This window comes from Aeromonas sp. s6 (assembly GCF_040907815.1).
Classification (GTDB): domain Bacteria; phylum Pseudomonadota; class Gammaproteobacteria; order Enterobacterales; family Aeromonadaceae; genus Aeromonas; species Aeromonas caviae.
Genome location: NZ_JBFOCN010000072.1, coordinates 53,987 through 110,770 on the forward strand (window position 1 = coordinate 53,987; position 56,784 = coordinate 110,770).

47 protein-coding genes and 1 pseudogene (1 of these 48 running past the window's edge) are annotated in these 56,784 nt (G+C 64.0%); 17 read left to right on the plus strand and 31 right to left on the minus strand.

Annotation, left to right across the window (positions count from 1 at the left end):
* The 4 genes from AB5Y50_RS11520 to AB5Y50_RS11535 form a co-directional block, all read right to left on the minus strand.
* Nucleotides 1-627: the 5' portion of a M15 family metallopeptidase gene (locus tag AB5Y50_RS11520; protein ID WP_368162882.1), read on the minus strand. The gene continues 60 nt to the left of window position 1, outside the view; only the first 627 of its 687 coding nucleotides appear in the window; its start codon is at nt 625-627; the stop codon falls past the left edge of the window.
* Nucleotides 628-656: 29 nt separating this feature from the next.
* Nucleotides 657-1,784: a succinyl-diaminopimelate desuccinylase gene (gene dapE / locus AB5Y50_RS11525; protein ID WP_368162884.1), complete on the minus strand. Its 1,128-nt coding sequence runs from the start codon at nt 1,782-1,784 to the stop codon at nt 657-659.
* 22 nt (nt 1,785-1,806) lie between these two features.
* Nucleotides 1,807-2,157, minus strand: coding sequence for an ArsC family reductase (locus AB5Y50_RS11530; RefSeq protein WP_039039874.1), 351 nt, complete (start codon nt 2,155-2,157; stop codon nt 1,807-1,809).
* Between the two features lie 374 nt (nt 2,158-2,531).
* Complete coding sequence (locus AB5Y50_RS11535; protein WP_010674057.1) at nt 2,532-2,846, minus strand: hypothetical protein; 315 nt, start codon at nt 2,844-2,846, stop codon at nt 2,532-2,534.
* A 285-nt stretch (nt 2,847-3,131) separates the two neighbouring features.
* Here AB5Y50_RS11535 and dcuC point away from each other — a divergent pair.
* Together dcuC and AB5Y50_RS11545 are read left to right on the plus strand one after the other, a co-directional pair.
* Nucleotides 3,132-4,507, plus strand: a pseudogene (gene dcuC / locus AB5Y50_RS11540) (C4-dicarboxylate transporter DcuC).
* A 140-nt stretch (nt 4,508-4,647) separates the two neighbouring features.
* Nucleotides 4,648-5,787, plus strand: coding sequence for a M20 family metallopeptidase (locus AB5Y50_RS11545; RefSeq protein ID WP_182954489.1), 1,140 nt, complete (start codon nt 4,648-4,650; stop codon nt 5,785-5,787).
* 70 nt (nt 5,788-5,857) lie between these two features.
* Here the strand turns inward: AB5Y50_RS11545 and AB5Y50_RS11550 are convergent, their stop codons facing one another.
* The 3 genes from AB5Y50_RS11550 to asnS all read right to left on the minus strand — a co-directional run bounded on the left by AB5Y50_RS11550 (nt 5,858) and on the right by asnS (nt 9,738).
* Nucleotides 5,858-6,514, minus strand: a complete 657-nt coding sequence (locus AB5Y50_RS11550; protein ID WP_128274515.1) for an adenine nucleotide alpha hydrolase — start codon at nt 6,512-6,514, stop codon at nt 5,858-5,860.
* Nucleotides 6,515-6,641: 127 nt separating this feature from the next.
* Nucleotides 6,642-7,985: an anaerobic C4-dicarboxylate transporter gene (locus AB5Y50_RS11555; protein WP_041215561.1), complete on the minus strand. Its 1,344-nt coding sequence runs from the start codon at nt 7,983-7,985 to the stop codon at nt 6,642-6,644.
* 352 nt (nt 7,986-8,337) lie between these two features.
* Nucleotides 8,338-9,738: an asparagine--tRNA ligase gene (gene asnS, locus AB5Y50_RS11560; RefSeq protein WP_039039869.1), complete on the minus strand. Its 1,401-nt coding sequence runs from the start codon at nt 9,736-9,738 to the stop codon at nt 8,338-8,340.
* 198 nt (nt 9,739-9,936) lie between these two features.
* Here asnS and AB5Y50_RS11565 point away from each other — a divergent pair, with 198 nt between their 5' ends.
* Nucleotides 9,937-10,281, plus strand: a complete 345-nt coding sequence (locus AB5Y50_RS11565; RefSeq protein WP_042016383.1) for a hypothetical protein — start codon at nt 9,937-9,939, stop codon at nt 10,279-10,281.
* Here AB5Y50_RS11565 and AB5Y50_RS11570 read toward each other — a convergent pair.
* Both AB5Y50_RS11570 and bioA read right to left on the minus strand, forming a co-directional pair.
* Complete coding sequence (locus tag AB5Y50_RS11570) at nt 10,269-11,090, minus strand: HAMP domain-containing protein (protein WP_368162887.1); 822 nt, start codon at nt 11,088-11,090, stop codon at nt 10,269-10,271. The two genes, AB5Y50_RS11565 and AB5Y50_RS11570, sit on opposite strands and share 13 nt — an antisense overlap.
* A gap of 135 nt (nt 11,091-11,225) precedes the next feature.
* Nucleotides 11,226-12,500, minus strand: a complete 1,275-nt coding sequence (gene bioA / locus AB5Y50_RS11575) for an adenosylmethionine--8-amino-7-oxononanoate transaminase (protein ID WP_201984675.1) — start codon at nt 12,498-12,500, stop codon at nt 11,226-11,228.
* Nucleotides 12,501-12,693: 193 nt separating this feature from the next.
* Here bioA and bioB point away from each other — a divergent pair, with 193 nt between their 5' ends.
* The 5 genes from bioB to htpX all read left to right on the plus strand — a co-directional run bounded on the left by bioB (nt 12,694) and on the right by htpX (nt 17,543).
* On the plus strand, nt 12,694-13,782 hold the full coding sequence (gene bioB, locus AB5Y50_RS11580; RefSeq protein ID WP_180911542.1) for a biotin synthase BioB: 1,089 nt from the start codon (nt 12,694-12,696) through the stop codon (nt 13,780-13,782).
* Nucleotides 13,779-14,975 carry an 8-amino-7-oxononanoate synthase gene (bioF, locus tag AB5Y50_RS11585; RefSeq protein WP_201925016.1) on the plus strand — a complete coding sequence of 399 codons (1,197 nt, stop codon included), beginning with the start codon at nt 13,779-13,781 and terminating at the stop codon, nt 14,973-14,975. Before bioB ends, bioF begins: the two co-directional genes overlap by 4 nt.
* Nucleotides 14,965-15,768 (plus strand): malonyl-ACP O-methyltransferase BioC, encoded by an 804-nt coding sequence (gene bioC, locus AB5Y50_RS11590; RefSeq protein ID WP_201935434.1) that lies wholly within the window; start codon nt 14,965-14,967, stop codon nt 15,766-15,768. Before bioF ends, bioC begins: the two co-directional genes overlap by 11 nt.
* 108 nt (nt 15,769-15,876) lie before the next feature.
* Nucleotides 15,877-16,557 carry a dethiobiotin synthase gene (bioD, locus tag AB5Y50_RS11595; protein ID WP_201935431.1) on the plus strand — a complete coding sequence of 227 codons (681 nt, stop codon included), beginning with the start codon at nt 15,877-15,879 and terminating at the stop codon, nt 16,555-16,557.
* Nucleotides 16,558-16,670: 113 nt separating this feature from the next.
* The gene (gene htpX / locus AB5Y50_RS11600; protein WP_010674070.1) at nt 16,671-17,543 is read left to right on the plus strand and encodes a protease HtpX; all 873 of its coding nucleotides are present in this window, start codon (nt 16,671-16,673) and stop codon (nt 17,541-17,543) included.
* Nucleotides 17,544-17,623: 80 nt separating this feature from the next.
* On the opposite strand, the gene AB5Y50_RS11605 is transcribed toward htpX, so the two are convergent.
* Nucleotides 17,624-19,426, minus strand: a complete 1,803-nt coding sequence (locus AB5Y50_RS11605; RefSeq protein ID WP_201935429.1) for a hybrid-cluster NAD(P)-dependent oxidoreductase — start codon at nt 19,424-19,426, stop codon at nt 17,624-17,626.
* Between the two features lie 350 nt (nt 19,427-19,776).
* Here AB5Y50_RS11605 and AB5Y50_RS11610 point away from each other — a divergent pair, with 350 nt between their 5' ends.
* Together AB5Y50_RS11610 and nifJ are read left to right on the plus strand one after the other, a co-directional pair.
* Nucleotides 19,777-21,423, plus strand: coding sequence for an NAD(P)-binding protein (locus tag AB5Y50_RS11610; protein WP_201984672.1), 1,647 nt, complete (start codon nt 19,777-19,779; stop codon nt 21,421-21,423).
* The gene (gene nifJ / locus AB5Y50_RS11615) at nt 21,420-24,995 is read left to right on the plus strand and encodes a pyruvate:ferredoxin (flavodoxin) oxidoreductase (protein WP_368162889.1); all 3,576 of its coding nucleotides are present in this window, start codon (nt 21,420-21,422) and stop codon (nt 24,993-24,995) included. Before AB5Y50_RS11610 ends, nifJ begins: the two co-directional genes overlap by 4 nt.
* Nucleotides 24,996-25,157: 162 nt before the next feature.
* Here the strand turns inward: nifJ and AB5Y50_RS11620 are convergent, their stop codons facing one another.
* The 6 genes from AB5Y50_RS11620 to AB5Y50_RS11645 all read right to left on the minus strand — a co-directional run bounded on the left by AB5Y50_RS11620 (nt 25,158) and on the right by AB5Y50_RS11645 (nt 30,446).
* Complete coding sequence (locus tag AB5Y50_RS11620; protein WP_143237319.1) at nt 25,158-25,373, minus strand: YdcH family protein; 216 nt, start codon at nt 25,371-25,373, stop codon at nt 25,158-25,160.
* Nucleotides 25,374-25,649: 276 nt separating this feature from the next.
* Nucleotides 25,650-26,240 (minus strand): hypothetical protein, encoded by a 591-nt coding sequence (locus AB5Y50_RS11625; protein WP_039039859.1) that lies wholly within the window; start codon nt 26,238-26,240, stop codon nt 25,650-25,652.
* An 11-nt stretch (nt 26,241-26,251) separates the two neighbouring features.
* The gene (locus AB5Y50_RS11630; RefSeq protein ID WP_045525276.1) at nt 26,252-27,598 is read right to left on the minus strand and encodes an MATE family efflux transporter; all 1,347 of its coding nucleotides are present in this window, start codon (nt 27,596-27,598) and stop codon (nt 26,252-26,254) included.
* A gap of 122 nt (nt 27,599-27,720) precedes the next feature.
* Nucleotides 27,721-29,544, minus strand: a complete 1,824-nt coding sequence (locus tag AB5Y50_RS11635; protein WP_039039857.1) for a SulP family inorganic anion transporter — start codon at nt 29,542-29,544, stop codon at nt 27,721-27,723.
* A gap of 70 nt (nt 29,545-29,614) precedes the next feature.
* Nucleotides 29,615-30,199, minus strand: coding sequence for a nucleotidyltransferase family protein (locus tag AB5Y50_RS11640; protein WP_324034316.1), 585 nt, complete (start codon nt 30,197-30,199; stop codon nt 29,615-29,617).
* The gene (locus AB5Y50_RS11645) at nt 30,189-30,446 is read right to left on the minus strand and encodes a GNAT family N-acetyltransferase (protein ID WP_041212700.1); all 258 of its coding nucleotides are present in this window, start codon (nt 30,444-30,446) and stop codon (nt 30,189-30,191) included. Before AB5Y50_RS11645 ends, AB5Y50_RS11640 begins: the two co-directional genes overlap by 11 nt.
* 154 nt (nt 30,447-30,600) lie before the next feature.
* Here AB5Y50_RS11645 and cysM point away from each other — a divergent pair, with 154 nt between their 5' ends.
* Complete coding sequence (gene cysM, locus AB5Y50_RS11650) at nt 30,601-31,491, plus strand: cysteine synthase CysM (protein WP_324034315.1); 891 nt, start codon at nt 30,601-30,603, stop codon at nt 31,489-31,491.
* Nucleotides 31,492-31,506: 15 nt separating this feature from the next.
* Here the strand turns inward: cysM and AB5Y50_RS11655 are convergent, their stop codons facing one another.
* From AB5Y50_RS11655 to AB5Y50_RS11670, 4 genes are read right to left on the minus strand one after another with little or no spacing between them, the layout of a single operon-like run.
* Nucleotides 31,507-32,691 carry an iron-containing alcohol dehydrogenase gene (locus AB5Y50_RS11655; protein ID WP_368162892.1) on the minus strand — a complete coding sequence of 395 codons (1,185 nt, stop codon included), beginning with the start codon at nt 32,689-32,691 and terminating at the stop codon, nt 31,507-31,509.
* 16 nt (nt 32,692-32,707) lie between these two features.
* Nucleotides 32,708-33,235, minus strand: coding sequence for a hypothetical protein (locus AB5Y50_RS11660; protein ID WP_113977966.1), 528 nt, complete (start codon nt 33,233-33,235; stop codon nt 32,708-32,710).
* Nucleotides 33,225-33,815 carry a TetR/AcrR family transcriptional regulator gene (locus AB5Y50_RS11665; protein ID WP_010674082.1) on the minus strand — a complete coding sequence of 197 codons (591 nt, stop codon included), beginning with the start codon at nt 33,813-33,815 and terminating at the stop codon, nt 33,225-33,227. The genes AB5Y50_RS11660 and AB5Y50_RS11665 overlap by 11 nt, the downstream gene beginning before the upstream one ends.
* Nucleotides 33,816-33,823: 8 nt before the next feature.
* Nucleotides 33,824-35,254: a coniferyl aldehyde dehydrogenase gene (locus tag AB5Y50_RS11670; RefSeq protein ID WP_325768096.1), complete on the minus strand. Its 1,431-nt coding sequence runs from the start codon at nt 35,252-35,254 to the stop codon at nt 33,824-33,826.
* Nucleotides 35,255-35,466: 212 nt separating this feature from the next.
* Between AB5Y50_RS11670 and AB5Y50_RS11675 the strand changes: the two genes are divergently transcribed.
* Nucleotides 35,467-35,760, plus strand: coding sequence for a hypothetical protein (locus AB5Y50_RS11675; RefSeq protein WP_010674084.1), 294 nt, complete (start codon nt 35,467-35,469; stop codon nt 35,758-35,760).
* A 54-nt stretch (nt 35,761-35,814) separates the two neighbouring features.
* Here AB5Y50_RS11675 and AB5Y50_RS11680 read toward each other — a convergent pair whose 3' ends face one another.
* From AB5Y50_RS11680 to AB5Y50_RS11715, 8 genes are all read right to left on the minus strand, one after another.
* Nucleotides 35,815-36,264 (minus strand): C40 family peptidase, encoded by a 450-nt coding sequence (locus tag AB5Y50_RS11680; protein ID WP_180911550.1) that lies wholly within the window; start codon nt 36,262-36,264, stop codon nt 35,815-35,817.
* Between the two features lie 105 nt (nt 36,265-36,369).
* Nucleotides 36,370-37,284: a hydrogen peroxide-inducible genes activator gene (locus AB5Y50_RS11685; RefSeq protein WP_010674086.1), complete on the minus strand. Its 915-nt coding sequence runs from the start codon at nt 37,282-37,284 to the stop codon at nt 36,370-36,372.
* Between the two features lie 297 nt (nt 37,285-37,581).
* Nucleotides 37,582-38,547, minus strand: a complete 966-nt coding sequence (locus tag AB5Y50_RS11690) for an alpha-L-glutamate ligase-like protein (RefSeq protein WP_039039849.1) — start codon at nt 38,545-38,547, stop codon at nt 37,582-37,584.
* Nucleotides 38,548-38,550: 3 nt separating this feature from the next.
* Nucleotides 38,551-40,089 carry an inactive transglutaminase family protein gene (locus tag AB5Y50_RS11695; protein WP_041215543.1) on the minus strand — a complete coding sequence of 513 codons (1,539 nt, stop codon included), beginning with the start codon at nt 40,087-40,089 and terminating at the stop codon, nt 38,551-38,553.
* Nucleotides 40,090-40,092: 3 nt separating this feature from the next.
* Nucleotides 40,093-40,851, minus strand: a complete 759-nt coding sequence (locus AB5Y50_RS11700) for an ATP-dependent zinc protease (protein WP_010674089.1) — start codon at nt 40,849-40,851, stop codon at nt 40,093-40,095.
* Nucleotides 40,852-40,933: 82 nt separating this feature from the next.
* Nucleotides 40,934-41,911: a tRNA 5-methoxyuridine(34)/uridine 5-oxyacetic acid(34) synthase CmoB gene (gene cmoB, locus AB5Y50_RS11705; RefSeq protein WP_180911551.1), complete on the minus strand. Its 978-nt coding sequence runs from the start codon at nt 41,909-41,911 to the stop codon at nt 40,934-40,936.
* Nucleotides 41,912-41,914: 3 nt separating this feature from the next.
* Entirely contained in the window at nt 41,915-42,652 is a 738-nt protein-coding gene (gene cmoA / locus AB5Y50_RS11710; RefSeq protein WP_180911552.1) for a carboxy-S-adenosyl-L-methionine synthase CmoA, read from the minus strand.
* Between the two features lie 333 nt (nt 42,653-42,985).
* Entirely contained in the window at nt 42,986-43,834 is an 849-nt protein-coding gene (locus tag AB5Y50_RS11715; RefSeq protein ID WP_109112019.1) for a DUF72 domain-containing protein, read from the minus strand.
* Nucleotides 43,835-44,262: 428 nt separating this feature from the next.
* On the opposite strand from AB5Y50_RS11715, the gene aspS reads away from it, so the two are divergent.
* From aspS to AB5Y50_RS11730, 3 genes are all read left to right on the plus strand, one after another.
* Nucleotides 44,263-46,047: an aspartate--tRNA ligase gene (gene aspS / locus AB5Y50_RS11720; protein ID WP_160836850.1), complete on the plus strand. Its 1,785-nt coding sequence runs from the start codon at nt 44,263-44,265 to the stop codon at nt 46,045-46,047.
* 71 nt (nt 46,048-46,118) lie between these two features.
* Nucleotides 46,119-46,859: a YebC/PmpR family DNA-binding transcriptional regulator gene (locus AB5Y50_RS11725; protein WP_010674094.1), complete on the plus strand. Its 741-nt coding sequence runs from the start codon at nt 46,119-46,121 to the stop codon at nt 46,857-46,859.
* A gap of 421 nt (nt 46,860-47,280) precedes the next feature.
* The gene (locus AB5Y50_RS11730; protein WP_160836848.1) at nt 47,281-48,906 is read left to right on the plus strand and encodes a phosphoethanolamine transferase; all 1,626 of its coding nucleotides are present in this window, start codon (nt 47,281-47,283) and stop codon (nt 48,904-48,906) included.
* A 142-nt stretch (nt 48,907-49,048) separates the two neighbouring features.
* Here AB5Y50_RS11730 and AB5Y50_RS11735 read toward each other — a convergent pair whose 3' ends face one another.
* Genes AB5Y50_RS11735 through nagB form a run of 3 tightly spaced genes read right to left on the minus strand, consistent with a single transcriptional unit; the run spans nt 49,049 to nt 52,223 of the window.
* Nucleotides 49,049-50,263, minus strand: coding sequence for an ROK family protein (locus tag AB5Y50_RS11735; RefSeq protein ID WP_010674096.1), 1,215 nt, complete (start codon nt 50,261-50,263; stop codon nt 49,049-49,051).
* Between the two features lie 4 nt (nt 50,264-50,267).
* Nucleotides 50,268-51,413 carry an N-acetylglucosamine-6-phosphate deacetylase gene (gene nagA, locus AB5Y50_RS11740; RefSeq protein WP_041215539.1) on the minus strand — a complete coding sequence of 382 codons (1,146 nt, stop codon included), beginning with the start codon at nt 51,411-51,413 and terminating at the stop codon, nt 50,268-50,270.
* Between the two features lie 9 nt (nt 51,414-51,422).
* Entirely contained in the window at nt 51,423-52,223 is an 801-nt protein-coding gene (nagB, locus tag AB5Y50_RS11745) for a glucosamine-6-phosphate deaminase (RefSeq protein WP_010674098.1), read from the minus strand.
* Between the two features lie 272 nt (nt 52,224-52,495).
* On the opposite strand from nagB, the gene nagE reads away from it, so the two are divergent.
* Both nagE and AB5Y50_RS11755 read left to right on the plus strand, forming a co-directional pair.
* Nucleotides 52,496-53,950, plus strand: coding sequence for an N-acetylglucosamine-specific PTS transporter subunit IIBC (gene nagE / locus AB5Y50_RS11750; protein ID WP_039039841.1), 1,455 nt, complete (start codon nt 52,496-52,498; stop codon nt 53,948-53,950).
* 122 nt (nt 53,951-54,072) lie between these two features.
* Nucleotides 54,073-56,736, plus strand: coding sequence for a beta-N-acetylhexosaminidase (locus AB5Y50_RS11755; protein ID WP_368162896.1), 2,664 nt, complete (start codon nt 54,073-54,075; stop codon nt 56,734-56,736).
* Nucleotides 56,737-56,784 lie beyond the last annotated feature (48 nt).

The following is a 56,784-nucleotide window of genomic DNA, read 5'->3' on the forward strand; positions in this document are numbered from 1 at the left end:
AGCCAGGATGCACTCCTTGCCTTCAATATCCGCCCGTTCCAGACAAAGCGCCAGCGCCACCGGATCCAGGGCCAGCCCGTCGGATTCGGGCGCGAAGCTCAGGTGCCAGGGCTCGTAGGCCACCCCCTGATCCGGTTGCTCCCCTTTTGCATAGGGCAGGAAGAAGCCGAAGTCGTTCATGTGATCGTCCAGCCATTCGCGCAAATCGACAAACCAGCCGCCCGCCTCGTACTCCCAGGGTTCCAGCGCGAGCCGGGTGCCGGCGGGCAGGCAGTCCGGATCGTAGATGTCGAGATCCGTGCCCCAGTGATGGCGGCTGGTGCCGGGCAGGGCGCTCCAGTGCAGGATGGCGTGCAGTCGCTCGGTCTCGCCCAGTTGCAGGGCATCGAGGGGCTGGTTGTGCGCATCCAGCAGAGGGCGCTCCCCGCGCCACTTGCCGTTCCAGATGGCGAGCTGGCGCTCGAAGCCGCGCCAGCTGGAGGCCGCCTGCAGGTTGAAACCGGCATGGGCGGCAGCCACCTGCATGTCGTTGAAGGCCGCCGCGGTGGCGGCGGTCAGACGATGGGGGCCGCGCCCCACCAGGATGAGGTGGCTCTCATCCAGCCCAAGCAGTTGATCCTGATTCATGGTCTGGTCTCTCTTGTCCGGAGCGCCGCTCATGCCAGCAGTCGTGCCAGCACCCCTTGGTACATGTCCGCCAGCAGATCCAGATCGTCCGCCTTCACGCACTCGTTCACCTTGTGGATGGTGGCGTTGACCGGGCCGAGCTCGATGACTTCCGCCCCGGTGGGAGCGATGAAGCGCCCATCGGACGTGCCCCCCGTGGTGAGCAGGGCCGGCTGCTGGCCGTTCACTGCCGCCACGGCGGCGACAGTGGCGTCCAGCAGGGCGCCGGTGTCCGTCAGGAAGGGCTGGCCGGAGAGGGTCCACTTCAGCTCGAAGTCCAGGCCGTGACGGGTCAGCAGCGCCTCGACCCGCTCGCGGATAGCCGCATCGGTGAGCTCGGTGCTGAAGCGGAAGTTGAACTGGACCTGCAACTCCCCCGGGATGACGTTGGAGGCGCCGGTGCCGCCCTGGATGTTGGCGATCTGGAAGCTGGTGGGGGGGAAGTAGGCGTTGCCCTTGTCCCACTCGATGGCGGCGAGCTCCGCCAGCGCCGGGGCCGCCTTGTGGATGGGGTTGTCCGCCAGATGGGGGTAGGCGACGTGGCCCTGCACCCCGCGCACCAGCAGATCGCCGGTGATGGAGCCGCGACGGCCGTTCTTCACCACGTCCCCGACCTGGGCGGTGGAGGAGGGCTCGCCGACGATGCACCAGCGGATCTTCTCGTTGCGTGCCTCCAGGGTGTCGATGACGCGCACCGTGCCGTTGATGAAGGGCCCCTCTTCATCCGAGGTGATGAGAAACGCGATGGAGCCCTTGTGGTTCGGGTGCTCGGCCACGAAGCGCTCGGTCGCCACCACCATGGCGGCCAGAGACCCCTTCATGTCGGCGGCGCCCCGGCCATGGAGCATGCCGTCCTTGATGGTCGGCTCGAATGGCGGGGTGTCCCACTTCTCCAGGGGGCCGGCGGGTACCACGTCGGTGTGGCCGGCGAAGCAGAAGAGGGGACCCTCGCTGCCACGGCGTGCCCAGAGGTTGGTGGTGTCCTCAAAGACCATGGGTTCGATGACGAACCCTAGGCGCGCGAGGCGCTCCGCCATCAGGGTCTGGCACCCTTCATCCAGGGGGGTCACGGAGGGGCGGCTGATCAGATCCTTGGCCAGTGTGATGACGTCCGACATCGGTGTTCCTTAACAGAAAAAGTTAACGGGAGAAGAGGGATTGATAGAGGTCTGCCTTGAAGCCCAGGGTCAGGGTACCGTCCTGGTCCAGCAGCGGGCGCTTGATCATGGCCGGGTGGGCCAGCAGCAGGTCACGGGCCTTGGCGGTGTCGAGCCCCTGTTTTTCTGCTTCCGGCAGGGCGCGGAAGGTGGTGCCACGGGTGTTGAGCAGGGCTTCCCAGCCCAGCTTGGCGAGCCAGAGATCGAGCTGCTCCGGGCTCAGACCGTCGGCGCGGTGATCGTGAAAGCGGTAATCGATACCCGCCTCCTCCAGCCACTTGCGGGCCTTCTTGATGGTGTCGCAGTTCTTGATGCCATAGAGGGTGGTGGCCATGGGGGATCCTTTGTCTGCGGGCCGGCGGCCCTGAAATCGTGCAAGGGCCCGATTCTGGCATTGTGGCCCCCCCATGGCAACGCTCATGGCCGGATGGGCTGGTTTTACCAGTCAGGCCGAGTGGAGAAGGGAGGGGGCCGCGCGCCAGCACACGCTGGTCTGGGACGGGATGCGCTGCGGTATCAAAGGGGGAGACCGGGGGCAGGAGGCCCTTATGCTGCACGCCTGGCCGGATAGGACGACAGGGGGCAGGGCGCCTCACAGGGAAGCACACCTGGCCGGATGGGCCGCTGGGGCCGGGGAAGAAACGGTGGGGGCCAAAAACCAGAACGCGCCTGCTGGTATGGGCGCGTTCCGGATTCAGGGGGCGGCACTCAGTGCAGGGTGGTCCACTCGTGATCGAAGACCCGTGCCCGCTCCCAGGGGGCATCCGGCAGGCTGGAGGAGAGGCCGGCGTACTTGCCCACATCATCCATCACGATGGCGGAGAGAATGGGCAGGTGATTTTCGGTGCAATACATGCGGATGCGTTGCAGCAGGGTGCGCAGTTCATCCTGGCACTGCTCCAGCCCGGCCTGCCTGGCCAGTTTGGAGTAACGAATGGTGGTGCGTTCCTTTGCAGACTCGACGAGGATGTCCCACAGCTTGCAGTCGCAGGTCGGGGTGCCTGCGGTGGCTTGGTTTGTCATAACTCTCTCCGGTGCGAAATGGTCGCTCTGTGTCGACGGGCATCTTGGCCAGTTCACCCCGGCGGGATGTTGATCCAACGCAAACAAAGTGGCGGTTGTCGGTCAGGGATACCCTGGGGAGCATTCTAGATCCAGTTCCTTGATGTTAAATGTCGTTTTTAATTTTATTTTCGGAATAAAAATCTACAACCGTTTGCTTTTTCCATCTTTGTTGATGGTGATCAAGAGGAAAGGGGAGATCCCCCACTAAATTGCGCTTCTCGATAATCTTGTCAGGAGTGCACCTTGGAACTCGTCTTCGTCTTGCTCGTGCTGATCGCCGTGGTCTACGGCATCATCAAGGATTACAACCCGCAGGCGGTGTTGGCGCTGGCGGGCATGGCCCTCTTTGCGGTGGCCTACTGGCTGGGATTGCACCCATTCTGCCCGCTGACAAGAGCACCGGCTTCGCCCTGTTCGACCTGTTCGAGGTGTTCAAGGGGATCTTCTCCTACCGGGCGGCGGGCCTTGGCCTCACCATCATGGCGGTGGCGGGCTTTGCCACCTACATGTCCCATATCGGCGCCTCCCAGGCCCTGGTGCGGGTGGCGGTCAAACCGGTGGCGGGCATCCAGTCCAGCTACCTGATGCTGGCCATCTGCTACCTGGTGGCGGTCTTCGTCTCCCTGTTCGTCACCTCCGCCACCGGCCTTGGCCTGCTGTTGATGGTCACCATGTACCCTGTGATGCGCAACCTCGGCATCAGCCCGGCTTCCGCCTGCGGCGTCATCGCCACCTCCCAGGCGTTCGAAATCGGCCCGACCCAGACCAACGCCATCTTCTCCGCCGATCAGTCCGGAATGGATCCCACCAGCTACTTCGTCGATTACCAGATCTGGCTGGTGGCCCCCATGCTGCTGGTGACCATGGTGCTGCACTTCTTCTGGCAGCGGCACTGTGACCGTCAGGAGGGCTGGGATCCGGCCCTGCATCGCGGCGAGCACGCGGAGCTTGACGAAAAAGGGGCGGACGAGGTGGCCGCGCCAACCTGGTACGGCCTGCTGCCCATCATCCCCTTCGTACTGATGATGACCTTCTCCAAGCTCCTGGTGACCAGCATCAGCGTCAGCGTGGAGGTGGCCATGCTGCTGTCGGTCTTTATCGGCATGCTGTGCGAGCTGCTGCGCACCCGCTCGGTGCGCACCGCCTTCGCGGGGCTCTCCAGCTTCCTCGACGGCATGGGCAAGGTGTTCGGCCCCGTGGTGGCGCTCATCGTCTGTGCCGAGCTCTTCGCCGAATCCCTCAAGGCCATCGGCGCCATCGATACCCTGCTGCACTCTGCCAGCAATGCCGGCATCGGCAGCGGCCTGATGACTCTGGTGATGGTGGGGCTCATCATGGTGGCGGCGGTCATCATGGGCTCGGGCAACGCAGCCTTCCTCAGTTTCTCCTCCCTGGCCCCCGCGGTGGCAGCCAAGTTTGGCGTGCCAGCGGTGACCATGCTGCTGCCGATGCAGCTCGCCTCGAGCATCGGCCGCACCGTCTCCCCCATCGCGGCGGTGCTCATCGCCTGTGCGGGCATCGCCAAGGTCTCTCCCTTCGTGGTGGTCAAGCGCACCAGCGTGCCCATGGCGGGGGCCCTGGTGACGGCGCTGCTCCTCAACTATCTGCTGTTCATGTAAAGGCTCTGGTGTAGTAGAGGCGGCGGCCAGTTGATCCACGCTGGCCGACCGCCGTTGACGAGGCGGCGTCGAGTGCCCGCCCACTCTTATCGTTGCAAAAACAGTCTGTGTTTTACGCAGATTGTTCCATGGAGAAGACAATGAACGACCTCACGCGCCCGTTTTCCCTCGATACCTATCTGGCGGATCTCGCCCCGCTCATCAACCTCGACTGCGGCACCCGCACCCCGGCCGGGGTGGCCCGGGTCGCCGACATCATGACCGAGAAATATGAGGCCATCGGCTGGCAGGTGACCCGCCACCAGTTCGCCGCCGAGTGCGGCCCCTGCCTCGAGGCAACCAATGCCCCGGGGGCGGATCACTACGACGTCATGCTGGTGGGTCACATGGACACCGTCTTCCCCGAGGGGACGGCGGCCAAGCGACCGCTGAAAATCGAAGGCAATCAGGCCTTTGGCCCCGGCGTCTCGGACATGAAGAGCGGCCTGCTCTCTACCTGGTATGCCTTGAAAGAGCTGGACCCGGCCGTGCTGGCCAGGCTCAAGGTGCTGGTTTGCTGCAACTGCGACGAGGAGATTGGTTCCCCCTGGTCCAAAGAATGGCTGGTGAAAAAAGCCAAACAGAGCGGCTGCGTGCTGGTGGCCGAGGCGGCCCGCCCGAGCGGGGATCTCATCAGCGCCCGCAAGGGCAATGCCAAGTACCGCATCACCTTCCACGGCAAGGCCTCCCATGCCGGTTCGGCCCTGGCACAAGGGATCTCCGCCATCACGGAGCTGGCCCACTGGGTGCTCGCCATCAACCAGCAGGTCAACATGGAAACCGGTACCACCATGAACGTGGGGGTGGTGCAGGGGGGGACCGGCGTCAACGTGGTGCCCGACTTTGCCGAGGCGATCGTGGATCTGCGCTTCTGGCGCAACGAAGAGGCGCAGGCGGTGCACGACCGGCTCACCTTCATGGCCAACAACCCCTTCCTCGCCGGTTGCCGGGTCGAGGTGGCGCGCCAGAGCTTCAAGCCCGCGATGCGCCCGAGCGGCGACACCGAGGCCCTGATGGCACTGGTGGAGGCGGCAGGCAGGGAGGAGGGAGTCCCCTTCACCTGGCTGGAGGCCGGTGGCGGCTCCGATGCCAATTTCACCGCGGCGGCCGGGGTGCCGTCCCTCGATGGCTTCGGCCCCATGGGGGGTGGCTTTCACTCGGAGGCGGAGTTCCTGCTGCTGGACAGCATCGAGCCGCGCATCCGCCTGCTTAAGCGGGTGCTGGGCAAGCTGGCCAACTAGGTCAACGTTAAGGACAAGCAAAACGGGAGGCCATCGCCTCCCGTTTTTTATGTGTCGCCCTCGTGAGAGGTCATTCCTCGTCCTCCAGCAGATAGGCGAGGTGCTCCTGGCGCGCCACCTGCCAGTGGCCGAGTGTCAGCGGCGCCGCAAACCCGGGGCCGTCGGTCACCATGGTGTGGTACTCCCCCTGCTCGCCGCAGGCATCGAAGCCCCGGGTTGCTGCCAGTTGCTGCAATTCGGCCTGGGTGGTCGCATCGAGCTTGCGCCCCACCCACTCGGGGGCCAGCACCCGGGTATCGACGCAGGAGAGGTGGGCGACGATGCCGCGGGTCAGCATGTCCGCCAGCAACGCCTCGCGGGATTGTTGCCAGAGCGGGGTGTGAACGGTGAGCCCCAGGGGGCGACAGCGCTCGCGGATCCAGTTCGGCGCGCCCCCCACGCTGTCGATGTCGCCGGTGACGACCCCATCGAGTTGCCACTCCTCTTTCAATGCCGCCAGGGCCCGCTCATAACCGAGATCGAAGGGCGCTTCGATGGTGACCAGCCGATGGGGCAGTGCGAGGGCCGCCGCCTGACGGCGAACCTGTGACAGGGGATGGGCGAGAAAGCGGGGCGCTGGCGGGGCAAAGGTGATCAGGGCCACCACCTGATGGCCCGCTTCCCGGGCGTGGCAGAGGGCCTGCATGGCATCTTTGCCGCCGCTCCAGAGCAGGATGACGCGAGACATGGGGGATTTCCGCTGAATAAAAGAGGGCTCATGCTACCCAGAGTGGGGGGCGATGGCAAAGCGCGGGCCGGGGATGCGGGGATAAAAAAGCGGCTCCCACGGGGGAGCCGCTCGCACCGGATGCCTGTTACAGCAGGATGCTGGTCAGGATGAAGCCCAGGGTACAGGAGGTCACCACCCCGATGAGGCCCGGAATGATGAAGCTGTGGTTGATGATGAACTTGCCGATGCGGGTGGTGCCGGAGCGGTCGAAACCGATGCAGGCGAGATCGCTCGGGTAGGTCGGCAGCACGAAGTAGCCGTAGCTTGCCGGCAGGAAGGCGATGAGCAGTTTGGGTTCGACCCCCAGCGCCAGCCCCATGGGGGCGATGGCGGTGAGCGCCGCGGCCTGGCTGTTCACCAGCTTGGAGATGAGGAAGAGCACCAGGGCGTAGGTCCAGGGCTGGGCCTGTACCACGTGGGCCAGGGTCTCCTTGAGCAGCGGCATGTGGGCCTGGAAGAAGGTTTCACTCATCCAGGCGACCCCGAACACGGAGAAGATGGCGACCATGCCCGCCTTGAAGACGGCGCCGTTGGCGATCTCCCCCGGCTTGACCTTGCAGCGCATCAGGATGATGGCGCCGGCGATCAGCATCATCATCTGGATCACCAGGTTCATGGAGAGGGGGCCCGTCTTCTCCTTGATGGTGAAGACGGGGCGCAGCGCCTCATCGGCCCCCAGCAGCACCACGGCAGCGATGGCGGCGAAGAAGATCCAGGTGGACCAGTAGGCCTCTTTCGGGAACTTGGTGTTGAGCAGGGTTTCACCACCGCCGTAGATGAAGTCCCGCTGCGCAGGGTCCTTGATCTTGGCCTGGAACTCCTCGTCCTTGTCCAGATCCTTGCCGCGGCGCAGGCTCCACAGGGCCGCCATCATGACACCCATGAGAGAGGAGGGGATGGCGACCATCAGGATGTCGAGCAGACCGTAGGCCTGACCCACGCCGTGAGCCGCCGCCAGGATGGAGACCATGGAGACCACGGCCACCGAGACCGGCGAGGCGCAGATGGCCATCTGGGAGGCAACGGACGCCACTGCCATGGGGCGCTCCGGGCGGATGTTCTTCTGCAGCGCGATGTCGGCGATGATGGGGAACATGGTGTAGACCACGTGGCCGGTGCCGCACAGGAAGGTGAGGGTCCAGGTCGTGAGCGGCGCCAGCAGGGTGATGTACTGGGGGTGGCGGCGCAGCAGACGCTCGGCCACCTGCATCATCAGGTTGAGACCGCCGGCGGTCTGCAGGGTGGCGGCGCAGCCAATGACCGCCAGTATGGTCAGCATCACTTGCACCGGCGGCTCGCCCGGCACCAGGCCGAAGACGAAGGTCAGCAGGAACAGACCGATACCGCTGATAAGACCCAGCCCCATGCCCCCGAAGCGGGTACCCAGCAGCAAGCAGCCGAGTACCACCAAAAATTCCATCAAGATCATTCCATTACCTCGTGTGTTTTATCCATGTCCCCATCGGCCAGCTGCCCGGGATCCGCTGTCATTAATTACCCCTGAAGGGTTAATGGATATTTTGTCACCCCTAAAGGGGTAAAAAATTGCGTTGCTTCAACAACCGGCTTTTTTCCGATTTAAGTGCATAAAAACTACGGTTCAGCCCTTGAACAGGGGGCCGCGTCCTGGCACACACCAGATAAATGACGGGAAAGATGGGGGAGCGCACAGGGTTGGGCATGCAAAAGGCGGGAATAACGGGGGCAGGAAGAGCGAGGCGGACATAAAAAAAGCCGACCCCGGGGGTCGGCTTTTGCACGGTGCGAGTGGGCGGGTAGCCTTAGAACTCGGCGGTGCGGGGAGTACGGGGGAAGGGGATCACGTCGCGCACGTTGCCCATGCCGGTCACGTAGACCACCAGGCGTTCGAAGCCCAGACCGAAGCCGGAGTGGGGCACGGTGCCGTAGCGACGCAGATCGCGGTACCACCAGTAGTCTTCCTTGTTCAGACCCATCTCGGCCAGACGGGCATCCAGCACCTCGAGACGCTCTTCACGCTGGGAGCCGCCGATGATCTCGCCGATCCCCGGGGCCAGTACGTCCATGGCGGCAACGGTCTTGCCGTCGTCGTTGAGGCGCATGTAGAAGGCCTTGATGTCCTTCGGGTAGTTCTTCACCACCACCGGGGACTTGAAGTGCTCCTCGGCCAGGTAGCGCTCGTGCTCGGAGGAGAGATCGATGCCCCAGGAGACCGGGAACTCGAAGCTCTTGCCGCAGTTTTGCAGCACGTCGATGGCATCGGTGTAGTCAATCTGGGCGAAGTCGGAGGCGACGAAGCGCTCCAGACGGCCGATGGCGTCCTTGTCCACGTGCTGGGCGAAGAACTCCAGATCGTCGCGGCGCTCGGTCAGCACGGCGTTGAAGACGTACTTCAGCATGGCTTCGGCCAGGGCGGCGTTGTCTTCCAGATCGGCGAAGGCCACTTCCGGCTCCACCATCCAGAACTCAGCCAGGTGGCGGCTGGTGTTGGAGTTTTCGGCGCGGAAGGTCGGGCCGAAGGTGTAGACCTTGGACAGGGCGCAGGCGTAGGTTTCGACGTTCAGCTGGCCGGACACGGTCAGGAAGGTCTCCTTGCCGAAGAAGTCCTTGTCGTAGTCCACCTTGCCTTCGGGGGTGCGCGGCAGGTTTTCCATGTCCAGGGTGGAGACGCGGAACATCTCGCCGGCCCCTTCGGTGTCGGAGGCGGTGATGAGGGGCGCCGCGATCCAGAGGTAGCCCTGTTCGTGGAAGAAGCGGTGAATGGCCTGGGAGAGGCAGTTGCGCACCCGGGTCACGGCACCGACGATGTTGGTGCGGGCACGCAGGTGGCCCTGCTCGCGCAGGTACTCGATGCTGTGGCGCTTGGCAGACATGGGGTAGGTGTCCGGATCTTCGACCCAGCCCACCACCTTGACCTCGGTGGCCTGCAGTTCGAACGCCTGGCCGCTGCCCTGGGACTCGACCACGGTGCCGGTCACTTCGACGGAGCAAGCTGTGGTCAGACGTTGCACTTCATTCTCGTAATTGGCCAGGGTATTGGGGGCGACGGCCTGCACCGGATGGAAGCAGGAGCCATCGGAAACGGCCAAAAATGAGATCCCCGCCTTGGAATCGCGGCGGGTCCGGATCCACCCTTTCACAGTCAGGGTGGTGCCGACCGAATACTTACCGGCCAGCACATCAACTACGGATGCGTGCGTCATCGAAATATTGTCTCCAGCTTGTTCTTGCAGCGCTATTTGCAACACTAGGGGTCTGGCCCGGGCGCAGTTGGCCCACCATGGCAGACTAAGCCGTTCATCTTACCCGCGCAGGTTTGATAAACAAGCAAAAATGTCGGACCCTTGCGGGGATTTCCCCATGCATCGTGCATGGATCATGGCGGCTGGACGGGGGTGAGGGTGAAGGAGCGCAGGCGGGGGCCGGATGGCTGGATACGGGTGTTGCAGGGGCTGGTGATCCTCTGCTGGGGCGGCTTTGTCGCCCTGCTCTCCCTCTATCACTTCGCCCGGCCAGAGGTGGCTTACGGCTTTCTGGTCTATGGGGGCGTCAAGGTGCGCCAGAGCTGGGACCCCCTGCTCACCCCCTGGCTGGAGCGTGGGCTCTGGGGTTGCTGCCTGCTGACCCTGGTGGTGCTGGTGCTGGCCCGTGGCCGCAGCCGCCGGCAGGAAGATGCCCGCCACGTCAATCTCTTCATCCTGCTGCTGATCCTGGTGGCCTGCCTGCTGCTTTACTACCGGGGCTGAGGGCGGTCGCCGTCATCCAGCCCCTGAGAGGCGGGGCGCTTGCCTATCTGGCGCTCCACGCTGTCGAGCATCTGGTTGTAGGCGAGCGCCACCCGGCCAATCTCGTCCCCTTCATCCCCCTCCAGCCTGTGGCCGAAGTCGTTGCGATCGGTGGCCTCTTCCATGGAACGGGTCAGCTGGTTGAGGGGGCGGACTATCCAGGTGCGGATGACCCAGAGGGTGAGCAGGAGTCCCAGCCCGAAGATGAGGGTGAGACTCAGGGCCGAGGTGAGGATGTTCTGCTCCACCCGGGTAAACAGGGTGTCGAGGGAGTAGTCAAAACGCACCGCCCCCAGCACGGTGTTTTCCGGCACCTGGTGGCAGCTGGTGCAGTCGGTACCGCGAAAATCCTTTCTGGCCAGCAGCGGGCGGGTCACCACCAGCCGGCTGTGCATGCCGTCATGCTCTACCTCCAGGCTCCCCTTGCCCGCCAGCGCCAGGGCATCAAACCTGTCATTCGGGGCCTCGTCGTCACGGCCCGGCCCGTACTGCTTGTTGACCGCCGCCCCGCGCACGATGCGGGCATCTTCCACGTGGGCGTGATGGAGAAACTTGGCGCGCAGGGTGTCGCGGGCGTCCATCTTGCCGGTCAGCATCAGCATGTTGAGCCCGTCGAAGTAGGCCTCGGTCTGCTCGCGGCTCTGTTCCTTGATGAGGGTCAGGATGAGGTCACGCTCGCGCACCGCCTGATAGGCCGCAGAAAACACCAACACCATGGAGAAGATGAAGAGCAGGAAGAAGTTGATCTTGGCAGCAATGGAGAGGCGCATGGGACTGGTACATCTGTTGGGTAAAACCCGCGCAGTCTACTCTCCTCGCCGGACGGGTTTTGGTGTCTTGCTCACATTCTGATGAAAAAGCGCCAAAAGGCCCTGCGTTCTCATGCAGGGCCCGTTCATCCGGACTCAATATTCGCCGCTGGTGATGGCCTCGTGGATGGCGCCGGTCAATACCCGCAGCTCTTCAGGGGTGATGACGAAGGGGGGCATCAGGTAGATGAGCTTGCCAAAGGGACGGATCCAGGCGCCCAGCTCCACGAACTTGCGCTGGATGCGCGCCACGTCCACCCGCTCCTTCATCTCCACCACCCCGATGGCGCCGAGCACCCGCACATCCGCCACCGCCGGGTGTAGGGTCAGTTCCACCAGTTCGGTTTTGAGTTGGTGTTCGATGGCTTGCACCCGCGCCTGCCAAGGGGAGGCGAGCAGCAACTCGATGGAGGCATTGGCTACCGCGCAGGCAAGCGGGTTGCCCATGAAGGTGGGGCCGTGCATGAAGACGCCCGCCTTGCCGTCACAGATGGTGTGGGCGACATGCTCGGTGGTCAGGGTCGCAGAGAGGGTGAGGTAGCCGCCGGTAAGCGCCTTGCCCAGGCACATGATGTCGGGGCTGATCCCCGCCCAGTCGCAGGCAAAGAGCTGGCCTGTGCGGCCAAAGCCGGTGGCGATTTCATCTGCTATGAGCAGCACGCCGAACTCGTCGCACAGGGCGCGCACCCACTGCAGGTAGCGGGGGTGATAGAAGCGCATGCCGCCCGCCCCCTGGACGATGGGTTCGAGCACGATGGCGGCAATTTCCTCGTGATGATCCGCCACCAGGGTGGCCAGCTCCACCACGCTCTGCTCGTCCCACTGGGCGTGGAAGCGGCAGCTTGGCGCTTCGACGAAATGGTGTTCGGGCAGGAAGCCCTGGTAGAGCTCGTGCATGCCGCCATCCGGGTCGCACACGCTCATGGCGCCGAAGGTGTCGCCGTGATAGCCGCCTCGAAGGGCAACGAATTTGGCGCGGGGCGTCCCTTTGGCATGCCAGTACTGCTGGGCCATCTTGAGGGCCACCTCCACCGCCACCGAGCCGGAATCCGCCAGAAAGACCCGATCCAGCCCCTTCGGGGTGATTTCCACCAGTTTGCGGCAGAGCTCGACCGCCGGGGCATGGGTCAGGCCGCCAAACATCACGTGGGACATCTTGCCGAGCTGGGCGGTGGCGGCCGCGTCCAGTTCCGGCACCTGATAGCCGTGAACGCAGGCCCACCAGGAGCTCATGCCATCCACCAGCTCGCGCCCGTCCGTCAGGGTGAGGGTCACCCCTTTGGCGCTGGCCACTTCATAGCAGGGCAGGGGATGGGTGAGGGAGGTATAGGGGTGCCAGACGTGGTGCAGGTCGAATTCTTGATTGGTCATTTTGCGTTCTGTTGTCAATTGATTTGATCTGGTCGGTGTTGACAGTCTACGCGTGCTCTCTACACTAGCCAACAATTTCAGCCACTTGGCTTCGCGCACGCCCTGGCGTCGCGCTGTCCAGCTGGCGGGTCTTGCGGCGAACGCTCTCTTGAGCGCGGCGCAGGATCCCACCAATAACAACCGGAAGCCATGTATGAATGCTCTTACCGCGGGTGCCCACGCCCTTCGTCACGACTGGACCCTGTCCGAGATTCAGGATCTCTTTGCCCTGCCATTCAACGATCTGCTGTTCCAGGCCCAGACGGTGCACCGCGCCCATTTCGACCCGAACGAGGTGCAGGTGAGCACCCTGCTCTCCATCAAGACCGGGGCCTGCCCGGAAGATTGCAAATATTGTCCCCAGAGCGCTCGCTACCACACCGGGCTCGAGACCGAGCGGCTGATGGAGGTGGAAAAAGTGCTGGAGCGGGCCCGGGAGGCCAAGGCCAACGGCTCGTCCCGCTTCTGCATGGGGGCAGCCTGGCGCAACCCGAAAGAGAAGGACATGCCCTACATCCTGCGCATGATTGAAGAGGTGCGCGGGCTCGGCATGGAGACCTGCATGACGCTCGGGATGCTGACCGCCGATCAGGCGGTGCGTCTCGGGGCTGCTGGGCTCGATTACTACAACCACAACCTCGACACCTCGCCGGAGTTTTACGGCGACATCATCACCACCCGCACCTATCAGGACAGGCTCGACACCCTGGAGCATGTGCGCGGCGCCGGCATGAAGGTCTGCTCCGGCGGCATCGTCGGCATGGGGGAGCAGGCGAAAGACCGTGCGGGCCTCCTGATGGCGCTCGCCAATCTGCCGCGCCACCCGGAGAGCGTGCCCATCAACATGCTGGTCAAGGTGAAGGGGACGCCCCTGGAGAACCAGGAGAACCTGGACCCGTTCGAATTTGTCCGCACCATCGCCGTGGCGCGCATCATGATGCCGGCCTCCCACGTGCGCCTCTCCGCCGGGCGGGAGAAGATGAACGAGCAGATGCAGGCCATGTGCTTTATGGCGGGGGCCAACTCCATCTTCTACGGCTGCAAGCTGCTGACCACCCCCAATCCGGACGAAAACAGCGACATGCAGCTCTTCAAGCGCCTCGGCATCCGCCCCGCCCAGCGGGCCCAGAAGCCGGATCAGGTTCAAGAGGAGGAGCTGCTGGCCGAGGTGAACCGCCAGAGCGAGCCGAGCGAACTCTTCTACGATGCCACCCGTTCCCGCGCAGATGTCCTCCGTCCATGATGACGCCCGTTGTTACCGGCCCCTTTGCCCTGGGGGAGGCGCTGGCCGAGCGTGAACAGGCCACCCTGCTGCGCCGACGCACCCCGGTGGATGTGGCGAGCGGCGGGCGGATCCGGGTCGGGGGGCGCGATTACCTCAATGTCTCTGGCAACGACTACCTGGGCCTTGCGGGTCACCCCGCCATCAAGGCCGCCTTCACGGCGGGGGTGGCGCAATATGGCGCAGGGGCAGGCGCCTCGCCCCTGGTGACCGGTTACAGTCGCGCTCACCAGCAGCTGGAAGAGACGCTTGCCGACTGGCTCGGCGTGGAGGCGGTGCTGCTGTTCAACTGTGGCTTCTCCGCCAATCAGGCGGTGCTCAAGGCCCTGCTCGGCAAGGATCACCTGCTGTGGCAGGACAAGCTCAACCACGCCTCCCTGCAGGAGATGGGGAGCCAGCTCCCCTGCAAGATGAAGCGCTTTTGCCACAACGACATGGCGGCCCTTGAGCGGCTGCTTGAGCCAAACCGGGGCCTGATCGTCTCGGAAGGGGTCTTCAGCATGGACGGGGATCAGGCCCCCTGGGCTGAGCTGGCCACACTCGCATCCCGAAGCGGCAACTGGCTGATGATTGACGATGCCCACGGCCTCGGCGTGCTGGGTGCCGAGGGGCGCGGCACCCTGGCGGCCCAGGGGGTTGCTCCTGCCAGCGTGCACATCCAGATGGGGACCTTCGGCAAGGCGCTCGGGGTGGCCGGCGCCTTTGTGGGTGGCAGTCGCGAGCTGGTGGAGTACCTGGTCAATTTTGCTCGCCACTATGTCTACAGCACCCATATGCCCCCCGCCCAGGCGTGCGCCGTGCGCCAGAGCATCGAGCTGGTACGCGTAGCCGATGAGGCCCGTGCTCACCTGGCTCGCCTTGTCGCCCGGTTCCGGCAGGGGGCGCAGGCGCTCGGCTGGCGGCTTGGGGCAAGCGATACCCCCATCCAGCCGCTGCTGGTGGGGGAGAGCGTCGCTGCCCTGCAACTGGCCGAGCGGCTGCGGGAGTGCGGTGTCTGGGCCGGCGCCATCCGCCCGCCCACGGTGCCGCTCGGCACGGCGCGCCTTCGCATCACCCTGTGCGCCGCCCATGGCGAAGATGACGTGGATCGCCTGCTCGAGGCCCTGGGACCCCGCCCATCCACCGACGAGAGAGGGGGCGCCCATGGTGCATGAGCGTTTCCAGTCGGTGGACAAGGCACAGCTCGCCCGCCGCTTCGGGGCGGCGGCCCGCCACTATGACGCCCACGCCCGCTTCCAGCAGGAGGTGGGGCAGTCGCTGCTGGCGCGCATGGACGAGGGGGGCGTGAAAGAGGTGCGCTCAGGGGCCGGGCTGGATCTGGGTTGCGGTACCGGTTTCTTCCTGCCTGCCCTGGCGCCGCGCTGCGAGACGCTGACCGGGCTGGATCTCGCTCCCGGCATGCTGGCCCAGGCGGCCCTTCGCGGCAGCGGAGCCCGCCTGGTGTGCGGCGACGCGGAGGGGCTGCCCTTTGCCGACCAGAGCCTGGACTGGGTTTTCTCCAGCCTGGCCCTGCAGTGGTGCGAGCGGCCGGCCCAGGCCTTTGCCGAGCTCAACCGGGTGCTCAAACCCGGTGGACAGGTCTTCTTCTCGACCCTGCTTTCGGGGTCACTGTGGCAACTGCGGGAGGCCTGGCGGGCCGTGGATGGTCGTGACCATGTCAATCGCTTCCTGACGTTGCACCAGTTGCAGCAGGCGGCCCGTGACGGGGGCTTCGAGGCCCCGGCACTCTGCCCGCTGACCTGGTCCCTCGCCTACCCGGCGCTCAGCGGACTGCTGCGCGACCTCAAGGGGATAGGTGCGAGCCAGGTCAACGACGAGCGGTCTGCGGGCCTGGGTCATCGCCAGCGCCTGGTGCGACTGGGGGAGGCCTACGAGCGCCACCGTCAACCGGACGGCCTGCTGTCCGCCAGCTACGAGGTCTGCCTCGGGCGCCTGGTGCGGCGCTGACACAAAAAGACCCGGCGCACCCACCCCTTCAGCGGCAGGACGCGCGCCTGCCTTTCACCATGGATATCGGGGTGCCTCTGCGCCCCTGCACTGCATCGAGGAATCATCATGGGGACATCCTATTTCATCACGGGCACGGACACCGACGTGGGCAAGACCCTGGTGGCTCGCACCCTGTTGCTGGCGCTTGCCGCCAGAGGCATTCGCTGCGCCGGGTACAAACCGGTGTCGGCGGGCTGCACCCGCACCCCGGAGGGGCTTCGCAATCTGGATGCCTTGCTGTTGCAGCAGGCGGCCACGGTTGCGCTGCCCTACGAGCAGGTCAATCCCTATGCCTTCGAGCCGCCCATCGCCCCCCATATCGCCGCCCGTGAGCGGGGGGCGAGCATTCCCTTCGAGGGTCTCTCCGCCGGCTTGCGGGAGATTGAGGGAGCTGGGGCCGATCTCGTCATTGTCGAAGGGGCGGGGGGCTGGTTCCTGCCGCTGGATCATCAGCGTCAGCTCTCGGAGTGGGTCGCCCAGGAGCGGCTGCCGGTGATCCTGGTGGTGGGGGCCAGGCTGGGCTGCCTCAACCATGCCCTGCTCACCGTCAGCGCCATTCGCCAGCAGGGGTTGACCCTGGCGGGCTGGGTCATCAACCGGGTGGATCCACACATGAGCCGCTACGAGGAGAACCTGGACACCTTGAAAGCCATGTTGCCGGCCCCATTTCTGGGGGAGCTCCCCTTCGTGGACGCGGTGAATGAGGTGGATTTGCACCACTGTCTCGATGTGTCGCCCTTGCTCTGAGGCCAGACATTCAGCAAACATTCATCGAGTCTGTCTATTATCTGGGGCAAGTGTGGCATCGGTCGCCCTTGGGGCGCCCCGAACCATGCATCCATATCTCACAAGGAGTCAATATGAAGCGAATTATGCTATTCCTGGTGACCAACCTGGCCGTCATGCTGGTGCTGGGGGTGGTACTCAATATCCTGTTCTCGGTTCTGGGGATCAACAAGTCCAGCATTTCCGGTCTGTTGGTGTTCTGCGCCGTGTTCGGTTTTGGGGGTTCCTTTATCTCCTTGCTGATGTCCAAGTGGATGGCCAAGCGCAGCTATGGCGTCCAGGTCATCGAGCAGCCCCGCAACGAGACCGAGCACTGGCTGGTGAGCACTGTTGCCCGTCAGGCCCGTGAGGCTGGCATCAAGATGCCGGAAGTGGGGATCTACGACTCCCCCGAGATGAACGCCTTTGCCACCGGCGCCCGCCGTGACGACTCCCTCGTCGCCGTCTCCTCCGGTCTGCTCTACAGCATGAGCCGCGACGAGGCGGAAGCCGTGCTGGCCCACGAGGTGAGCCACGTGGCCAACGGCGACATGGTGACCCTGACCCTGATCCAGGGGGTGGTGAACACCTTCGTGATGTTCTTCGCCCGCATCGTGGCCGGCGTCATCAGCAACTTCTTCAGCTCCAACAACGAGGAAGAGAGCAGCAGCACCGGCGGTTTCGCCTACATGATCACCGTGTTCGTGCTGGAGATGGTGTTCGGCGTGCTCGCCTCCATCATCGTCATGTGGTTCAGCCGTCAGCGCGAGTTCCGTGCCGACGCCGGTGCCGCCAAGCTGGCCGGCCGCGACAAGATGATTGCCGCGCTCCAGCGTCTCGCCCGCGGTGCCGAGCCGCAGATGGAGGGTTCCATGATGGCGTTCGGCATCAACGGCAAGCGCTCCATGAGCGAGCTGTTCATGAGCCACCCGCCCATCGAGCAGCGCATCGCCGCCCTGCGTGGCTGATAGCCAGTCATCTAAAGAAAACGGCTGCCCTCGGGCAGCCGTTTTGCATTCCGGGGACGGGGTTTTGCCCCCCGATCACCCTATTTGATCACCAGATCCGTCAGGGGCACGGCGCAGCAGGCGAGGATCTTGCCCTCGGCACGCTCGGCGGCGCTGATGGCGGGGGCATCGGGGTGATCCACCTCGCCCGAGACCAGGGTCTGCTTGCAACTGCCGCAGATGCCGGCACGGCAGCTCCAGGGCAGCTCTACCCCCTGCTTGTTGGCCTGATCCAGCACGGTGCCCTGGTTGTTGCCCGCAAACTCCCGCTCGCCGATACGCAGTTGCACCGCCTGATGGGGACGGGCCACCGAGAGCAGGGCCCCGCCAAAGCTCTCCTGGCGGATGCGCCCGGCCGGTACGCCGAGGGCGGTCAGCCGGTTGGCTGCATCGGCCATAAAGCCGTGAGGGCCGCAGATAAACACCTCCCGTTCGGTGAGCTGCTTGACCTGTGCGAGGTGCTCATCGCCGAGTCGTCCCTTGAGCCCCTGCCAGTGTTTGTCAGGCTGGCTCAGGATCAGGGTGAGGGTCATTCCCTGCTGCGCCATGGTGTGCAACTCGCTGGCGGCAGGAATGTCTGCCTCGCTGCGACACAGGTGCATGAAGTGGACGTCACCGAGCTCCCCCCGTAGTGCCAGAGTGCGGGCAATGGAAAGCATGGGGGTGACACCGGATCCCGCCGAGAGCAGCAGCAGCCTGCGCTCGGACCCTAAGTGAAACTCGCCGGCCGGGGGGGCGGCCAGCAGGTGATCGCCCACGCGCAGCTCATGGTGCAGCCAGGGGGAGAGGCGGCCATCGGCCAGCTTCTTGACGCTGATGCTGTAACGCTCGGGCCGCTCCGGCGTGGAGCTCAGGGTGTAGCGGCGTTGAACCCGTGTGTTTTTGATATCGAGGCTGATGGGCAGGTGCTGGCCAGGCAGGTAGTCGGGCAGGGGCTCGCCGTCGGCGGCCTCGAACCAGAAGGTTTCCAGATCCCGGGCCAGGGGTTCCCGGGCGACGCACACCAGCTCCCGCTTTTTCGGGGCCGCGTTGGGGTAGACCGGCGCCCGGGCCCGCTCCAGCACCTCGATCTCGCTGCCCGCCTCAATCCAGCCCTCGTTCAGGGCCACCAGATTCTGGCCGAAATAGACCTCACCATCTTCGCCACGGCGGTAGCGGGTGAGGGTAGCCAGCGGCTCTTTAAGGGCATTGAAGCGCTCCGTGCCTGCCTCCACCGTGGTCATGATGCAGCGACTGCACGGCTTGTCCACCCGAAACTCCACCTCGCCGATGCGGATCCGCTTCCAGCCATCTTCTTCGAAGGGGCGGGTGCCGCTCGCCACCAGGTTGGTACGAAACTGGCTCATCTGGTGCAAGGCATCGGATCTCAGGTTGAGATCCTCAAGGGAAGCCTGGCTGATGAGCAGCAAGGGGTAGCCGTCCGCAAAGCTCACCCGGGTGCCGGTCTTCTCCCGAAAACGATCGGATGCCTCCCCGAGCCAGAGCAGGCGCACCGGCTCCCTCGCCACCCGGCTCAGCCACTCATCGGCGTCGGGCCCGGTGTGCAGGGCGGTAAAGCGATCCCCCCAGACTCCGGTGTGCTGAGGGGCGCGACTGAACGCCGCCTCCATGAGGGCAAGGGGGGGCAGACCCGGATAGCGCAGTTGCAGCCCCCCCTCGACGGGGGTGGCCACCACCTGCTGCAACTGGGGATGGGTGCGGGCGGTGATAAAGGTGCCATCCGGTTTGACCACCATGTAGCGGCGATCCCCGGCAAGTCCCTCCTGGGTCACCCGGGCGCGCTCCAGCGGCATGCCTGCCGTCGATTTGATGGGGTAGAGATGTATGCTGGCGAGGGTCGGCATGTCCTGGTCCTTGTGCTGTGGGGATTCCTGTGAAGAGGGGAAGATAACGATTCCTGCCCCGGGCGGCAATCTTCTCCTGCTGCCCATGTCGAGGGCGGCGAGGGGGCTCGGGCGACAGGCCCGAATGGCTGCGGGGTGTGACGGGGATCCGGTTGTGAAGGGGGCGACCCATAAAGCGCAACATTTATTGATCCTGATCCACCATGTCGTACAAAAAAAGGCCCATCATCGGGCCAGCTTCCAGTTTCTGACGCTTTCGCTTCTTCCCTCTCCGGCCACCGTCTGCCCAGGCAAAACGGTATCAAGCGCATTCGGATGGGGCCTGTCACACAAAAAGAAGAAAGCAATGTATGAGCAAACAACTGGATATGACCCCGCAGCCGGATCTCTCCCAGAAAACGGGAACAGGCCCGGTCCGCACCTGGCTGCCCGTCTGGCGGCCGGCCCTGCCACCTTGCAACCATGCCTGCCCGGCTGGCGAGAACATCCAGGCCTGGCTCGCACTGGCCGAAGCGGGCCGCTTCGAGGCGGCCTGGCAACGCCTCATCGAAGAAAATCCCCTGCCTGCGGTCCACGGGCGGGTCTGTTATCACCCCTGCGAAACGGCCTGCAACCGCGCCCAGGTGGATGATGGCGTCTCCATCCACGCCATCGAGCGTTTCCTCGGCGACGAGGCGCTGGCCCGCGGCTGGCTGCCAGCGCCACCTGCCCCTGCCAGCGGCAAGAAGGTGCTGGTGATCGGTGCCGGTCCCTCCGGCCTCTCCTGCGCCTGGCACCTCAACCGGCTCGGCCATCAGGTGGAGATCCGCGAAGCGGGGCCGCTGGCCGGCGGCATGCTGCGTTTCGGCATCCCCGCCTACCGCCTGCCTCGCGATGTGCTGGATCGGGAGGTGGCCCGCATCGTGGCGGCCGGGGTGACCCTGACTCTCAACCACAAGGTGGAGAATGTGCTGTGCGAGCGCGACGAGGGGGGCTTTGACGCCGTCTTCATGGCCATCGGCGCCCATCTGGCCAAGCGGGTCGACATTCCGGCCCGGGAGGCAGGCAAGATCCTCGATGCGGTGAGTTTCCTCGAGCAGGCCAGTCTTGCCGAAGAACAGGGGTTGCCGCCCCCCAAACTGGGACGGCGGGTGGCCATCTACGGCGGCGGCAACACTGCCATGGATGCGGCCCGTACCGCTCGTCGCCTCGGGGTCGAGGAGGCGATGATCATCTACCGCCGCGACCGGGACCATATGCCGGCTCACGCCTTTGAAGCCGATGAGGCCGAGGAGGAGGGGATCAAGATCAACTGGTTGCGCACCATCCGCCAGCTCGATAGCACCAATATCGAAGTGGAGGTGATGGCGCTGGATGCCGAGGGCAAGCCGGTGCCCACCGGCAAGTTTGAAACCCTCGAAGCGGACTCCCTCATTCTGGCGCTGGGTCAGGAGGTCGACCTCTCGGTGCTGGAGAGCATCCCCGGCGTGCGGGTCAACAAGGAGGGAGTAGTACAGGTTGGCGAGAACCTGATGACGGATGTGCCGGGCCTCTTTGCTGGCGGCGACATGGTGCCCTCCGAGCGCACCGTCACCATCGCCACCGGCCACGGCAAGAAGGCGGCGCGCCACATGGATGCCTGGCTGCGCGGTCGCCTCTACCACAAGCCGCTTTCCTATTCATTGGTGGGGCCGGAGCAGTTGCAGCTCTGGTTCCAGACCCATGCGCCGGCCAGCAGCCAGCCGGTCAAACCGCCCTCGGCGCGGGACGACTTTGGCGAGATCATCGGCGGGCTGGACGAGACGGCAGCCCGCTACGAGGCGGCGCGCTGCTACTCCTGCGGCAACTGCTTCGAGTGTGACGGCTGCTACGGCAGTTGCCCCGAGCAGGCCATCGCCAAGTTGGGGCCGGGTCTGGGGTATCGGGTGGATGCCGAGCGCTGCACCGGCTGCGGTGCCTGCCACGACCAGTGCCCCTGCCACTCCATCGAGCTTCGCCAACCGGAGGAGTCCCAATGAAACATGAACTGATCATGGTTGACGGCAACGAAGCCGCAGCCCGGGTGGCGTACCAGCTGAGCGAAGTGTGTGCCATCTACCCCATCACCCCGAGCTCGACCATGGCCGAACTGGCCGACGCCTGGGCGGCACAGGGGCAGACCAACCTGTGGGGCAACATCCCCACGGTGGTGGAGATGCAGAGTGAAGGGGGGGCGGCCGGCACGGTACACGGCGCCCTGCAGGCGGGGGCGCTCGCCACCACCTTCACTGCCAGTCAGGGGCTGATGCTGATGCTGCCCAACATGTACAAGATCGCCGGCGAATTGACCTCGGCGGTGTTCCATGTGGCGGCCCGATCCTTGGCGGCGCAGGGGCTGTCGATTTTTGGCGACCATCAGGACGTGATGGCGGCGCGCAGCACCGGCTTTGCCATGCTCGCCTCCGGCTCGGTGCAGGAGGCGCAGGACCTGGCCTTGGTCGCCCACAGCGTCACCCTGCAGTGCCGGGTGCCCTTTATCCACTTCTTCGACGGGTTCCGAACCTCCCACGAGGTGAACAAGATCACCGCCCTGCACAAAGATGAGATCCGGGCGCTGATCGACAACGACTGGGTGCGGGCCCACCGTGCGCGGGCCCTCAACCCGGATCATCCGGTGATGCGCGGCACCGCCCAGAACCCGGATACCTATTTCCAGTCCCGCGAAAGCGTCAACCCCTTCTACGAAGCGGTGCCGGCGCGGGTGCAGCAGTGCATGGAGAGCCTCGGCGAGTTGACCGGCCGTCACTACCGGCTGGTGGAGTACCACGGCGCGCCCGATGCCACCGACGTCATCGTGCTGATGGGCTCGGGGGCGGCCACCGCCCGCACGACGGTGGATTGGCTCAACCAGCAGGATCGCAAGACCGGGGTGCTGGTCATTCGCCTCTATCGCCCCTTCCCGGTGCAGGCGCTGCTCGACGCGCTACCGCAGAGCGTGCGGCGCATGGCGGTGCTGGATCGTACCAAGGAGCCGGGGGCAGGCGGCGAGCCGCTGCTGCTGGATGTGCAGAGCGCCCTCATCGACGGCTTGCAGCGCGGCCTTATCAAGCGGCTGCCCTGGCTCAGTGGCGGTCGCTATGGCCTCTCTTCCAAAGAGTTCACCCCCGCCATGTGCGCGGCGGTGTTCGAGGAGCTGGCCTCCGATGCGCCGCGCCCGCGCTTTACCGTGGGGATAGTGGACGACGTTTCCGGCCTCAGTCTGGCCTGGCACCCCATCGGTGATCTGGAACCTGCCAGCCGGGTGCGGGCGCTTTTCTTCGGCCTCGGTGCCGATGGCACGGTGGGCGCCAACAAGAACAGCATCAAGATCATCGGCGAGCTGGAGGGCTTCCACGCCCAGGGCTACTTCGTCTACGACTCCAAGAAGTCGGGCTCGCGCACCGTCTCCCACCTGCGCTTTGGCCCCGAGCCCATCGACGCCCCCTGGCTTATCGAGCAGGCGAGCTTTATCGGCTGCCACCAGTGGGGCTTTGCCCTGTCGGTAGACCTGCTGGAGCACGCCGCCGAAGGGGCGACCCTGCTGCTCAATGCTCCCTATGAGCCTGAGCGGGTCTGGGCCGAGCTGCCCGAGCGGCTGCGTGCCCGCATCCGCGCCCTCGATATCCGCCTCTACTGCATCGATGGGGATCGGGTGGCCGAGCGTAACGGCATGGGCAATCGCATCAACACCATCATGCAGACCTGCTTCTTCGCCCTGGCCGGCATCTTGCCGCGGGATGAGGCGATTGCGCTGATCAAGGAGAGCATCGAGAAGAGCTATGCCCGCAAGGGGCCCGAAGTGGTCGAGCGCAACTTCGCGGCGGTGGATGACACCTTGGCCCACCTCCATCAGGTGGTCATCCCGGCCGGTGAGGAGCAGATCAGCGACTATCCGCTGCCATTGGCGCCGGGTGGCAGCGAGTTTGTCCAGCGGGTCACTGGCGAGATGCTGGCGGGGCGCGGCGATCTGATCCCCGTCTCCATGCTGCCGGTGGATGGCACTTACCCCACCGCCACCAGCCGCTTCGAGAAGCGGGATATCGCCCGCGAGATCCCGATTTGGAATTCGGATATCTGCATCCAGTGCGGCAACTGCGTCTTTGTCTGCCCCCATGCGGCGCTGCGGGCCAAGTTCTACCATCAGGACTGGCTGGCGACCGCCCCCGAGGTAGCGCAGTCGGTACCCGTCACCGCCAAGGGCTTCCCCGACAGCCGCTACACCTTGCAGCTCTATCCGGAGGATTGCACCGGCTGCGGCCAGTGCGTGCAGGCCTGTCCGGTGCGGGCCGGGGCTGATGAGGAACACGAGGGCGAGCGGGCCATCGCCATGATGGACAAGGCGCCCCATCTTGCTGGCCAGAAACAGGCGCTGCGATGGTTCGAGAGCCTGCCCTGGCCTGCCCGCGAGCGGGTGGACTTCTCTACGGTGCGCGGCACCCAGTTCCTCGAACCCCTGTTCGAGTTCTCCGGCGCCTGCGCCGGTTGTGGCGAGACCCCTTACCTCAAGCTGCTGACCCAGCTGTTTGGTGACCGCATGTTGGTGGCCAACGCCACCGGCTGCTCCTCCATCTACGGCGGCAACCTGCCGACCACCCCGTGGGCCAAGAACGGTGAAGGGAAGGGGCCGGCTTGGTCCAACTCCCTGTTTGAGGACAACGCCGAGTTTGGTTTTGGTTTTCGTCTCACCGCCGATCAGCATCACGGTCAGGCGGTGGCGGCCCTCGAAGCGATGAAGGGGGAGCTGGGCGCAGAGCTGGTCGATACCCTGATTAGCGCCCCGCAGCGGCTAGAGTCGGAGATCCGCGCCCAGCGCACCCGGGTGGCACAAGTGCGCGAGCGGCTGGAAGAGGTGAAATCCGGCAAGGCTCGCGAGCTGCTCTCCTTGATTGATCAGCTGGTGCGCCGCTCCGTCTGGATTATCGGCGGCGATGGCTGGGCCTATGACATCGGCTCGGCGGGGCTCGACCATGTGCTCGCCTCCGGGCGCGACGTGAACGTGCTGGTGATGGATACCGAGGTCTACTCCAACACCGGCGGTCAGATGTCGAAATCGACCCCGCTCGGCGCTGTCGCCAAGTTCGCGGCGGGGGGCAAGACCCTGGCCAAGAAGGATGTGGCGCTGCAGGCCATCTCCTACGGCAACGTCTATGTTGCCCGCATCGCCTTTGGTGCCAACCCGCAGCAGGCGCTACAGGCCTTGCGGGAAGCGGAAGCCTATCCGGGCCCGTCCCTTATCATCGCCTACAGCCACTGCATCGCCCACGGCATCGACATGGAGCAGGGATTGGCCCAACAGAAGCGTGCGGTCGATTCGGGCCACTGGCCGCTGATGCGCTACAACCCGGTACTGCGCAGCGCCGGGCAGAACCCCTTCAGCCTCGACAGCCTGCGCCCCTCCATCCCCCTCGCCGAATACCGGCAGGAGGAGACCCGTTATCGGGTGCTGGCCCAGAGCCATCCACAGGAGGCCGAGCGGCTGATGCAGGTGGCGCAAAAAGTGGCGTGGCAGAAGTGGGCCACCTACGAGGAGATGGCCACCCGCGAAGCCAGCCAGTTCCATCCGCCGGTGTGATCATGGGGTGAAACAGGTATGACAAAGCGGGCCATTGGCCCGCTTCGTTTTCCGGTGCCAAGGGAAGTGGCCGTTGCCGCGCCTCGTGAGCAGCCAACAAAAAGCCCGGCGTCGGGCCGGGCTGGCAGGATAAGTTGCTTATCCAGGTATTCGTCGAGGCGTCTAGTGTGGATGTTGTTTGAGGATGTCGTATATCTCCTCTTTTAGTTTAAGTTTCTGTTTTTTCAGATCCTTCACCTCGGAGCTGTAGTCGCTGGCGTGGTGTTTCTCCAGCTTTCTGATCTCCACATCCAGGTCGTTGTGCAAGTCAAACTTCTTCTGGAAATGGACATCACTGCTCTTCAGTTTCGAGATGAGATCTCTGTACTCCGGAAACATGTAATGAAGCCTCCTTGTTGTCGTTTGATTGTGCCTGCAAGACCAAAGTACCCCTTACTGCCGGGGAGAAACGTGATCCCGATCCAATTCGGGGCCACGGATTTGCTGCATGGGAAGGGCGATTTTTAACTGTTTGAATTACAAGATGATTGCCTGCTGACCCTGGGGCAGCAGAGGAAAGAAGCGGGATCCGCTTCACATTCGGGAGAGGGGGTCTGCAACGGGGCGGGCAACAGAAAGGGGCGCGAGGCCCCTGACTGGAAACGGGTGAGCCGTTTACTCTTTTTTCTTTTTCTTCTCGGGCAGGGGCTTGCCGTCTCTGGCAATCACCTTGCCTGCCTCGAAACCGATCTGCGCCGCCAGCTCTTCCAGATCCGGCGCCTTGGCCTCGTTGCCGATGGCGTACTGGTAGTTGGCGATGGAGATCTTCTCCGCCACCGGTGTGCCCGGCACGATGGGTTCGCGCCAGCCCTGACCGATGTGGGCCACCAGGGTGCCGTTCATGATGAGCTCGCCGACGATCTCCTGGGTGGGGATGCCCTTGCCGTAGGTGAGGCCCTGCGGGTGCTTCTTGCCGACCAGGGGCTCTTGGCTTGCGGGCATCAGCTTGGTGCGGATCAGCCACTTGGGCGATTTGGTCTTGCCCACCGCCTTGCCGGTCTGGTACTCGTTGATCTTGATGGTCTTGATCATCTGGGCCGTGAACTCCTTGGTCAGGGCCTTCTGGGCTTCGCTGGTCTCGTCGATGACGATGGGGGCCACATACCAGGTCTGGGGAGCCTGCGCCTTGGGGGTCGCCGGGGCGGTTTGCGCCATGGCGAGCGGGCTGAGCAGGATGGCCGTCAACAAGAGTCCGATTTTCTTCATGGTGATTCCGCTTATGTTTCGACAAGAATTTTGTTTTGCCAGCGACGACTGCGCCAGCGCCAGAACATGGCCAGACCGCGCACCCACTCGTCGCAGGCGAGGGCCAGCCAGATGCCTACCAGGCCATAGCCCTGCATGATACCAAGGAAATAGGCCAGGGGAACGGCAATGCCCCACATGGAGACGAGCGCCATGTAGAGCGGGAAACGGGCATCCCCGGTGGCGCGCAGGGCGTTGATCACCACCAGATTGAAGGTGCGACCGGGTTCGAGGATGAGGCTGATGAGGAAGAGCTGCGCCACCTGGGTGATGATGTCGGCGTCGTCGGTGAACAGGCTGATGATGGCGCGGCCGTTGAGGGCGGCGGCGATGGCGATGGCGGCGGTGACGATGAGGCCGAGTTTCAGGCTCTTCATCAGTTGGCGATAGGCCTGATCGAAGCGTCGGGCCCCCGCCAGGTGGCCGATGATGATCTCGTTGCCAAGGCCGATGGAGAGGCCGAACAGCAGGATGAACAGGCAGATCTGGAAGAAGTAGGACTGGGTCGCCAGCGCCTTGTCGCCGAGCAGGCCGACGAAGGCGGTCACCACCATGAACTGCAGCATCCAGGAGAGATTCTCCCCCGCCGCCGGCAGACCGATGTGCAGCACCTTGTCCAGCATGGCGCGGCTTGGGCGGACGATCTCGGGCAGACGCAGCCGGATGCCGGTCTTGCGCGCCACCAGCCATACCAGCAGCACCACCCCGACGATGCGCCCGGCCACCGTGCTGATGGCGACCCCGGCGACCCCGAGCTGGGGCAGGCCGAACCAGCCATAGAGCAGCAGCAGGTTGCCGACGAAGGTGATGAGGTTGACGATGAGGGTCACGTACATGGCCTGGCGGGTGTGGCCGTGGGCACGCAGGGTGGCGGCCAGACAGAGGGCCGCCGCCTCCGGCAGCAGGCAAAGCCCGATGATCTGCAGGTAGAGGCTGCCGTCGCTCATCAGGTGGGCAGGCAGGTTCATCAGCGCCAGCATGGTGCTGGCCCCCGCCATGACGCCGACCGCGGCCACCAGTCCCACCAGCAGGTTGAAGCCGATGGCGGTGTGGATGACGACGCGGGCTTTTTCCTTGTCTCCCGCCCCCAGATACTGGGTGATCACCACGCTGGTGCCGATGCTGACGAAGCTGAACAGGGTGATGGCGAGATCGAAGACCTGGTTGCCCACCGCGAGGGCCGCCACCCCCTGATAGGAGACATGGCCCACCATGAAGGTGTTGAGGGCCCCGGTCAGAAAGTGAAGGGCCAGATCGATGAACAGTGGCCAGGTCAGGGCGAAGAGGGAGCCCGGGCCCGCGTGGGATTGAGTCTGCATGGGATATCCAGGTGCTGGCGATGGCCCTCGTCAGGGCCAACTGGAGGGGCATTTAACACCAAGCGGGGGCGGGGTGCAATCCTGGTCGCAGGAGGAGGGGGCCTGCGACCAGGTGATGTCTCTCAGACCGGCGTGGCGCCGGCTTCCTGCTCGCTGGGGCGGGTGAGGCGCGCCGAGTCGGGCAGGTCGTCATCGTGCGGCCAGCGGGTGAGCAGGGCATCCGTGGTGCTCTCCACCCCCTCGTCGTCCCGGAACACCGGCTCCCGGTAGCAGCGGGTCATGCGCAGGGCCTGGTACATGTCGGGGCAGAGGATGATGCCATCCTCGCCGACCCGGATCCCCGCCTGTTTGAACCACTGGCTCATCTGGCCGTGTCGACCGGCCATCACCATGTGGATGCCGCGCCGCTTGAGCTCCTTGTGCAGCTCTCCCACCATGCTCATCACGCTGATGTCCTGATGGGTGAAGCAGGCCACCGCATCCACCACCAGGCACCTGGGATTGTGGGGATCCTGCACCAGCAGTGCCAGCACCCGCCGCTTGAAGTAGGGGGCGTTGAAGTAGGTGAGCGGGGAGTTGAAGCGGTAGACCAGGATGCCGGGAATCGCCTTGGCCTGCTCGTTGTCCCCCAGGGTGCGCACCACGCCCTCGTCGTCCATGCCGAGCAGTTGGTCGGTGGGGCGCATCACGTTGCGCAGGAACTGGAACAGCCCCAGCAGGACCGCGAGGGTGATGCCCGGAATGACCCCCATGGTGAGCACGCTGACAAAGGTCACCAGGGCGAGCCAGAAGGCGGCGCGGTCCGAGTCGCGCAGAGCCCAGAGGCCGCGAAAATCCGTCAGCGACAGGGAGGCCATCACCAGCACCACGCCGAGGGCGGCGGTGGGAATGTATTGCAGCGGCGCCGTCAGGTAGAAGGTGACCAGGGCGATGACGGCGGCGGCGATGATGGAGACCAGCTGGCTCTTGCCGCCGTTGGCGTCGTTGACTGCGGTACGCGAATCCGCCCCGCTGATGGCAAACCCCTGGGAGGCGGCGGCGGCCAGGTTCGCCATGCCCAGCGCCCTAAACTCCTTGTCCGCATCAATCTCGTAGCCATTCTTGGCGGCGAAGCTGCGGGCGGTGAGCATCATGGAGACGAAGCTCACCATGGCGAGGTTGAGGGCGGGCAGCACCAGCTCACGGATAAGCCCGGGGGGAAAGTCCGGCATCTGGAAGGCGGGCAGCCCCGAGCCGATGGTCCCCAGGGTGGCGATGTCGACACGGCCGAGATTGAACAGCCACACCAGGGCCGCCGTCACCACCATGGCCACCATGGAGGAGGGCCAGGCCGGTCTGTAGCGTTTGGCCAGCAGCAGGGTGAGCAGAGCGGTCAGGCTCATGGCCAGGGTGGGCAGATGGGTCTGGGTAATGTAGCTGGTGCCGTTCAGGATCCGCTCTATCAGGTAGCGCTCGCTGAAGGTGAAGCCGAAGATCTTGGAGAGCTGGCCCACCATGATGGTGATGGCCACCCCGTTGAGCAGCCCCATCAGGATGGGGCGGGAGAGAAAGTCTGCCAGCACCCCCAGCTTGAAGCGGCTGGCGATGAGGCACCAGAAGCCGGTCATGGCGGTCATGGTCATCACCAGTTGCCAGTGACGGGTGGGATCCCCGGCGGCGAGCGGCGTTACCACGGCGGCGATCACCGCGCAGGTGGCGGCATCCGGACCGACGATGAGCTGACGGGAGGTGCCAAAGAGGGCATACACCACCATGGGCAGGATGCAGGAGTAGAGGCCGACGATGGCACCTACCCCGGCGAGCTCCGAATAGGCGATGGCCACGGGCAGGGCCACGGCCGCGACCGAGAGGCCAGCGCGAAGATCCGGCATCAGCCAGGCCCGCTGGTATTGCAGCAAGGCGGCGAGCCCCGGCAGCCAGCGCTCGAGAGAGAAGAAGTCGCGCATTATTTAACCCATTGAGTTACAAACATCTTTTTCTTAGTGTGCCCAAGGTTGTCGACCCTTTGCAATCCGCTCATGGCCAGTTCACCACAAGGTCAGGCCAGATGCGTTGCCACTCCTTGGCCCTGACTCGTTCGCTAAAGATACGGCTCTCCTGGCGACAGCGCGGATTGGGGCTCACCACCAGGGACCAGTTGGGGGCAAAGCCGTAGGGGGCCAGCCACTCGAACGCATCATCTGCCAGCAGGCGGACCCCGATGCAGGTGGGTATCTCCACCCAGTGGCTGAGGGCCGAGAGCGAGCTGGCAAAAGGAGGCACCTGCTGGCGCAGATGCATGCGGGCCTGGTTGCGCACCTCCCACAACTGGCCCGGCATCCTGGCGGCGAGCCAGGCTTCGTGATCGGCCTCCTTCAATCCAGTCGGATCAGTGCTGTCCAGATAGATAAGATCGATGTCGTTGAGCGGGGTGGGCTCGGCCTTGTCATGGAGGTGATCCCAGATGAGGTTGCGCACAAACCCCGCCCCCAGGGCCCAGTCGGGCAGCGCCAGCTCCCGCGCAGCCCGGAGGCAATCCATGCGCGGGTGATCGGCCCGCAGCAGGGCCTCGGTGCAGGCCCGCAGGTGTGCCTCCCGCAGCGGCCCGGCTTCAACCGGCATTGCGGCGCAACCAGACGTCGATGTAGCTGCAGCTCGGCACTATGGTGAGCCCCTCAGAGAGGGTCCAGTCGTAGAAGCGGCGGGCCAGCTTGTCGGCAATCCCCTGTCCGCGCAGCTCGGGGGGAACCTGGGTGCTGTAGGCGTCCACCGTGGTGGCGTCCAGCCGGCGATAGGCAAGGCGGGAGAGCTTGCCGTCCACGGTGCAGACAAACTGCTGCTGATCGGCCTGGTGAAGGATGTCGCTCATCGGGAGTCCTCTCTGGGTGAATGGGAAGATCAGAACATGGCGGACAGGGTTTGCCAACGCCATTCTTTGCGCCCATGGCGGGCTCGCTTACACTGGCCAGCCTGCGAATGGTCGCAAGGCAAGGTATAGAACATTGAGAGAGGATGGATCCGTCATGGCCTTCGCCACCCTGGACGATCTGATAGGCAACACCCCGCTGCTGGCGCTGCGCCGCATCAATCCGCACCCCGGCGTCACCCTGCTGGTGAAGCTGGAGGGCAACAACCCCGCCGGCTCCGTCAAGGACAGGGCGGCGCTGAACCTCATCAGGCAGGCAGAGGCGAGTGGTCACTTAGTGCCAGGAGCCCGGCTCATCGAGGCCACCTCCGGCAATACCGGCATCGCGCTGGCCATGGTGGCGGCGTCCCGGGGTTACCGGATGCGACTCATCATGCCGAGCAACATGAGCCAGGAGCGGCGCGACGCCATGCAGGCCTACGGCGCCGAGCTGGTGCTGGTGGAAGAGGGCATGGAAGCGGCGCGAGACCTCGCCCTGGCGATGCAGGCGCGGGGGGAGGGGCTGGTGCTCGATCAGTTCAACAACCCCGCCAACCCGGATGCCCACTACCGCTCCACCGGCCCCGAGATCTGGCGCCAGAGCGGCGGGGCGGTCACTCACTTCGTCTCGGCCATGGGCACCACGGGCACCATCATGGGGGTCTCCCGTTACCTCAAGGAGCAGAACCCGGCGGTGGCGGTGATCGGCCTGCAACCGGCCGAGGGGAGCCAGATCCCCGGCATTCGCCGCTGGCCCGAGGCCTACCGGCCCGCCATCTTCGAGCCTGCGCGGGTCGATGGGGTGCTGGATGTGACACTGGAAGAGTCCCTCGTCATGATGCGCCGCCTGGCGCGGGAGGAGGGGATCTGCTGCGGTGTCAGCTCGGGTGGCGCCGTGGCCGGGGCCTTGCGGGTGGCGGCGGAGATCGGGCAGGGGGTGGTGGTGGCGATCATCTGCGATCGGGGGGATCGCTATCTCTCCACCGGGGTCTTCACCCCCGATGTCTGACGGGCAAGGGGCCCGTTACTCCCAGGCCCGCTCCAGCAGGGCCAGCAACTGTTCCCTGTCCGCATCCTTGCGGTTGTAGAGCAGGGCGCCGTCGTTGATGGCGAGATCCCGGATCCCGGGCAGCAGCGTCTTGTCGGTGAGGCCCGCCTCCCGCAGGGTGCGGGGCAGCTTGACCGTCTGCCACAGGGTATCGCGCAGTGCCTGCAACGCCTCGATGGTGGCCTGGGGTCTCCCCTCGGCCGGGGTCGCGGCAAAGCGCTCCGGCCCCACCAGGGGCAGCAGCAGGCGGGCGAGCTCGGGGTCGATGCCGGGCCGGTTGTAGTCGAGCACGGTGGGCAGGAAGAGGTTCATACAGAGGCCATGGGGCAGGTGGCAGCGCGCCCCCAGACTGTGGCCGAGGGCGTGCACCAGCCCCACCATGGAGTTGGAAAACGCCATGCCCGCCAGGGTGGAGCCCTCCGCCAGTTGCAGCCGCAGGCCCTTGTCCGTCGGGTGGGCCAGCACCCTGGGCAGGGCGGTGGCAATCTTCTCCACCGCCATCAGGGCCAGGGCGTCACTGACCGGGTTCTTGCCGTTGCCGATGAAGGCCTCGATGGCGTGGGTCATGGCATCCATGGCGGTGGCGGCGGTGATGGGCAGCGGCAGCCCCAGGGTGAGGCGGGGATCCAGCACCGCCAGCCGGGGCAGCAGGAAGGGGGAGGTGAAGGGCACCTTGCGCCCGCTCCCTTCATCCTTGATCACCGCCACCAGCGTCACTTCGGAGCCGGTCCCCGCCGTGGTGGGGACCACCGCCAGGGGGTTGAGGGGATGGGTCAGGCAATCCGCTCCGGCATAATCGAGCAGCCGCTCGCCCCCCAGGGTCGCCAGTATGTTCACCGCCTTGGCGGTGTCGATGACGGAGCCGCCGCCAAGGGCGAGCAGGCTGTCACAGCCCAGCTCCCGGTAGTGGCGAGCGATCCGCTCCACCACGGCGGTGGAGGAGTCTGCCGGGATCTCGTCCCAGATGGCGGCGACCGGCAAGGCCCCTTCGGCCATCACATCGGCCAGCAGGGTGGCGAGCCCGCTGCCGCTGACCCCCTTGTCGGTGAGCAGCAGCGGGCGGCCAGCCCCCAATCCCCTCAGGGCATCCGGCAACTGCTCCAGTGCCTGCTCCCCCGCCATCAGCTTGACCGGGCAGAAAAAATCGTAATAACGGCTCATCCCGTTCTCCTCGTGTTCAACCGGTCAGAAGACCCAGATAGATGTGGCAGGCCCGCGCGAGCTTGCGATGCGGGTCCGGGTAGTGGCGAAGCAGGGGCCGCGCGATGAAGGCGGGCAGGATGAGGCTCTGCAACTGCTCAAGCGCTCGCACCAGGTGCATGGCCGCGTCGAGATCCCCCTCCACCAGCAGCCGGTTTTCGCAAAAGGCCTGGTTGATGCCGAGGCGAAAACTGAGGGCGCGAAAGGCGACGGCGGGGTGCTTGAAGCGCACCCGCAGGGGGTGGGGGCCGTTATGGGCACAGGTCGAATGCGCCCTGCCAGCCTCCTCACCGCAGTGCCAGCGCCCCGCGAACTTGTAGAGACTCAGCCCCCGGGTCATGCCGTTTACCTCCAGCCTGATGGTGAGGCCATCCGGCAGGGGGGCAAGCTCGCGGCGCACCGCCTCGTCGACCCGGGCGGCGCGGCACAGGGTGCGGCCGATGATCCAGAGCAGGCTGCCAATCCAGAGGCGCCTGCCGGTGGCAAGCAGGGCGTCAGGGCGCATGGGAACCTCCGCTGATGGCGGACCAGAAGAGGGTGAAGGCGCTCTCCTGCCAGTGGGGGTCTTCTCCCAGTTCAGGCTGATCGACAAAGAGGGAGGCGCAGGCCAGAAACTGGCCCTGGCACACCTCCAGCATCAGGGCCGGCGGGGCCGACATCAGCTCGCCGCTGGCCTGGCCTCGGGCGAGCAGGCTCGGCAGAAAATGCAGGGTCTCCGCCAGGATCTGGCTGCGCAGGGGGCGGGCCAGCAGGGGGGAGTGGAAAAAGCCCAGCACGAACCTGAGCTCACGGGGGTGAGCCTGCATCCAGCCCATGGCCTGGTGCCAGTAGTGGCGGGCCTGCTCCTGGAGCGGCAGGGCGGCATCGGCCTCGGTGATGGCGGCGCCAAGGCGCAGTTTGATGTCCTGGTAGAGGCTCTGGATCAGCACCTCCTTGCTGGGAAAGTGATGAAACAGGGTGCCATTGGCCACCCCGGCCGCCTTGGCGATGCGGGCGGTGGCGGCGCCCTGCAGGCCATCCTCCGCGCACAGGGCCAGGGCGGCATCCAGGATCTGGCGGCGTTTGTCGGTCATGGTTTCTCGCATCTCGCCTCCTAGCGCAGGAACAGGGCCATCATCAGCCGCTGGTACCAGCGCCGATAGGGGGGGTGAATGAGGGAGCCTGTGCTGAAGCGCCCGCGGCGCAGCACGGTTTTCGCTTTGGAGAAGGTGAGAAACCCCTCGCGGCCGTGATAGTGGCCCATGCCGGAGGGACCGATGCCGCCGAAGGGGGCATCGTCCGCCGCCACCTGGAACAGACTCTCGTTGATGGCCATGCCCCCGGCGTGGGTCTCCCGGATGAGGCGGCGTTGCAGCGTCTCGTCCAGGCTCATCAGATAGAGCGCCAGGGGGCGGGGCCGGGCCGCCACATAGGCCAGGGCCTCCTCGATGTCGTCATAGGGCACCAGGGGCAGCAGGGGGCCGAAGATCTCCTGCTGCATCACCTGGCAGTGGCCGGGCACCTCGGTCAGCAGGTGGGGCACCAGCTTGCGGGTGGCGTCATCCCGGGCGGGCGTGACGCAGGGGTGGGTCTGGGCGCCGGCCTGCCTCGCCTCTTCCAGCCAGGCGGTGAGCCGCTCGTACTGGGGAGCGTTGATGATGGCGCCATAATCCGGGCTCTCGAGCCCCTGAGGGTAGAGGCGGCGAAAATGGGCCTGATAGGCCTCGATGAAGGCCTGCTCCTGCCCCCTCGGCAGCAGCACGTAGTCGGGGGCCACGCAGATCTGGCCGGCGTTGAGGCTCTTGCCGAAGATCATCCGCGCCACCGCCAGGGCCAGGGGCATGTCGGGGGCGATGAGACAGGGGCTCTTGCCGCCGAGCTCCAGGGTGAGGGGGGTGAGCTGGGGGGCGGCCGCGGCCATCACCAGCCGACCCACCGCCGTGGAGCCGGTGAAGATGAGATGGTCGAAGGGGAGGGCGCTGAAGGCGGCCGCGATCTCCGCATCCCCCTCGATGACCACCACCTCGTCACCGCCGAGGGCCTCATCGAGCAGGGAGCGCAGCACGGCGTTGGTGTGAGGGGTGAACTCGGAGAGCTTGATCATGGCGCGGTTGCCGGCGGCGAGGGCGCCGATGAGGGGCCCGAGGCTCAGCATCACCGGGAAATTCCAGGGCACCATGATGCCGACCACGCCGAGGGGCTGATAGTGCACCTCGACCCTGGCGGGGGCCAGCAGCAGGCCGGAATGACGGCGCTCCGGTTTCATCCACCCCTTGAGCCGTTTCTGGGTGTAGTTGATCTGCATGACGCAAGGGAGCACATCGGCGATCAGGCTGTCGTAATCGCTGCGCTGGCCGTAGTCCCGGGCCAGGGCCTGACACAGTGCCTGCTTGTGGCGCAGCAGCCCCTGCTTGAGGGCATCAAGTCTGGCACGGCGGGACGCCAGATCCGGCATGGGGGTGGCCTGGCAGGCCTGCCTGAGCCGATGCAGTTGCTCGGGGAGGGAGAACTTGTCCGGTGAGGCGGGGGTGACGGTGGTGTCCATGGCATGCTCCGCACGAAAAGTGACCGACTGATTAGTCGGTCCAAATCTAGCGATTCGTTGCCGACTTGTAAACCGGGCGAGGGCAGAGGGTGGCTGCCAGTGGGCAGCGTTGCCCGGAACTGTGTCCGGGCTCCCATTTTTGAGGCATCCGGATTGGTCTTCTATCTAATAAGGGGTAATTGTGGGTCACCAACTCGGAGGGAGAACCGCACATGACCAGGGAATTGCATAGCCTGCTGGCCCGGCTGGATGACGTGATCGCGCGCATGCCGGACAGTTTCAATACCTATGAGTTTGCCCAGAAGCTGGCGCTGCAACATCAGCAGGAGTATTTCGCCGCGGGCCACTCCCTGGCGGGCCAGGAGAAGAACCTGCTGCGCCTGCTCCACGAGAAGATTGCCCTGGCGCTGGCGAGCCATGAGGGCGTCATCGAGGGGGCCCTGCTGCCCTGCATGACCCCCTGGGGGGAGCGCGCCACCTCGCCCCGCTGGCACCGCAAGCACTGACCCTGCAACAACATGAAAAGGCCCCTCGGGGCCTTTTCATGTTTGGGGTCGCACCTACTGGACCAGCCTGCGGGCCTGCCAGTAGCGGCTGTTCCAGTAGACGTTGTCGAGGCGCGAGCGGATCACGCCCTTGCTGGTGGAGGCGTGGATGAACTCACCTGCCCCGGTGTAGACCCCGACGTGGTACTGCTGCCAGCCGGTCTTGAAGAAGACCAGGTCCCCGTGCTGAAGACGGTATCTGTCCACCGGGCGGCCGAGGCTCGCCTGGGATTCCGTGGTGCGGGGCAGGGTGAAGCCCAGCACCTGGCTGTAGGCGAGCTGTGTGAAGGCGGAGCAGTCGAGACCGGCGCGGCTGGTACCGCCCATGCGATAGGGCACGCCGCGCCACTGCTGATAGAAGTTGTCGAATGTGCCGCTCTGGCGCACGGGAGGGGGAGGCTCCGGCGTGCTGGAGCAGGCGGCGAGAAGCAGGGCCAGCAGGGGCAGCAGCAAGGTGCGAAACATCTCAACTCCTTGATAGGGCACGGGGTTCATCATAGACGATGATCCTGCCTGGAACCTGAATGACAACGGCATTGAGGAGTGGCCGCCTGTGGGGCAGCCACCGGATCACCCCGCCGGTTTGGGGGTAATGAGCGGCGTCAGCAGCTCGGCAATCTTGTAGAAGGTCTGCACCCGGGTGGTGCTGGGGCGCCACACCAGGCCTATCTCCCGATAGGGTTTCTCCCCGGGCAGGGGGATGGCCACCAGGTCCGTGTTGTCGAGGATGCCCGCATCTATGGCCATCTGGGGCAGGAAGGTGGTGCCAAGACCGGCCCCCACCATCTGCACCAGGGTGTGCAGGCTGGTGGCGGCGAAGGGGTTGATCTTGCTCTTGTCCCGCAGCCGGCAGGCGCTCACCGCGTGCTCCGTCAGGCAGTGCTCCCGCTCCAGCAGGAAGATGCTCTGGTTGGGCAGCTCCTTGTAGTCGAACGGCATGTGCAGGCCCGCCGCCATGTGGGAGGGCATCACCATGTGGAAGGGATCCTGGCCGACGGTCTTGCTGTGGAAGCCGCCGATCTCCACCGGCAGCGCCAGGATCAGCAGATCGAGCTGCCCCTGCTCCAGCTGCTTGAGCAGATTGGTGGTGGTGTCTTCCCGCAGCAGCAGCTCCAGATCCGGATAGGCCTTGCCGCACACCTGCAGCAGCTTGCTCAGCAGGAAGGGGGCGATGGTGGGGATGCAGCCCAGGCGCACCGTGCCGTGCATGACGCCCCCCTGCTGCTGTCCCAGCTCCATCAGATCCCGGGCGTCGGAGAGCAGGTTGCGCGCCCGCGCCACGATTTCCATGCCGACCGGCGTCATGATGAAGCTCTTGTGATCCCGTTCTACCAGTTGCAGGTTCATCATGTCCTCCAGGGTCTGGATCCCGGTACTCAGGGTCGACTGGCTGACATGGCAGGCCTTGGCGGCGCGGTTGAAATTCTTGTGCTCGTCCAGAGCGACCAGATACTGGAGCTGCTTCAGGCTGGGCCAACGTTGCATAGGAGAAACCCGATCGATGCTATCTATTTGATTTGATTAATCTACCATCGAGAAGCCCCGTTGTCGCCGACAAATCGGTGCCCCCTGGCAGGCGCACTGCCTCACGCACATGGGGTGGCCTGCACCGATGGGCTGGTCACCCCTCATTGGTCGGGAGCTTATCCCCTTGTGCCGCGTCATTGAAGGGGGGCCGCCATGGGATGTGACGGGGATCGGTCTTCGGGCGGAGCGCCCTGCGCGCAGGAGCGGCCATAAAAAAACGCGCCGGTGGGCGCGTTTTTGCAGAAGGGGGGTGAACTATTCGTCGAAGATACCGAAGTGATCCTTGGCGAAGTTGACCCGCTGCTCCACGTTCATCTTGACCTGACCCAGCTTCTCGATGGTCTTGAGGTTGGGCACCAGGCCGCGACCGTTGGCGATCTGGATGGCAAGGCCCGGACGGGCGTTGAGCTCCAGCAGCATGGGGCCGCGGAACTTGTCCAGCACCATGTCGGTCCCGATGTAGCCAAGACCGGACATCTCGTAGCAGGAGGCCGCCAGGTTGAGCAGGGTGTCCCAGTGGGGCACCTTCAGATCATAGAGATCCAGGCCGGTGTCCGGGTGGTGGCGCAGCGGGTTGCCAAACTGCACCGCCCGCAGGGCGCGGCCGGTGCGCAGGCACAGGCCCACCCCCACGGCGCCCTGGTGCAGGTTCGCCTTGCCATCGGAAGCCGAGGTGGAGAGGCGCATCATGGCCATCACCGGGAACCCCTTGAAGATGATCACCCGGGCATCGGGGACCCCTTCGAAGGAGTAGCCGTCGAACACGTCGTCGAAGTTGATGAGCCCTTCCACCAGCGCCACGTCGGGCTTGCCGCCGAGGGAATAGAGCCCCGCCAGGATGTTGGAGACATGGCGCTCCAGATCCTGGCCGTTGGCGGCGCTGCCGTTGGGCTTGTAGAAGAGGCCGTCCTCCTGGCGCAGGATCACCAGGATCCCCTTGCCGCCGGAGCCGCGGGCCGGCTTGATGCAGAAGCCCGGCCAGTCCTTCACCAGCTCGGTGATGCGAGTCACGTCGTGCTGCTCGCGGATGGTGCCGATGAGTTCAGGCACCGTCACCCCCGCATCCAGCGCGATGCGCTTGGTCTTGAGCTTGTCATCCACCAGCGGATAGAGGCGGCGCGGGTTGTAGCGGCTGATGTAGGAGTGGTTGCGCTTGTTCATGCCGAGGATGCCTGCCTGGGACAGACTCCACGGACTGGTGTATTTCTGCCAGAACCACATCTGTTACTTGTCCTTACCCGGGGTGGCACCAGACTTCATCTCGTCCACCAGCGGCTTGAAGCGCTTGAGTTCGCTCAGCTTGTAGCCGGTGTAGTTACCCATCAACAGCACGGTCGCCATCAGCACCAGCTGCAGGCCGAGGAAGTTGAAGGTGAGGTGACGAATGAGCTCGTTGTCCATGGCCAGGTAGGCGATGACCGCCACCAGCAGGGAGCCGCCGCCCTGGCGGAACACCTCTTTGGGACCCTCTTCTTCCCACAGGATGGACATGCGTTCGATGGTCCAGGAGAGGATGATCATCGGGAAGAAGGTGATCTTCATGCCGTCGGTCAGCCCCAGCTTGAAGGCGAACGCCGAGAAGATGCCGATCATCGAGATCACCATGATGATGATCGCCGATATTCGGGCGACCAGCAGCAGGTTGAGCCTGGAGAGGTAGGAACGGATCACCAGGCCGGTGCCGACGATCAGCAGGAAGCCGATGAGGCCGGTGACCAGCGAGGTCTGGATGAAGGCGACCGCGATCAGCACCGGCATGAAGGTGCCGGAGGTCTTGATCCCCACGATGACCCGCAGGAACACCACCATCAGCACGCCGATGGGGATGAGCAGCAGACCCTTGAACAGGGCTTGCTCTTCCAGGGGCAGGCTGTGGATGGAGAAGTTCATCATCTCGGATTTTTCGAACTTCTGGGCCAGGGCCACGTTGACCGGTTGCTCCTGCTCGATCATCGAGAAGGTGACGCGGGAGTTGTGACCGCCGGTGACGTCCAGGAGGGCGCCGGAGTTGTACTCCCACAGCAGCAGGTTGGCCGGTTGACCCTGTTCACCGCTTTGCGGGTTGAACAGCTTGTAGTCGGTCGGGCTGTTGAAGACCTGCAGGTAATCCACCAGCTCCTGACGGCGACGGCCATCTTCCAGGCTGAGGGCGTGAACCACCCGGGCCGGGACGTCCGCGTTGTTGAGCAGCTCGGCAATCAGATTGGCGCGGCTCTTGTGGGACTTGAGCAGCTCGGCATTCTGTTCCTGCTTCTCGATCTCCTTGATGATCTCGCGGGTCAGGGTGTAGCCGTCGGCGGAGCGCTCCTGGGCGCGCTCCAGGATCTGCTTCATGGCCGTGGCGTAGGGCTCGCTCTCGATCTGCTTCTCGATGGCGGGCGGCTGCGGGTTGGCGGCGGGCTTGGCATGAGCATCGGCCATCATGTCGACCCGGTAGTAGAGCTCCTGACGGCCGGAGGCGGCGCGGATGGACCACTCGGCGCGGGCATCCCCGTCTTTTTCCACGAACGACAGACCATAGCCCGGGCTCGCGGCGTTCTCGTTCATCAGGGTGAAGCCGGGCTGGGTGCCCGGAATGGCCAGGGAGGCGATCACCGGCTCGCCGGTGGCCTCGAACTCGAGCTTGGCTTCGATGGACCAGATCTGGCGCTTTTCACCCGGCGTGAGCGGGACGTCCAGCGCGATGTGATGATAGAAGGTCATCCCCAGGCCGACGATGTAGAGCAGGGCGACCAGCAGATAGAACGGCTTACGGGAAACCATGGATTATTTCACATCCTTGAGCTTGGGTTTGGGTTGGATATATTCGCGGGCCACGTCGACCACGGCGATGTCTTTGAGGAATTCACGGCCCAGCAGCACGGGGAAGGTCATGTCGCTGCGGTCCTTCAGGGTAAATTCGGCCTTCTCGGTCATGTCGCCGATGCGCACGGCGAGGCGGACCACGGGGCGACGGTCGAGATCGTCGGCGGAAGCCTGACGGACCCGCACGTGACGCACCAGGGGCGCTTCAATCTGGATCTTGTCGTCCATCTCCTGGTGGCTCAGGAAGAAGCGCACCCAGTTCTTGCCGTTGCGCTCGAAGATGGTGATCTCCTGAGCGCTGATGGAGGAGGTGGTGGCGCCGGTGTCGACCCGGGCCTGGAAGGCGTCGTTGGCGGCGTCAACCCAGATCCACTCCGCTTCACCCACCAGCAGCTTGCCATCGACGGTGTGGCCCTGGCTCGGCGCCGGGCACTTCTCGGTGGGAATGGGCATGGCCTTGGGCGGCTCGGGAGGCAGGGTAGCCAGCTTGCTGTCGACTTTCTTCACGGACTCTTTCATGTTGGTGACATCGGTGTTGAGCTGAACCAGCAGGTGCTGTTGCTGCACATACTGCTTCTGTTGCTGTTCCATGGATGTTTGCAGACGTTGCTCGCTCAACGAGATCTCGTTGCGCAGCTCGGCCAGCGTCAGGGTCGGGGCCGGGGGGGCTTTTTCCATACTGACACACCCGCCGAGACTGAGCAGGGAGAGCAGGGTCATTCCTTTTAATTTGCTTTTCATGTCATTCATTTAACTGTGCTTCCTGGAATTGGGTCAGTGTAACTTCCACAGCCGCCATCGGCTAGTCTTTGGCCTTTCTGGCGATCAGTACGGCACGTTTGGGTGCCGGGTATCCTTCGACCGTGAGTGCAGGATTGTGTGGATCCAGATAGTCACTCAGGGACTCGTTAATCATCCAGTCGGTACGACGCTGTTCGTCGGTGCTGGTCATATTCTCGTCGACGATGCGCACATCGGTGAACCCGCAGCGCTCGACCCAGCGTGTGAGGGCCGCGCTCGAGGGGAGGAACCAGACGTTGCGCATCTTGCCGTAGCGATCGGAGGGCATCAGCACCTGGTTTTCGTCGCCGTCCACCACCAGGGTCTCGAGCACCAGCTCCCCATCGTCTTTGAGCTGGTTGCGCAACTGCTCGATGTGCTCGATGGGGGACTTGCGATGATAGAGCACCCCCATGGAGAAGACGGTGTCAAAGGCCCGCAGATCCGGCAGATCCTGGATACCGAGCGGCAGCAGGTGGGCGCGCTGGTCGTTGTCCATGAAGTGGCGAATGGCTTCGAACTGGCAGAGGAACAGCGGGCTCGGGTCGATGCCGACCGCCAGTTTCGCCCCTTCCCCCACCATGCGCCAGAGGTGGTAGCCGCTGCCGCAGCCCACGTCCAGCACGTAGCGGCCCTGGAGCGGGCTGATGTGGGGCAGCACCCGATCCCACTTCCAGTCGGAGCGCCACTCGGTGTCGATGTGGATGCCGTGCACATGGAAGGGGCCCTTGCGCCAGGGCATGAGCTGGCGCAACAGGCTCTCGGTCTTCTTGCGCTCACCCTCTCCCAGGCTATCGGGGCCGCCGATGGCGACCCGCTCTTTGAGCTCGATCCGGCCGGGGGCCACGACGGGCAGCTTGGCGAGGGCGCGGTTCCAGCGCGGCAGATCCCCGTGCAGGTTGTCGTGCTGCCAGGCGTGCAGCTGGGCGGGCAGGGTGTGCAGCCAGTGGCTCAACCGGTTCTTGGCGATCAGTTGATAAAAATGGGCGAAATCGATCATGGCTTAGTTGGTGTCGCTGGCTTTGATGGCAATCATGGAGCCGAAGTTGAAGCACTGGAACCAGAGGTCCAGGTGGGTGAAGCCGGCGTCCCGCAGGCGCGCCTGATGGACCGCCAGGGTGTCGGTGCGCATCACGTTCTCAAGGGCGGTGCGCTTCTGGCTGATTTCCAGCTCGCTGTAGCCGTTGGCCCGCTTGAAGTCGAGGTGCAAGTCGATGAGCAGCTCGTTGACCTGCTCGTCATCGAAGCGGAACTTCTCGCTCAGGATGAGGATGCCGCCGGGGCGCAGGCCGTCAAAGATGCGCGCGATGAGGGCGGCCCGCTTCTCGGGGGCGACGAACTGCAGGGTGAAGTTGAGCACCACCACGGAGGCGTTCTCGATGGGGATGCCGCAGATGTCCGCCTCGATGAGTTCCACCGGTACCTCGGACTTGAAGCCCGAGAGGTGGGCGCGGGCCCGCTCGATCATGGGGTGGGAGAGATCCACCGCCGTGATGTGGCAACCGGGCTGGGTGACGTGGCGGCGCATGGCCTGGGTCGCGGCGCCGAGGGAGCAGCCGAGATCGTAGAGGCGGCTCTGGGGCTGGGCGTAGCGGGCGGCCATCATGCCGATGGCGGAGATGATGTTGCTGTAACCGGGCACCGAGCGCTGGATCATGTCGGGGAAGACGTCGACGACCTGCTCGTCAAAGCAGAAGTCTCCCAGACGGGCGATAGGGGCGGCAAAAATCTGATCGTGCATGCTGACGCAACCTGACAGCCGGTGTGGTGGGCGGCTGTTTTATTCAATTGAATCTTGGGTGGACGGGCATCGAAATGGCGTCGTCACCGGTTGACGAACGGGGTGGCTTGCTCCGGGATCCTTCGGGCTGCCCCTGTTCGCAACGGGCCATGGTCCGGGCCCTCAGGGTGCCGGGCTGGGGTGGGCAACGCATTGCCATGCACCCAGGCCCGGGACCTTACTTGGGACGCTAGTGTAGAGGAAAGGCGGGCGTTTGTCTTGACGCCAACCCCGGTGGGACCACAAAAAAAGCGGCTTTTTTTGGGGATGGAGAAGGGGCGGGGAGGGGGTCGCTCAAAAGGGCAGCACCCCCTGGCGGGCGCGATCGTTTTCTCCCGGCCAGGGGGCCATCTCCTGGCCGAGCAGGCGGCTGATCTGCCGTGCGAGTTCGGGGGCCCGGGCATTGTCGGCGGTGTGAACAAAGAGGTAGAGATCCTTGCCCTCCTGGAGCCATTGTTTCCAATGTGGCAACCATGGTGGCAAAAAAGGGTGATTGTCCTCGATTTGAGGCAAACCAATCAGGCGCACCACCGGGGCCCCCCCCGTGGCCAGCAGATGGACCGGCAACCTGGGTTTCTTGCCCTGGGCATCGATCATGGCGGCCGTGGTGGCGGGCACCGAGAAGAGCGGGCGGCTGTCGAGCATGATGCGATTGATGCCCCGCGCCATCAGCATCCGGTTGAGGGCCCGTTCCGCCTCCCCCTTGGCGAAGAAATCGGGGTGGCGCACCTCGAGGGCATAGGTGAAATCCTGGGGCAGCCGCGCGAAGAAGGCATCCAGACGGGCCAGCCCCTCTGGCCCGAAGCGGGCGGGCAGTTGCAGCTTGAGCAGCCCCAGCTTGTCATGCAAGGGGGCCAGCAGGCGGATGAAGGCCGTCACCTGTTTGTCCACGCTCACCAGATCGCTCTGGTGGCTGATCTCCTTGGGAAACTTGAAGCTGAAGCGAAAGTGGTCGGGGACCGCATCGGCCCAGCGCTGCACCGTCTCCGGGGTCGGCGAGGCGTAGAAGGTGGTGTTGCCCTCCACGGAGTTGAACACCCTGGCATAGTCGGCGAGGTGCTCGGCGGGCCTGGCATTCATCCCCAGCAACTGGCCGGGCCAGGCCGGGTGTGACCACTGGGGCAGGCCCAAATAGAGGCTCATGATGGTTCCTGTCGGCAGGTTGGCGCACTTTTGCCCTCCTTTTTGCGCCAGAACAACAAAAAACAGGGTAAAGGGGGCTGCGGGCCATTTTACCCAAATGGAGGTTTTCCTCTATAATGCCAACCCTTTTGTTTGCCACATTGTCGTAATGCGCGCGACCGAGCCCCCGGGTGACGATGATCGCGGCCCGGCAGTGGCCAGACAACGACGCCAGCCGATACCCCGGCGCCCACTCGTCATCCCGGTCGGGAGCGGGGGCATGCCTGGGACGGCGGCAAGAATCCGGCTCGGGGAGCCGGATGACCCGAGACAGATTTCAAACCGGGCAAGAAGCAGGATCTGGCCAGCTGTGAGACAGACGGTGCTTGCCAGTCGTGCCCGGCGACCCAGGATGAACCGTCTCTCTACCATTTCGAAGGAAGAAGTCCATGCGCTCTATCTATTGCGGACAGGTCAATGAGGCCCATGCCGGGCAGACCATTACATTGTGCGGTTGGGTCCATCGTCGTCGTGATCTCGGCGGCCTCATCTTTATCGACATGCGCGACCGCGAGGGCATCGTGCAGGTGTTCTTCGATCCGGACAAGCCGGACGCCTTTGCCCTGGCCTCCGAGCTGCGCGGCGAGTTCTGCATCCAGGTGACCGGTGTGGTGCGTACCCGCCCCGACTCCCAGCGCAACAGCGACATGGCCACCGGTGCCATCGAGGTGTTCGCCCACGAGCTGACCATCATCAACCGTGCCGAGCCGCTGCCCCTTGACTTCAACCAGGTCAACAGCGAAGAGGTGAGCCTCAAGTACCGCTACCTGGACCTGCGTCGTCCCGAGATGGCCAAGTACCTGAAGACCCGTGCCAAGGCCAGTGCCTTCGTGCGCCGCTTCATGGACGAGCACGGCTTCCTCGACATCGAGACCCCGATGCTGACCAAGGCGACCCCGGAAGGGGCCCGTGACTACCTGGTGCCGAGCCGCGTGCACAAGGGCAAGTTCTACGCCCTGCCGCAGTCCCCCCAGCTGTTCAAGCAGTTGCTGATGATGTCCGGCTTCGACCGCTACTACCAGATCGTCAAGTGCTTCCGCGACGAAGACCTGCGTGCCGACCGCCAGCCGGAATTCACCCAGATCGACGTGGAGACCTCCTTCATGACCGCGCCCCAGGTGCGTGAAATCATGGAAGAGATGATCCGCAAGCTCTGGCTGCACATCCTGAACGTGGACCTGGGTGACTTCCCCATCATGACCTTCGACGAGGCCATGCGCCGCTTCGGCTCCGACAAGCCGGACCTGCGCCTGCCGATGGAGCTGGTGGACGTGGCAGATCTCTTGACCGAGGTGGAGTTCGCCGTGTTCGCCGGTCCTGCCAAGGATCCGAAAGGCCGTGTGGCGGCCCTGAAGGTACCGGGTGGCGCGGAGCTGTCCCGCAAGCAGATCGACGAGTACACCAAGTTCGTCGGCATCTACGGTGCCAAGGGCCTGGCCTGGATGAAGGTCAACGACGCGGCCAGCGGCCTCGAGGGCGTGCAGTCCCCGGTGGCCAAGTTCCTCTCTGACGCCATCGTGCGCGAGATCCTGGCCCGCACCGGCGCGATGGATGGCGACATCATCTTCTTCGGCGCCGACTCCAAGAAAGTGGTGTGCGACGCCATGGGCGCCCTGCGCCTCAAGGTGGGCCGCGATCTGGGTCTGGTGGAGAACGTCTGGAAGCCGCTCTGGGTCATCGACTTCCCCATGTTCGAGGAAGACGGCGAAGGCGGTCTGGCGGCCATGCACCACCCCTTCACCGCCCCGAGCAACCTGGGCCCGAGCGAGCTGAAAGCGAACCCGGTGGGCGCTTACGCCAACGCCTACGACATGGTGATCAACGGCTACGAAGTGGGTGGCGGCTCTGTGCGTATCCACAACAGCGAGATGCAGGCCACCGTGTTCGACATCCTGGGGATCACCCCGGACGAGCAGCGCCTGAAGTTCGGCTTCCTGCTGGATGCCCTGAAATACGGCACCCCGCCCCACGCCGGCCTGGCGTTTGGTCTGGACCGCCTCAGCATGCTGCTGACTGGCACCGACAACATCCGGGATGTCATCGCCTTCCCGAAAACCACGGCGGCCGCCTGTCTGATGACGGACGCCCCGAGCTTTGCCAACCCGACCCAGCTGGGCGAGCTGGCGATTGCGACCACCGTCAAAGACGAGTCGGTGTTTAAAGGCAACAAATAAGAAAGGGACTGGCCGCTAATGCGGTCAGCCCAATAATTCTCTAATTGATTGAAATATAACGGAGAGTCCCTATGGCAGGTCACAGTAAATGGGCCAACATCAAACACCGCAAGGCGGCGCAAGACGCCAAGCGCGGCAAGATCTTCACCAAGCTGATCCGCGAAATCACCACCTCCGCGCGTCTGGGTGATGCGGATCCTGCCAACAACCCCCGCCTGCGTGCGGCGGTGGCGGCAGCCCTGACCAGCAACATGACCCGCGACACCATCAACCGCGCGATCGCCCGTGGGGCCGGCGGCGGTGACGGCGAGCAGCTCGAGACCATCGTGTACGAAGGGTACGGCCCGGCCGGTTCCGCCGTCATGGTGGAGTGCCTGACCGACAACCGCAACCGTACCGTGGCCGAAGTGCGTCACGCCTTCAGCAAGTGCGGCGGCAACCTGGGGACCGACGGCTCCGTGGCCTATCTGTTCACCAAGAAGGGGGTGCTGACCTTCGTGGGCGCCGATGAAGACGCCCTGATGGACGCCGCGCTGGAAGCCGGTGCCGACGACGTGGTGACCGAAGAAGATGGCACCATAGAGGTCTACACCACCCCGAACGACTTCGGCACCGTGCTGGACGGTCTGGAAGCTGCCGGCTTCAAGCCCGAGAGCGCCGAAGTGACCATGATCCCCTCCACCGAGGCGGAACTGGATGCCGAGACCGCGCCCAAGCTGATGCGCCTCATCGACATGCTGGAAGATCTGGACGATGTGCAGGAGGTGTACCACAACGGCTCCATCTCCGACGAGATCGCCGCGACCCTGTGATCCCCCAGGGCAAGGGGAGGGCGACCACAACGGTCCTCTGCCCTGGCTCCGACGAGATCGCCGCGACCCTGTGATCCCCCAGAGCAAGAGGGAGAAGGCCATAACGGTCCTCTTCCCCGGCTCCGGCGAGATCGCCGGCCTCTCGCGACCCTGTTCAGGTTCGCGAACACACAGGTGCGACACCTTGTTTACCTTCGCAAAAACGGCAGCCCGGGCTGCCGTTTTTTTATGTGCCAGACCGCGCACCTCCCCTTGTGGTTCGATTTCCTCTCTTAATGTTCGCTTAAGTTTGCCGTCCTAGGATGACCCCGTATCTGGACCTCCCTGGCTCTTGTCCTGTTTTTCAGGGCCGAGTGTCGGGATGGTCACCACGAAGCCTGCTGGCAGGTTGTTAGTTCCACTGGTTTGTCGGAGTCTCTCTATGCGTCTCACTCTGGGAGTGATGAAGGTCAATCTGTTGCTGGTGCTGCTGTTTGCACTGGTCTTCAACTGGCCCATTTTCCTGCACTTTTATCGCATTCTCAGCGCCCTTGAACACGTCAAGGCGGGGTTTGTCCTTTCCATTCCCCTGGTACTGGTGGCGGCCCTCAACGCGGTGTTCCTGCCCTTTACCTTCCGTTATCTGCTCAAGCCCTTTTTCGCCTTGCTCATCCTGACCGGCTCCCTGGTCAGCTACGCCATGCTCAAGTACGGGGTGATCTTCGACATGGGCATGATGCAGAACATCATCGAGACCAACAGCGGGGAGGCGGGCTCCTACCTCAACGGCTCCGTGGTGCTCTGGTTCCTGCTGACCGGCCTGCTGCCGGTGCTGGTCCTGCTGTGGGTGAAGATTGAGTACCCCCGTCCCTGGTACAAGGGACTGGGTCTGCGCCTCGGTTCCATCGCCCTCTCCTTGCTGTTTCTGATGGGGGCTGCCGCCCTCTATTACCAGGATTACGCCTCGGTCGGGCGCAACAACAAGTCCCTCGGCAAGGAGATAGTGCCCGCCAACTATGTGCATGGGCTCTACAAGTACGCCCGGGATGTGGTCTTCGCCACTCCCATTCCCTACCAGCAGATCGGCACCGATGCCAGGGTGATCGGCCAGCATGAGAAGCCGACCCTGATGTTCCTGGTGGTGGGGGAGACGGCCCGCAGCCAGAACTACTCCCTCAACGGCTACGAGAAGGAGACCAACGGCTTCACCGAGAAGGAGGCCAATGTGGTCTCGTTCAGGAACGTGCGCTCCTGCGGCACCGCCACGGCGCTCTCCGTGCCCTGCATGTTCTCGAACATGACCCGGCGCGGCTATGACGAGGCCAGGGCCCAGTCCCAGGACGGCTTGCTGGACGTGCTGCAACATGCCGGGATCTCGGTGCTCTGGAAGGAAAACGACGGCGGCTGCAAGGGGGTGTGCAAAAACGTCCCCACCATCGAGATTGAGCCCAAGGCATTCCCCGCATACTGCTCCGGCAATGCCTGTCATGACGAGGTGCTGTTGCAGGGGCTGGATCAGCAGATCGCCGACATGCAGGGCAAGCAGGGCAGCAAGCTGGTGGCCTTCCACCTGATGGGCAGCCACGGTCCGACCTACTATCGCCGCTACCCGGCCGCCGATCGCGTCTTCCTGCCGGACTGCCCGCGCAGCGACATCGAGAACTGCAGCAACGAAGAGCTGGTGAACACCTATGACAACACCATCCGCTACACCGACAAGGTGCTGGCCCAGCTCATCGACAAGCTCAAGAGCCTGGAGAGCCAGTACAACGTGGGGCTGGTCTATCTGTCGGATCACGGCGAATCCCTCGGCGCCATGGGGCTCTATCTGCACGGCACCCCCTACAAGTTCGCACCGGACGATCAGACCCGGGTGCCGCTCCTGACCTGGTTCTCTCCCCAGTTGCAGGCAGACCGTCAGCTCAATCTGGATTGCCTGCAACAGGAGGCAGCCAGCAAGCGCTTCTCCCACGACAACCTGTTTCACTCCATGCTCGGCATCATGGACGTGCAGACCCAGGTCTATGACGGCAAGCTGGATCTGTTCAAACCGTGCCGGGCAGGGTGAACCACGGCGTCCGATTACGCCGCTACGGGGCTAATCGAACCTACGCTCTGTTCAAACCTTGTAGAGCGGGGTGAACCGGCGATAACAGACCATAAAAAAACGGCAGCCACTGGCTGCCGTTTTCGTATCCGAAGGGGTGGGCCTACTTCTGCTCCATGATGATCTGCAGCAGATCCCCTTCCAGCAGGGAGCGCTTGACCAGGGCGAAGCCGCCGATGGTGGGCTGGTTCTGGAAGCGCGCCTTCACGATGGGCAGGCCGCGATGGAAACTTGGCAGAGACTGGTGTTCGACGCAGCGGCGGATGGCCGGGATCAGGATCTCTTCGGCGGCGGTGATTTCACCGGCGATGAGCACCTTCTGGGGGTTGAACAGGTTGACCGTGATGGCGATGGCGCGCCCCAGGTGCTCCCCCACGTTCTCGATCACGCTGCGGGCCAGCTCGTCACCGGCCACCGCCGCCTTGCACACCTCCTGGATGGTGATGTGCTTCTCTTGCAGCGAACTCAGGTGACCGCGGCTGATGAGCTCCTTCACCTTGTCGACGATGGCCTCGTTGGAGGCGATGGTCTCGAGGCAGCCGAAGTTGCCGCAGTGGCAGCGCTTGCCGAGCGGTTCGACCTGGATGTGGCCTATTTCACCGACGTTGCGGTTCTGGCCGAGAAACACCTTGCCCTTGGTGATGATGCCAGATCCCGTCCCTTGGTGGACACTCACCAAGATGGAGTCCATGCAGTCGCGGGACTCGCCGAAGAAGTGTTCGGCCAGCGCCAGCGAACGGGTGTCGTTGCCCACGTAGCAGGGGAGGTTGAAGTGGTGCTCCAGGAGCTTGGCGAGCCCCAGGTTGCGGATCTGGTAGGTGGGGGTGTAGATGACCATGCCGGATTCCGGGTTGACCAGACCCGGCATGGTCAGCGCGATGCTGATGAGGTTGCGGCTGCGATCCTGATTGGCGTCGATGAAGGCGCCAATCTCCCGCAGCAGCATGTCCACCACGGGTTGCTGCTCGATCTCGGTCACCTGGGTGATGTGTTGATCGAGCTCCTTGCCGTCGAGGTCATACAGGGAGAGCTGCAGGTAGCCGCGACCCAGCTTGGCGGACACAAACTGGAAGCGATGCTTGATGGTGGTCAGGGAGATGGCGCGGCGCCCGCCAGTGGAGGCTTGCGGCGAGGTTTCCCTGATGAGACCGTGCTCGATCAGTTGCCGGGTTATCTTGGTCACGCTGGCCGGGGCCAGCTGACTCAACTCGGCAATTTTGACCCGCGAGATGGGCCCCTGCAGGTCAATGAGGCGATAGACGACCGCACTGTTTACCTGCTTGATAAGATCTACGTTTGCTATTTGTCCGCCAGTCATAGTGTCACTGTGTTGTGTAGTGTCCGTTAACCACGGTCCCGCAGACCGCGAAGGCCTGATCAAAGACGGTGAGGTTGGCAATTTTTCCGACCTGGATACTACCGAGACGCGAGTCCCATCCAATGGCGCGAGCGGGGTAAAGGGTGGCCATTCTCAGTGCTTCGTCGAGCGGCAATCCGACCTGTTTGACCAGATTTTCCACCCCTTCGATCATGGTGAGGGCGGAGCCACCGAGTGTACCATTCTCATCGACGCACTGACCATCGCGGAAATAGACGGTTGCGCCGCAAAAATCAAATTTCTCAAAGCCTTCCGGTGCACCTGCCGCCGCGGTGGCATCGGTGACCAGCACCAGCCGCTCCCCCAGCATCCTGTGCGCCAGGCGCACGTTGGCCCAGTGTACGTGGTGGCCGTCGACGATGATGCCCGCATAGACATCCTTGCGATCGTAGATGGCACCGACCACGCCGGGCTCGCGACCGTTCAGGGTCGGGGTCATGGCGTTGTAGAGGTGGGTGGCAAAGCGCATGCCGTTGTCAAAGCCCGCCATGGCCTGGTCGTAGTTGGCGGCGGTGTGGCCGGCGGAGACCAGGATGCCGGCTTCCACCAGACGGCGGATGTGCTCGGGCTTGTTGCGCTCCGGCGCCAGGGTGATCTTGGCGATGGCGTCTGCGTTGTTGCAGAAGAAGTCGATCATCTCGTCGGCGGGTTGACGGATCTGTTCGGCCGGGTGGATCCCTTTGCGCTTGAGGTTGGTATAGGGCCCTTCCAGATGGACGCCAAGCACCTCGTTGGGGTGGGCGGCCATGTAGTCGCGGGTGACGGCAACGGCCTGCTTCATGTCCGCATCCGGGCTGGTGATCAGGGTCGGCAGGAAGCTGGTGGTCCCGGATTTCAGGTTGGCCGCCTGCATGGTGGCCAGGGTGTCCGTGGTGATGTGACCGTTGAACATGACGCCACCGCAGCCGTTGAGCTGCACGTCGATGAAGCCGGCGCTGAGGTTGGCGCCCTGGAGGTCAATCTGCTCGATGCCGGCGGGCAGTTCTGCCTGGCGGGAGATGGCGACAATCTTGTCGCCATCGATGACCACGCCATAACCGGTCAGCACGCAGCTGCCGGTGTAGAGAGTGCAATTAGTCAGAGCGTACATGGGGGCTCCTCAGAGGTGTTTGATGTTGTCGGCTTCCAGTTGCTGGAAGTAGCGCACCGTCTTGACCTTCAACTCCATGGTGGAAGGTTCGTCGCACACCACAATCCCTTTCGGATGCAGTTGCAGGGTGGAGATGGTCCACATGTGGTTGACGCTACCCTCCACGGTGGCCTGCAGGGCCTGGGCCTTGGCGTGACCGACCACCAGGATCAGGATCTCTTCGGCGTCCATCAGGGTGCCGACACCCACGGTCAGGGCCAGCTTGGGCACCTGCTCCATGTCGCCGCCAAAGAAGCGGGAGTTGGCGATGCGGGTGTCTTCGGTCAGGGTCTTGACCCGGGTACGGGAAGCCAGGGAAGAGGCCGGTTCGTTGAAGGCGATGTGGCCGTCATTGCCGACGCCGCCCATGAACAGGTGGATTTTGCCGTAGGACTTGATCTTGTCTTCGTAGCGCTGGCACTCGGCCACCAGATCCTCGGCGTTGCCATTGAGGATGTTGATGTTTTCCGGGCGAATGTCCACGTGATTGAAGAAGTTGTTGTGCATGAAGCTGTGGTAGCTCTCCGGATGTTCCTTGGGCAGTCCCACGTACTCGTCCATGTTGAAGGTGACCACGTTCTGGAAGCTCACCTCGCCGGCTTTATGCAGCTCAATCAGGCGCTTGTAGGTGTTGAGCGGGGTGCCGCCAGTGGGCAGACCCAGCACGAAGGGGCGCTCGGCAGTGGGTTTGAACGCATTGATGCGGTCAACGATGTAACGGGCAGACCAGAGACCCACCTGGCTGGCAGACTTCAACGGGATCAGGCGCATTCTATATACCTCAGTACGGTTGCCGCACAGGGAGTGACGGCAAGGGACCAGACACGGATTCAAGTTGTTTTATAGCGTAAATAAAGATTGCGAACTAAGCCACATCTATCGGCTACCTTTATCTCTGTTGAGTGATAATGATCACGAAAGCTGGTTTATTAATTTGCGCAGCGAAATAAAACACATAGACTGCCAATCAAGCCTTGATGGCTTATGCGTCGAACGTGATAAGCACTTAATTTCTAGAAAAACACCAACTAAGGAGAGGAACCGTGAACATTCTCGGTTATTTGCAAAAGATCGGCCGTGCCCTGATGGTGCCGGTAGCGGTATTGCCTGCCGCCGCGATCCTGATGGGGATTGGCTACTGGATTGACCCGAACGGTTGGGGTGGCGGAAGCCCTCTGGCTGCGTTTCTGATCAAGGCGGGCGCCGCCATCATCGACAGTATGCCCATTCTGTTCGCCGTCGGCGTCGCTTACGGCATGTCCAAGGATAAAGACGGTTCCGCCGCGCTGGCCGGTCTGGTCGGCTTCCTGGTGGTCACCACTCTGCTGAGCCCGGGCGCCGTGGCCCAGATCAAGGGTATCCCGGCCGACCAGGTGCCGGCAGCCTTTGCCAAGATCAGCAACCAGTTCGTCGGCATCCTGTGTGGTGTCATCGCCGCCGAGCTCTACAACCGCTTCAGCAGCGTGGAGCTGCACAAGGCGCTGGCTTTCTTCTCCGGTCGTCGTCTGGTGCCGATCGTGACCTCCGTGGTGATGATCGTCGTCTCCTTCATCCTGATGGCCGTCTGGCCGGTCATCTACGGTGGCCTGGTGAGCTTCGGTGAATCCATCGTCAGCATGGGCTCCACCGGTGCCGGCATCTATGCCTTCTTCAACCGTCTGCTGATCCCGGTCGGTCTGCACCACGCCCTGAACTCCGTGTTCTGGTTCGACGTGGCCGGCATCAACGACATCCCGAACTTCCTGGGTGGCCAGTCCTCCATCGACGCCGGCAAGGCTGTCGTGGGTGTGACCGGCATGTACCAGGCCGGCTTCTTCCCCATCATGATGTTCGGTCTGCCGGGTGCGGCGCTGGCCATCTATCACAGCGCGAAGAAAGAGAACAAAGAGAAGGTTGCGTCCATCATGATCGCTGCCGCCTTTGCCGCCTTCTTCACCGGGGTGACCGAGCCGCTCGAGTTCTCCTTCATGTTCGTGGCGCCGGTACTGTACGTCATCCACGCCCTGCTGACCGGTATCTCCGTGTTCATCGCAGCCTCCATGCACTGGATCGCCGGTTTCGGCTTCAGCGCCGGTCTGGTGGACATGGTGCTCTCCAGCCGCAACCCGCTGGCGACCCAGTGGTACATGCTGCTGGTACAGGGTCTGGTCTTCTTCGGCCTCTACTACGTGGTCTTCCGCGCCGTGATCGCCAAGTTCAACCTGAAAACCCCGGGTCGTGAAGATGACGAAGCCGTACCGGTACAGGCTCAAACCACCGACCGCACCGAGCTGGCCAAGCAGTATCTGGAAGTGCTGGGTGGTCAGGAGAACCTGGTGACCATCGATGCCTGCATCACCCGTCTGCGTCTGACCCTGAAAGACCGCAGCATCGTTGACGAGCGCAAGCTCAAAGCTCTGGGCGCGGCCGGTGTGGTCAAGCTCGGTGAGCAGAACCTGCAGGTGATTCTGGGCCCATTGGCCGAGATCATCGCCGGTGAGATGAAAGCCCTGCGTTAATCGAGCGACTCGCTCACCTCAAGTCTAAGTCCATTGTTGACATAACTAAGGGCCCCGCCTCGGGGCCCCATATAAAAAAAGCCAAGAAAATCCAACCTTTACTTCAAATGAGAGCAGCAGTTATGAACTTGAAACATTCTCTGTTAGCCATTGCCATGTCTACCGTTTTCGCCGGTCCCGCACTTGCAGCCGATGCTGCCAGGCAAGCGGTGGTCGACGCCCTCGCCAGCAACCTCGTCGTCAAGTACGAAGTCGTCACCAATGACGGTGCCGGCGCCGGTCTTGACTGCCAGGCGCTGGGCTCCGAGTGGGCGAGCTGCGGCGTTGCCAAGCTGCACCTGACCAATACCGGTGCCGACGTCACCTCCAAGGACTGGAGCATCTATGTCTCCTCCATCCGCCGCATCCAGCGGGTGGACAACGACCAGTTCACCATCACCCACCTGACCGGCGACCTCTATCGTTTGACGCCGACCGATAAGTTCCAGGGCTTTGCCAAGGACGCCACGGTCGAGGTGCCCCTGGTGGTGGAATACTGGGTATTGTTCGAATCTGACATCATGCCGAACTGGTATGTCGCCAGTGAAGGGGCCGAGCCGAAAGTGCTGGCCAGCATGAGCAACATCGACGATGCCAGCACCTACGAGAAGCCGATGCCTGCCGATGGCTGGAAGCGCACCAAGGATGACAACAACATCCTGATGAACAGCGAGACCCGTTTCGCCGCGAACCAGACCAGCACCCTGCTGCCTGCCGGCAAGATTGACGACCGCATCCTGCCAAGCCCCATGAAGCAGGTGGTCAAGGCCGGCCCGCAAATCGACTTCTCCACCATCAAGCTCAATGCCCTTGACCTGCCAAGCGATCGCGCCGAGGCCCTGAAGGCGCAACTGACCAAGCTGGGTGTTACCCTCTCCGACACCGGCTACCCGGTCACCATCAAGCTCGGCAGCAAGCTCAAGCAGGCCGAAGGCTACGACATGACCATCGGCAAGAAGGGCACCGTCATTCAGGGGCACGACGTTGACGGCGCCTTCTGGGGCGCCCAGTCCCTGATCTCTCTGCTGGGGGTTGACGACAAGCTGGTGAGCCAGATGAGCGTCGAGGATGCGCCGCGCTTTGAATACCGTGGCATGCAGACCGACGTGGCCCGTCACTTCAGAAGCCCGGAGACCATGAAGAAGCTGGTTGACCAGATGTCCGCCATGAAGCTCAACGTGCTGCACCTGGGGCTGACCAACGATGAAGGCTGGCGTCTGGAGATCCCGGGCCTGCCGGAGCTGACCGACGTCGGCAGCCAGCGTTGCCACGACGAGTCCGAAACCAAGTGCCTGATGCCGCAGCTTGGCTCCGGTCCGACCAACGACAACCAGGGCTCCGGTTTCTACAGCAAGGCGGACTACATCGACCTGGTACGCTATGCCAAGGCGCGCGGTGTGACCGTGATCCCCGAGATCAACATGCCGGCCCACGCCCGTGCCGCCGTGGCCTCCATGGAGGCGCGCTACAAGCGTCTGATGAGCGAGGGCAAAGAGGCCGAGGCCAACCAGTTCCGTCTGACTGACCCGGCCGATACCTCCAACGTCACCTCGGTGCAGTTCTACGACAAGATGTCCTTCATCAACCCCTGCCAGCCGGGTGCCGCCACCTTCGTGGCCAAGGTGATGGACGAAGTGGCCCAGATGCACCAGGCCGCCGGCCAGCCGCTGACCGCCTGGCACTACGGTGGTGACGAGGCGAAGAACATCATGCAGGGCGGTGGTTACCAGGATCCGGCCGTCACCAAGAAAGAAGATCTGGTGGCCTGGAAGGGCAACGTCGACTCCAGCAAGCAGGACAAGCCGTTCGGCAAGTCCCCCATGTGCCAGAAGATGATCGACGATGGCAAGATCAAGGACGTGGCCGAGCTGCCGGTCTACTTTGCCAAGGAAGTGAGCGAGATGGTCAAGGGCCACGGCTTCTCCACCCTGCAGGCGTGGGAAGATGGCCTGAAGTACGCCACGGATGCCAGCGTATTCGCCACCGACAAGACCCGGGTCAACTTCTGGGAAACCCTCTACTGGGGTGGTTTCAACGAGGCGATGAAGTGGGCGCACAAGGGCTATGACGTGGTGCTCTCCAACCCGGATTACCTCTACTTCGACTTCCCGAACGAGGTACACCCGGCCGAGCGCGGCTACTACTGGGCAACCCGCTTCAACGACACCCGCAAGGTGTTCGCCTTCGCCCCGGAAAACCTGCCGCAGAACGCCGAGACCTCGGTTGACCGCGACGGCAACGCCTTCGTGGCCAAGGGTGACCAGGATCCGGTCAAGTTCAAGGGGATCTCCGGTCAGCAGTGGAGTGAAACCGTGCGCACCGATGCCCAGTACGAATACATGGTCTATCCGCGCATCTTCTCCGTGGCCGAGCGCGCCTGGCACAAGGGCGGCTTCGAGCTCGATTACGTGAAGGGTCGCGAGTTCTCCGGCACCACCAAGCATGTCAACAAGGCCACCCTGAACAAGGAGTGGAACCAGTTTGCCAACGTGCTGGGTCAGCGAGTGCTGCCCAAACTGGACCAGGCCGGGGTGGAATATCGCCTCTCCGTACCGGGTGCCAAGGTGGTGAACGGTGTGCTGGAAGCGAACGTGGATCTGCCGGGTCTGCCCATCCAGTACAGCCTGGATGGCAAGAGCTGGAGCGCCTACGACGCTGCCGCCAAGCCGACCGTGGATGGCAAGGTCTACCTGCGTACCACCAGCTTCGATGGCAAGCGCACCAGCCGCATCACCGAGCTGAACTGATAGCTAGCCTTCAATCCATAACGCAAGGTGGGTCGCAAGACCCGCCTT

Bases quoted from the DNA above. Each gene is read 5' to 3' on its own strand.
- AB5Y50_RS11670 (WP_325768096.1), bottom strand. From the start codon at position 35,254: ATGGACACCACCGTCACCCCCGCCTCACCGGACAAGTTCTCCCTCCCC.
- bioC (WP_201935434.1), top strand. From the start codon at position 14,965: ATGGTGCATGAGCGTTTCCAGTCGGTGGACAAGGCACAGCTCGCCCGC.
- AB5Y50_RS11660 (WP_113977966.1), bottom strand. From the start codon at position 33,235: ATGCGCCCTGACGCCCTGCTTGCCACCGGCAGGCGCCTCTGGATTGGC.
- AB5Y50_RS11640 (WP_324034316.1), bottom strand. From the start codon at position 30,199: ATGCCGGTTGAAGCCGGGCCGCTGCGGGAGGCACACCTGCGGGCCTGC.
- AB5Y50_RS11530 (WP_039039874.1), bottom strand. From the start codon at position 2,157: ATGGCCACCACCCTCTATGGCATCAAGAACTGCGACACCATCAAGAAG.
- AB5Y50_RS11645 (WP_041212700.1), bottom strand. From the start codon at position 30,446: ATGAGCGACATCCTTCACCAGGCCGATCAGCAGCAGTTTGTCTGCACC.
- cysM (WP_324034315.1), top strand. From the start codon at position 30,601: ATGGCCTTCGCCACCCTGGACGATCTGATAGGCAACACCCCGCTGCTG.
- AB5Y50_RS11620 (WP_143237319.1), bottom strand. From the start codon at position 25,373: ATGTTTCCGGAGTACAGAGATCTCATCTCGAAACTGAAGAGCAGTGAT.
- AB5Y50_RS11625 (WP_039039859.1), bottom strand. From the start codon at position 26,240: ATGAAGAAAATCGGACTCTTGTTGACGGCCATCCTGCTCAGCCCGCTC.
- AB5Y50_RS11635 (WP_039039857.1), bottom strand. From the start codon at position 29,544: ATGCGCGACTTCTTCTCTCTCGAGCGCTGGCTGCCGGGGCTCGCCGCC.
- AB5Y50_RS11545 (WP_182954489.1), top strand. From the start codon at position 4,648: ATGAACGACCTCACGCGCCCGTTTTCCCTCGATACCTATCTGGCGGAT.
- htpX (WP_010674070.1), top strand. From the start codon at position 16,671: ATGAAGCGAATTATGCTATTCCTGGTGACCAACCTGGCCGTCATGCTG.
- AB5Y50_RS11725 (WP_010674094.1), top strand. From the start codon at position 46,119: ATGGCAGGTCACAGTAAATGGGCCAACATCAAACACCGCAAGGCGGCG.
- AB5Y50_RS11605 (WP_201935429.1), bottom strand. From the start codon at position 19,426: ATGCCGACCCTCGCCAGCATACATCTCTACCCCATCAAATCGACGGCA.
- AB5Y50_RS11715 (WP_109112019.1), bottom strand. From the start codon at position 43,834: ATGAGCCTCTATTTGGGCCTGCCCCAGTGGTCACACCCGGCCTGGCCC.
- AB5Y50_RS11690 (WP_039039849.1), bottom strand. From the start codon at position 38,547: ATGTGGTTCTGGCAGAAATACACCAGTCCGTGGAGTCTGTCCCAGGCA.
- AB5Y50_RS11555 (WP_041215561.1), bottom strand. From the start codon at position 7,985: ATGATCTTGATGGAATTTTTGGTGGTACTCGGCTGCTTGCTGCTGGGT.
- AB5Y50_RS11655 (WP_368162892.1), bottom strand. From the start codon at position 32,691: ATGAGCCGTTATTACGATTTTTTCTGCCCGGTCAAGCTGATGGCGGGG.
- aspS (WP_160836850.1), top strand. From the start codon at position 44,263: ATGCGCTCTATCTATTGCGGACAGGTCAATGAGGCCCATGCCGGGCAG.
- AB5Y50_RS11735 (WP_010674096.1), bottom strand. From the start codon at position 50,263: ATGACTGGCGGACAAATAGCAAACGTAGATCTTATCAAGCAGGTAAAC.
- AB5Y50_RS11535 (WP_010674057.1), bottom strand. From the start codon at position 2,846: ATGACAAACCAAGCCACCGCAGGCACCCCGACCTGCGACTGCAAGCTG.
- asnS (WP_039039869.1), bottom strand. From the start codon at position 9,738: ATGACGCACGCATCCGTAGTTGATGTGCTGGCCGGTAAGTATTCGGTC.
- nagB (WP_010674098.1), bottom strand. From the start codon at position 52,223: ATGCGCCTGATCCCGTTGAAGTCTGCCAGCCAGGTGGGTCTCTGGTCT.
- AB5Y50_RS11610 (WP_201984672.1), top strand. From the start codon at position 19,777: ATGAGCAAACAACTGGATATGACCCCGCAGCCGGATCTCTCCCAGAAA.
- cmoB (WP_180911551.1), bottom strand. From the start codon at position 41,911: ATGATCGATTTCGCCCATTTTTATCAACTGATCGCCAAGAACCGGTTG.
- bioD (WP_201935431.1), top strand. From the start codon at position 15,877: ATGGGGACATCCTATTTCATCACGGGCACGGACACCGACGTGGGCAAG.
- AB5Y50_RS11680 (WP_180911550.1), bottom strand. From the start codon at position 36,264: ATGTTTCGCACCTTGCTGCTGCCCCTGCTGGCCCTGCTTCTCGCCGCC.
- AB5Y50_RS11550 (WP_128274515.1), bottom strand. From the start codon at position 6,514: ATGTCTCGCGTCATCCTGCTCTGGAGCGGCGGCAAAGATGCCATGCAG.
- AB5Y50_RS11630 (WP_045525276.1), bottom strand. From the start codon at position 27,598: ATGCAGACTCAATCCCACGCGGGCCCGGGCTCCCTCTTCGCCCTGACC.
- nagA (WP_041215539.1), bottom strand. From the start codon at position 51,413: ATGTACGCTCTGACTAATTGCACTCTCTACACCGGCAGCTGCGTGCTG.
- AB5Y50_RS11695 (WP_041215543.1), bottom strand. From the start codon at position 40,089: ATGGTTTCCCGTAAGCCGTTCTATCTGCTGGTCGCCCTGCTCTACATC.
- bioB (WP_180911542.1), top strand. From the start codon at position 12,694: ATGAATGCTCTTACCGCGGGTGCCCACGCCCTTCGTCACGACTGGACC.
- dapE (WP_368162884.1), bottom strand. From the start codon at position 1,784: ATGTCGGACGTCATCACACTGGCCAAGGATCTGATCAGCCGCCCCTCC.
- AB5Y50_RS11665 (WP_010674082.1), bottom strand. From the start codon at position 33,815: ATGCGAGAAACCATGACCGACAAACGCCGCCAGATCCTGGATGCCGCC.
- AB5Y50_RS11685 (WP_010674086.1), bottom strand. From the start codon at position 37,284: ATGCAACGTTGGCCCAGCCTGAAGCAGCTCCAGTATCTGGTCGCTCTG.
- AB5Y50_RS11700 (WP_010674089.1), bottom strand. From the start codon at position 40,851: ATGACCCTGCTCTCCCTGCTCAGTCTCGGCGGGTGTGTCAGTATGGAA.
- AB5Y50_RS11755 (WP_368162896.1), top strand. From the start codon at position 54,073: ATGAACTTGAAACATTCTCTGTTAGCCATTGCCATGTCTACCGTTTTC.
- AB5Y50_RS11730 (WP_160836848.1), top strand. From the start codon at position 47,281: ATGCGTCTCACTCTGGGAGTGATGAAGGTCAATCTGTTGCTGGTGCTG.
- cmoA (WP_180911552.1), bottom strand. From the start codon at position 42,652: ATGCACGATCAGATTTTTGCCGCCCCTATCGCCCGTCTGGGAGACTTC.
- AB5Y50_RS11570 (WP_368162887.1), bottom strand. From the start codon at position 11,090: ATGCGCCTCTCCATTGCTGCCAAGATCAACTTCTTCCTGCTCTTCATC.
- AB5Y50_RS11675 (WP_010674084.1), top strand. From the start codon at position 35,467: ATGACCAGGGAATTGCATAGCCTGCTGGCCCGGCTGGATGACGTGATC.
- bioF (WP_201925016.1), top strand. From the start codon at position 13,779: ATGATGACGCCCGTTGTTACCGGCCCCTTTGCCCTGGGGGAGGCGCTG.
- bioA (WP_201984675.1), bottom strand. From the start codon at position 12,500: ATGACCAATCAAGAATTCGACCTGCACCACGTCTGGCACCCCTATACC.
- nifJ (WP_368162889.1), top strand. From the start codon at position 21,420: ATGAAACATGAACTGATCATGGTTGACGGCAACGAAGCCGCAGCCCGG.